A 57,369-nucleotide genomic window follows, 5' to 3' on the forward strand; every position below is an offset into this window, starting at 1 on the left:
ACGGATTCAAATGGATGATGGAAAATTTTGCGAACTCTGCTTATTCAGTTCGTTAATGCGCTCCCGTGCAGGCCGAGTGTCGTCCTCCAGAATGCCGGCGATCTGGTCGGACATATGGCTGGACATGATGTCTCTCCCGTTTTGGTCCGGTGCGCAGTCGTCGTGCGGATCAGTAATTGAGCACAAAGGTCAGTGCGAGCAGCGACAGGATGAGGCCGCTCAACCGAAACCAAGCGCCAGGCGGCGACAACCGCGGGCTTCTCGGTCTCGGATCCACTCCTCAAGAATGGCGGGTGCTGGTCCGCTCCGGAGTGAACGTCGTGATGGATCTCGCCATTCCTCACCGCTTGCACTTGGGTGACGGGCAAAAAAGCCCACTTGCGCTTGAAAGCACGGGCTAGCCGTTTCGTTCCAATGACAACCCGAAAACCCCTAGTTTCCCACGACTTGCGGAACCTGCCAGCCGTCGTTTGTTCTCTGACACAGGCGGTGTTGCGGATGCCGCTCCACTTCATGCACGCAAAAACTTCGACACCGTGTTCCTCACTCTTTCGGATGTCGTTTACCGGGACGGGTCGATTCATCACGCGGTTTCAGGCCATGATTATTTCTGGCTTGCGGGCGGGCAGATGATGACAAGTATGTTGCTGCTCGGTCTGGTCGAGCGCCAGAAAGACAGGCGGGCGGGCATCTGTTTCGAAAGCACATCCATCCTCGCGGTCTTTACCGCCCCGATCGCAATGCACCTTTAGAGTGCGCGCGCTCCCAAAGCGTATGGGTGAGCCTGATGAGGTGGGCGGCCTCCTGCCCCGGCGCGTGAAGTGCCATGATGCGGTCGTTACGAGCCGCAACGAGGTCAACAAATATTGCGACTTAAGCCATCGGAGCAGTAATAAACGAGGAAGCACCGAAAGTTCGAACGTAGAAAAGATCGGTATATTCCGATGCGATCGGACTACGGACAAGCGATAGCAGATGACCATAAACGCGACCAGCAGCCCGGTTTTCCGCTCATACTCCGGCTTAGGGATCTGGCGCAACTGCGGAGCGTTGTGGCGGGACTTGGAGTGGAGCTGCTATGAACTGTTTTGATCCTGACACAACCTGCAGGTTTGGCAATGCATATGGAAAACAGCAATGAATGAAGAGCCCATCAAAGTAGCCGTGATCGGTGTTGGCATGGCCTCAAAACCACATTTTGCGGCGTTGAAGCAACTTTCCTCCAGCGTTACTGTTACAGGCGTTTACGCCAGAAACGAGGTGCGGAGGAAGCAGGTTGCTGCGTCCTGGGGGTGGCCTTCCTTTAACAGTCTGGAAGAAATCGCCGCTAGCGATACTGATGCTGCCATCGTTCTCACGCCTCCCAATGCCCGTATGGAACTCGTAACGCGACTGGCCCAGGCTGGAAAAGCAATCCTGATGGAAAAGCCGGTCGAGCGGGATCTTGGTCGCGCTGTTGCTCTAGTTGAAGCGTGTGAAATGTCAAATGCGACATTGGGAATAGTGCTACAACACCGTTTCCGAGCTGGCGCTGTTGCTCTTGGCAAACTCGTTGACGGGGGCACAGCAGGCAGGTTGCAGATGGTCCGTGTCACCGTACCATGGTGGCGGAATCAGTCTTATTACGACCAGCCGGGGCGCGGGACTTATGACACCGATGGCGGCGGCGTGCTCCTAACTCAGGCGATCCACACGTTAGACCTGATGTTAAGCCTGACAGGCCCGGTGTCGGAAGTGACGGCGATGACCAGTACCACGAACCTGCATTCTATGGAGGCAGAAGACTTCGCGACTGCCGGTCTGCGCTTTGAAAATGGCGCCGTCGGATCGGTCGTCGCTACGACCGCCGCTTTCCCCGGAGACAGCGAAACCCTCGAATTGGATTGCGATAGGGCATCAATGAGGCTTCGGGCCGGCGAACTCACGGTCCATTGGCATGATGGCCGGTCGGAGACTGTTGGCGATCTCGCTGCGACTGGCGGAAGCAGCGATCCGATGGATTTCCCCTGCGATTGGCACCGTGAACTGATCGCAGAGTTCGTAGACGCGGTGAAGGGTGGGCGCGCTCCTCGGATCACAGGCCGTGAAGCCTTAAGAGTTCACTACCTCATCGATGCAATCGAACGCTCGGCGCGAACCGGCGCTCTTGCCAAGGTGGGAAAAGTCATATGAGTGTTGCTTGGGCGTCTACATCATCACGCCCAGGTCAACACCCCCGGCAATTGGGGGTGTTGACTTGATTAGCGAGCCAAGACTCATTTCATGCCGAGCTGAATACGCAGCGTCTTAGCAAGATCCTTCATAGTCTTCTCCGCATCGGCGCCTTCGGTGATTTCGACAAGAGAGGCAGCGATCAGATCGGTCGCAGCAACACCTTCCGGTCCCGGATAGGCATACCAAGGACCGGCATAGTTAGCGATCTGGGTGTGAGCGACCAGCGCATTCGGGTCCTTTTCATAAAACGCGCCAAGATAGCTCTTGTCCTCAACCACCTTGGCGTTCGCCGGGGCGTAGCCAGTGGTTTCCACGATGATCTTCTGGCCTTCCGGGCTGGTGACGAAGGAAATGTATTCCCAAGCAGCCTTTTGCTTTTCCTCGTCGCTAGTCAGCATGACGATGCCGGAACCGCCGGTTGGGAAGTAGACTTTCTCCTTGTCAGACGTCGCGATCGGGAGCGGCTTGACGGTCAACTCGAACGCATCGCCGGCACCTTCCTCGAAGCGGGTCTGCAAGGAGGAACTCTCGAACATGATTCCGAGTGTTCCGGCCGGAAGCGCCTGGCGGGCATCCTTGTCGGAATAGGACTTCATACCGGCTTCCTTGGCGAAGCGCTGGTAGAGGGCTGCGACCTCGATGCCTTGTTCGCTATCGAAGGTGATATCCGTCTCCTCCTCGTTCATCGGGCGCCCGCCAAAAGAGCCAAGCAGCGACTGGTAGCGCCAGTCGTGCCGGTCTATCCAAACGCCATCGATGTTGTCCCCGAGCGCATCGATCTTGGCCGCCAGCTCGATCACACCGTCAAAGGTGGTCGGAAAATTGTCCATAGATCCACCAGCCTGTTCGACCAGGTTCGGGTTCACGTACATGACCAGGGTGGATGCGGATGTTGCTAGCGCGTGCTGCTTGCCTTCAAAGCTGCCAAGCGAAAGGAGCGCCGGCGTGTAGCCTTGGTCTGACGGACTGTTGCCGATAAAGCCGTCGAGCGGCTGGGTCAAATCGCGGTCTTCCAGGATCCGCCAACGGTTGAGACCCACGTAGGCCACGTCTGGTGCAGTGCCGGCAACAGATTCGCGCAAAAGGCGCTGAACACCGTCGGCATAGCTTTCGGCCGGACCATCAAGAGTGATCTTGATTTCCGGGTGCTTCTCCATGAAAGCGTCCGCAAGCGCCTTCTGGGTGTCTGCCCAAATTGTCGGGATTGCGTAGTGGACGCGAATTTCTGTTTCTTGTGCTTGTGCTGCGGTCGCTGTCAGCGCGAAGGCCGCAGCGAGAAGTGTATTTCTCATAATTCATGACTCCAAATTGAATGGGGAAGACGCACGGTTGGCTCCGCGCCTATCGTCAATTATGGCTTCAGCCCTTCAGCCCCCCTGCAGCGAGACCTTGGGTGAATTTGCGTTGCGCCAGCAGGAACGCGAGAACGAGCGGCGCAGTTATGATGACAGCGGCAGCCATGAGTGGCCCGACGTCGTCACCGGATTCCTGATCACGGAAGTAGAGGATACCGCGCGGAGGAGTTGCCAGATACGGATCGGTCGTTGCGATCAAAGGCCAGAACAGGTCGTTCCAATGTGCAGTAACGGAGAAAATCGCGAATGCGGTTGCAGCAGGCAGAGCGAGTGGGAAAGCGATACGCCAGACGATCGCGGTTTCGCTCAGGCCGTCCACACGGGCGGCATCAAAGAGGTCCGACGGCAATTGAGAGAAGAATTGCCGGAACAGGAAGATACCGAAAGCGGTCGGCACGAAGGGCAAGATCAATGCGGTGTAGGAGTTGAGAATGCCGACCTTGGCAAAGCCGAGAAAGATCGGGATCGCCGTAACATGAAACGGGACCAGCAGAGCAGCTAGCACCAGACCGAACACGAGTGTTCGTCCCTTGAACCGGCGTTGGGCAAGCGCAAAGGAGCACGGCACTGCGAAGAGAATCTGGAAGGCCAGAATACCGGCGACCACAACGAAACCGTTCCAGAGAAACAAGGGCACGTCGGTTTCGGTCAGGGCAACGACGAAGTTGTTCCACTCAAGCCGCGACGGCAGGAGATGGATATTTGGGCTGAAGATCTCGTCACGCGGCTTGAAGGCCAGCGACAACATCCACACGAACGGCAGGAGAATAACTGCAGCGCCTGCGAAAAGAAGCAATGTGGAGAGCGCACGGCTAAAGAAGGAGCGGATCATCGGTAATGCACCCTCTTTTCGACGATACGGAATTGCGCCAGAGTCAAAACCAGAAGGAAGGCGAAGAACACTATGGTGATGGCACTCGCGTATCCAGCCTTGAAGTAGACGAAGCCTTCCCGGTAGAGCGCATAGACGAGCGTGTCGGAGGCGAAAGCGGGCCCCCCCTTGGTCAAGGTCGCGACTGTCTCGAAGACTCGGAAGGCATTGGTCGCCGTCACCACCATTACGAATAGGGTTGTCGGTCCGAGCATCGGCCAGGTCACGGTCCAGAACCTGGACCAACCATGACCAGCACCATCGACCTCGGCGGCGTCGTAGAGCTCCGGTGGAATGGCCACCAGTCCTGCCAGGAACAGAACCATGTTGTAACCGACCGTCTGCCAGATGCCGATGGCGGCCAGCGTGTAGAGCACCAGCCCCCGGTCGCTTAGCCAGTCTTGAGGTGTACCGCCAAAAGTCGCAAGGGTCTGGTTGACGACCCCGAGGGAGGGATGAAGCACCATCTGCCAGGCAACGGACATGGCGACCAGGGTGGCGGCGACCGGTAGAAAGTAGATCGTGCGCAGCATCTGGGAAAGCCATGGAGCCCAGGCCATCATGCGATGCAGACCGAGCGCAACGGCAAGTCCAAAGCCGACCGAGAGCGGAATGACAACCGCGACATAAATCAGAGTGTTGGCAATCGCCCGCCGTCCGAGCGTCGAACCGAACAGCTTGGAATAATTCTCCAGACCGATCCATGCAAAGCTCGGCGCGCCGAACTGATAGTCGGTAAAGGAAAGGACCGCGACGATGGCAACCGGCAGGAAGATGAACAGCACCATCACGAGTGTCGCCGGACCAGCGAGCCAAAGATCGGTCAGAGCCTCTCGGCTGGTAATCGAGAGGCGTCTCATAAAGTCACCTCGATCCGATTTCCGTTCTGTCGATCGAAAAGATGCAGCTGACCTGGTTCGAAGCCGAGGCGGATCGCAGACCCGGGCGCCGGGATAGAATAATCGCCGGAGGCGATGGCCCGGATTTCCGTACCGTTTTCAGAGCGAAGCCCAAGAATGATTTCCGAACCGAGATATTCCGCGGTCTCCAGCCTGGTTTCGAGGGCACCATTCGCCGCCGGTGACAGATGTTCCGGACGAAGACCTATCACCGCCCTATCCGCAGCCGGGTGCAGGCTATGCATTCCGTCACCAGGCAGAAACAGGTTGATTGCATTGTGGCCGATGAAGGTCGCCACATCCTGGGAGGCCGGCCGATCATAGAGATCACGGGGCGACCCGGTTTGGGCAACCTTGCCGCCAATCATGACGACGATCTGGTCGGCCATGGCCATAGCTTCGGACTGATCGTGGGTCACATAGACAAAGGGTTTGCCGGTTCGCTTGTGCAATGCAACCAATTCAGCACGCATCTTGACCCGCAACCGGGCGTCGAGATTGGAGAGCGGCTCGTCGAGCAGAAACAGGACCGGATCACGCACCATGGCCCGACCGAGGGCAACCCGCTGCTTTTGGCCGCCTGACAAGCTTGATGGCTTGCGATTGAGGAGATCGGTGAGGCCGAGCACGTTAGCGGCCTCAGAGACCTTGTCCTGGATCAGGTTTCTGGCTTTCGCACGACCAGGGGCCAGACCACCAATGAGTGGCATACGACCAAACGCCGACAAGTTGCGCATGGTGAGAGGCAGCGCCATGTTCTGAAACACGGTTAAATGCGGGTAAAGTGCATAAGACTGGAACACCATGGCCACGTTGCGTTCGTGGGCGGTCTTGCCGGCGACATCCTCACCATTGAGCAAGACCTTGCCGCAAGTCGGACGATCGAGCCCGGCCATAATCCGCAACGTGGTCGACTTGCCGCAACCTGAGGCACCAAGCAGCGCGGTAAAGCTCCCCTCGGGAATGGTGATGTCGATGTCATTCAAGACTGTTGCTTGTCCGAACTGGCGGGATAAACCGCGTAACTCGAGCACTGGAGAGCGGGTCATGGTTTACTTCATCACTCTTGTAGATTTATTCACATATAGATGCGAGTCGATGTAAGTTTTATGACATTCGCACACGGTTGAATAAGTGAGATCCGACCCGCTCAATGGCATCGGAAGGCGTTTCAACCAATTCAACACCATCGACCTGAGCAGCGCCGCAAAGCCCGATCACAGGCTTTGAAAAATGAAGGCCATAAGCAACTTCCGAAAGGGTTCCATATGACCCGCCAATGGCGATAAGCACTTCACTGGATTTGGCGATGACCATGTTGCGAGCCTCACTGAGACCAGTTGCAATGGGGAGGGCAATGAAAGGATTTGCCGCGCGCCACTCATGGTCCGGAATAAGGCCAACGGAAAGACCGCCAGCCTTGAGGCACCCTTCTGCAGCAGCAGTCATGACGCCCGATTTACCCCCGCAGATCATGGTAAGACCCAGGTTAGCCAGAGCGGCGCCAACTTCTTTGGCCGCACCGAGTTGCTCATCGGTCGCCTCACGCGGGCCAATGACGCCAACCGGAAATTTGCGCATGGTCTGGCTCTTATTTAGTGTGAGCAGCGCATCAACCGAGGTAATTGGCTTCGCATCAGAAGGCAGATCACCAACAGCCCAAGTCCAACTCCAAGGGTCCAGACACCCAAAATCGCTATAGATATCATTACCTGAGAGGAAAAGTTGCAGTGCGGACATTGGCGTCTTTCGTTAGTTAGTGTAAGATAATTTACATCGATACTTTTGAGACATGATTCTTTTATGACACTCAAACCACCTCTCTCGGAACTGAGCGCCCGCCAGAAGCGCATTCTGGAGACGACGGAAAAGCGAGGCTTCGTCACCATCGAGCGGCTCGCGGAGGAATTCGACGTCTCAACCCAAACCGTGCGGCGCGACATCATTTTCCTGTCGGAGGCAGGTCACTTGCAGCGCTTTCACGGCGGCGCCGGCGCAATAGGCCGTTCCGAGACCTTGAGACTGGATCACAGCCGTAAAGAGCACCTGAGCGTGGCCGACAAAGAATCGGTTGCCGAAGAAGCCGCTAAATTGATTTCAGACGGCGCAAGCCTCTTTCTGGATGTTGGCACAACGGCGGAATTTACGGCTAGGCGATTGAACAACAGCAATGGCCTGACGGTGTTCACCAACAGCATACGAGCAGCTCTCGCATTTGATCCGAAACGGCATCATGTAACCGTACTGGGTGGCCGTATGGCTGGTAAGGATGGCTCGCTGGTCGGCGAAGAGATTGTAATGGAGCTTAACGGTCTTCGTATTGACTACGCCCTCATTGCTTGTTCGGGCGTCGACGCGAAAGGCCGCGTGATGGATTTCGACCTCTCAAAGATCGCGGTGAAGAAAGCAGCCATGATCGCTGCGAGCGAAAAACTGTTGCTCGCCACACCCAACAAGTTCAATAGAACCGCTCTTTCGACAATCGCAATGCTTTCGGAATTCGATCTAGTCGTAGACGGCACGAATAACGGCGAACATCACGCTGCACGATGGCTTCGAGGCAATCGTGATACCACCTCTGCGCCCGCGAAGGCTTTGGCTGATCGCCGTACGTCATCTTCCCGGCGGGAGCATGAATGACGGCAATGCCGCGGCTAGCGCATCCACAGTCAGCCGGATCTTCAGCGGCATTCGGGGATTCTGCTGCCATACTGCGTACGTATCATAAAAAAAGGCGGGGAAACTGGCCAGCAATCGAACTAATGTACCGGCTGTAACACGGTCATGAACGAGCCAGTATGGCGGGCCTGTCGTAAAGTTTTTCGCGTTAACCACGCCTTGAGATTTGGCTTTTGAAAGGGCGCTCCAGAAATTGGAGTTCTGCGTCATGACTCTGAGCGCCATCGTTGAAAAACTGAAACGCCAACCGAAGGATGACTTCAAAGGCAGACAGTTTGAGGCATGGCTGATCATCCAGGCAACCTCCTAGTACTTGCGTTATCCGCTGAGCTATGGGGACTTGGCAGCAATGTTCCTGGAACGCGGCGTACAATTCGCTCAAGGTTGGCTATTCAGTCGCCCAATTTCGATGCATGAATTCATCGGGTCTCTGAAAGCTTGACGGACCATTCATCAAATGTAGCTTGAATAGGTTAGGCATTTGCGTTCAGATAGCATTGTTCTTGAAATTCTTGGAGCAATTATTCTGTCAGATTTGTATCTGACAGCCTGGCTTCACGAAAATCAGAATGACGCGCTGAGCAAGGCGATAGCATTTCTTACCCCACGCAAGTTGGTGGACTAGGTGACTTGGTTTTAAATCCACTTTTGATCGTGGCCCTCATTATCAGTGCTTCAGTAGCCATTTGGGGAATATTTGATCCAAACGGCCTGGGGGTGATCGCTTCAGCTGCCGTCAAAATCCAATTTAACAGTAGGGGCTGGCTGATAATGCTGGAGACGAGCGGTCTCCTGTTTGTCGCAATCTTCCTGGCGTTTTCCCGATTCGGATCCGTACGACTTGGACCCGATGATGCTCGGCCAGAATTTTCCACATCGGCCTGGATCGCAATGCTTTTTGCTGCCGGGATGGGCGTTGGCCTGCTATTTTATGGAGCAGCAGAACCGCTCACTCATTTCGACACCCTTCAGACTTATTACGCCCCAGCGCAAGCCGCCAGTCACGCATTGTTTGTTACCTATCTAAATTGGGGTTTCCATGCTTGGGCAATATACGGTGTGGTTGGGTTGCTGATTGCTTATTTTGCTTTTCGAAGGGGCCAGCCCCTTTTGCTCAGCGCTCCAATAAAAGATGCTATCGGAGAGGCAAAATGGGCACAGTTACTGGGTTGGGTGTTTGACTTAATGTCGATCATCGCAATTGCGGTCGGTCTGGCTGGGTCGCTTGCGATGGGCGTCTTTCAGATCCAGACCGGGATTGCCAATCTGATAGGAATTGAAAACCCAGCCGTCCTGACAGCGCCGGTTTTTATTACGATGTGCCTTGCGTTTTCTGTTCCCTTGCGACGGAACCTCGGCGAAGGGATGGCAAAACTATCGAACTTGGCAATGACCATCGCGATAGCGCTTATGCTTTTTCTTCTGATATTCGGCCCCACGTCTTACTTGATGAATTCGGTTGTCAGCGGCTTTGGCCATTACTTGTTCAACGTTCTTGAGAAGGGTTTCACAACGGCGGAATTTTTCGATAGACAAATCGTCGATTGGTATCAGGGCTGGACACTCAACTACATGATTTGGTGGCTGGCATGGTCGCCGTTCGTCGGCATATTTATCGCACGGATATCCCGCGGTCGGACGATTCGAGAGTTCTTGTTGGGTGTCATCGTCGTTCCAACGATTTTTTCGGTATTCTGGTTTGGTATTTTCGGTGGACTTGGATTCTTTGATGAACTTCAAGGTGATGGTCGTCTAAGCGAGATCAACCGGCAAAACCTCGACGCTACGACATTCGCATTACTTCAAGGTTTTCCGTTTGATTTGGTAACTCAAAGCGCAACGATCGTGGCCGCATTTCTTTTTGTAGTTACAAGTGTCGTAAGCGCTGGTTTCACACTCGCGATGATCGCGACCGGTGGCAGTGACAACCCTTCCCCTAAAATACGGACGATCTGGGGAGCCATACTGGGGGCCCTCGGCCTTGCAATGGTTCTGGTCGGAGATATCGGTCTGGTGCGATCAATTATAGCTCTGTCGGCCATCGCCTTTGTTTTCATCGTGCCAGTTTTGGTTATTTGTCTGCTCAAGTCGCTCCTCCGCGAGGTACCAAAATGAGCGGATCATTTACCGATACAATTCTGAACATCACTGTGTTTGCTTACATCTACTTCCTGATCTGGCTGACCATGCGCCCGCGCACGTGAACGGAGTCGATGGGGCGCCTGTCATGGCCGTAAGATGACCAATGGGCGATGATTGAGCCACTTTTGCCGAAGAACAATGGCGGCGCACGCCGTGTCGGCGACCGCCGGGTGATCTCCGGTATCATCCAGTCCTCAAGGGGTACCGCAACTTGTATGGGTCGGTTAGCGAGGGCCGGTTTTGGACTGATTTCAGGCGTTCAATTGAGCGGTGTCGTCCTTCCAGAGGCCGAACGCATCTGCTTTTGCGTATCGGTATAGAAGCGTGGACAGTTCATACCGGTGTGATCGGAAAATCGTGTTGTGTTAAAATCCGCCGAAAATTGGCTCTGACTGCAGATGAACCTTGAGGTCAGTCATTTAGGACCCGCTCACGGCAATTAGCACACAGCTGTTTTCCTCAAGCCGCCTCACCTGATGGCGAAGGGGGCCGGGAAACTGGACGGAATCGCCCTTGCCGAGGACAAGATTCTGGTCCGGGAAGCGGATCTCAACCTTGCCTGAGACGACGAAGAGCAGTTCCTCGCCCCTATGTTCGGCGTCCGGCTCGTCGGCGAGCTCGACCGGCGGATACATGAGGAAAACCTCGAGACCGGAACTCGTGTCGCTCTGGGTCAGAAGGCGCATGACATAGTTACCGTCGTCGGCGGTAAGCTCGTTGGCGTCTTCCGCACGGGTGACGAAAAGCAGATCATGGTTCTCGGCGGCGCCGAAAAGCTGTGCAGCGGACACTTCCAGAACCGTTGAGATACGCAGGATGATGGCGACCGACGGAATCTTGAGGCCACGCTCGACGCGAGAGAGATAACCCTTGTCGAGAGATGCTGCCAGTGCGAGTTGCGACAGAGACATGTCTTTCTCGGTCCGCATGGCACGGATCGCCCGACCCAGGCTGACGCCTGCCGGAAAGTCCATTTTGCGGGCCGTACCCTTGAGTGCCATGTTCACCAACCTCCCAGTTCTGGCGAATTGTTCATCTCAAATCTCTCCCGTCAACTGACTGTAGCGCCCGCAAGCGCCGTCATCCATTACCTGATCAAACAGTCACGCAATCCAGCGTTGCCATGAATCAACGTTGTTTTTTTGCCTTATAGGCAAAACGCCTGGTTTCGTCCATAGTTAGATCAGCGGATTTCATCGCCCACCTATCTATAATGTTTATTTTTTCATCACTTCCGCACATATTTCGCGCATGCTGCATAATTGCCTTTTAGGCAACGTTGTCTATCATCCACTTCATACAACAGAAGGGGACCATTATGAAACTCACCAATCTGCTCTGCGCGACAGCCTTGAGCGTTGCGTCGGTTCTGCCGCTGGCATCCACCGCATTTGCGCAAGATGCTCCGGTCAAATGGAAGATGGCAGGGACGTTCTCAAGCTCCCTGCCGCAACTCGGAACACTCGGCAAGCGCCTTGAGGAAAAGATCGCTGTAGTCTCCGGCGGCAAAATCGAGCTGCGCTTCTACGAACCCAATGCACTGGTGCCGCCACTGGAAACCTTCGATGCTGTCTCGCTCGGGGCGGTGGATGCGGCATTTTCCACGCCAGGCTTCTGGGGTGGCAAGGTGCCGGCGCTGCAGGTATTCGCCGCGCTGCCGTTCGGCCCGTCGGCTCCGGAATACATGGCATGGTTCTATTTCGGTGGCGGCAAGGAGATCTTCGACGAGATCTACGGCAAATACGGAATCAAATCGGTGATGTGCGGCATGCTGGCACCAGAGGGCTCCGGCTGGTTTCGCGAAGAGGTCAAGAGCGTCGACGACCTCAAAGGCATGAAGCTGCGCTTCTTCGGCCTCGGCGCCAAGGCGCTCGGCAAGTTTGGCGTCTCCGCCCAACTACTGGCAGCTCCCGATGTCTATCCGGCGCTTGATCGTGGAGTGATCGACGGCCTGGAATTCGTCCAGCCGGCAATCGACCTGAAAATGGGTTTTTACCAGATCGCCAAACATTACTATTTCCCCGGATGGCATCAGCAGTCGACCTTCTTCGATCTGATGATGAACAAGGACAAGTGGGACGCGCTCAGCGAGACCCAGCAGGCGCAGATCGAAGCTGTCTGTGGTGACAACGTCCGCTATGGAATCGCGGAAGGCGAGGCCATCCAGATTCCCGCCCTCAAGGAGCTTCAGGAAAAGGGCGTCCAGATTCACAAGTGGTCCAATGAGGATCTTGCGAAGCTGAAGGGCGCTGTAGATGAGGTTATTGCCGAACAGGTTGCGGCCGACCCCGACTTCGCACGAGCCTACGAGAGCTTCGCCACGTTCCGGGAAGAATATTCGACCTGGCGCGAAATCGGGTACCTGAAGTAAGAAAAAATGACCGCACTTCTGGCTTCTGCCCATTTTCTCAAGGCGGTCGCGCGGCGTATCGGTCAGGTCTCTGCATGGCTCATCGTGCTTTTGATCCTGACCGTCGTCCTCGACGTGATCACCCGCCGCTTCGTGGTTCTCGGATCCACGAAGCTTCAGGATCTGGAGAGGCACTTTCATGCCGCCCTGTTTCTGCTGTCCCTCGGATATGCCTATGTCGAAGGTGAGCATGTCAGGATCGACGTCCTGCTTGAGCGCTTCGGCCTGAAAGCCGCCGCGGCGATCGAGTTTCTCGGCGCGGCCCTTTTTCTGGTGCCATTCTGCGTGATCGTACTCTACTTCGGCTGGACCTTTGTCGAACGGTCGTTTCTCCTCAGCGAGGGGTCCGCCACTCAGACAGGACTTCCGTACCGCTGGATCATCAAGACGTCCCTCCTGATCGGCTTCTTCACGCTGTTCCTTGCTGCGCTCGGTGTCGTTGCGGACAGTCTGGCAACGCTTCTTGGCGCCAAACGGAAACCGGGACCGAATACCCATTACGACGAGGTGGGGCTGTGACCGCATTCGAGACTGTGCTTCCTCTGACAATGATGGGCATCCTCATCTTCATCCTGTTCACAGGCTATCCGGTGGCATTCTGCCTTGCCGGTGTCGGCCTGATGTTCACTGTCGTCGGCGGCATGTTTGACATGTTCCACCCGATGCAACTCTTCCTGATCGTCAGCCGCATCTGGGGCTCCATCGCAGAAAACCTGGTACTTGTCGCGATCCCCATGTTCATCTTCATGGGCATCATGCTTGAACGCAGCGGCGTTGCCCGCCATCTTCTGGAAATCCTGTCAGTTCTTCTCCGTAGGGTACCGGGCGGACTGGCCCTGGCGGTCGTTCTAATGGGGACGATCATGGCGGCAACCACCGGCATCGTCGGCGCCTCGGTGGTCATGCTGTCGCTTCTGGCCCTTCCGGTCATGATGGATCGGGACTACGACAAGAAAATCACCGCAGGCGTCATTTCCGCGTCTGGCACACTTGGCATCCTCATTCCCCCGTCAATCATGCTTGTGATCATGGGCGACATGCTGGCCGTGCCGGTCGGTGATCTTTTTGCCGGGGCCGTCATCCCGGGCCTCGTCCTTTCCGGTCTCTACCTCGTCTACCTCGTCTTCATGGCAATGACCAAGCCCGAGCGCATGCCAAAGCTTGAGCAGAGCGACGCTGATGACGACCGGCCCTTGTTGGGGCTCATCCTGCGGGGCTTCCTGCCCCCCACGCTTCTCGTAGTGATGGTTCTGGGCTCGATCATCGGCGGACTTGCAACGCCAACGGAAGCGGCCGGTGTCGGGGCTTTTGGCGCGACACTGCTAGCGGTCTACAACCGAACCTTCAGCCTGAGCCTGCTCCGGGACGTTGTCCGCGGAACCGCACTCACCAACGCCATGATCTTCGGCATTTTCTGCGGTGCGACGCTGTTTTCCTACGTCTTCCGCGAACTTGGTGGAGACGACGCTATCATCCACGTGATCGAGGTTCTGGACCTCCATGACTGGACGCTTCTGATCCTGCTTATGGCGATCATCTTCCTTTTGGGTTTCTTCTTCGACTGGCTTGAAATCACGCTGATCATCTTGCCGGTGTTTCGCCCGATCGTCATGTCGCTGGACCTCGGCAGCGCGGTTCCTACAGACCATCTGCTGCTCTGGTTCGCAATTGCCGTCGCGGTCAATCTGCAGACTTCCTACCTGACGCCGCCTTTCGGCCCCGCGCTCTTCTATCTACGTCAGGCTGGGCAGGGGTATCTGTCGCTCGGCGACATCTACAAGGGCGTTATTCCCTTCACGCTTCTGCAGCTCACCGGACTGGTTCTGTGCCTGCTGTTCCCCGCACTCGTTCTCTGGCTACCGAACTACCTCGGCTACTGAGCCAGACATCGGACAACCCTAACAACGTCAAGAGAGGAAACTCATGTCCCGTACTGTAATCGCACCACCGTCTCTGACAGCTCCCGGCGTGCCTCTGTCTCCGGGCATTGCTTTGGAAAATCTCGTCTTCGTCTCCGGGCAACTCCCGGTCGATACCGAAACGGGCTCCTTTCCCGAGGGTGTTGCTGCGCAGACAAAGGCATCACTGGCGAACCTGAAAACCGTTTTGGAAGCTGCCGGTGCCAGCATGGGAGGCGTCGTCAAGACAACGGTCTTTCTGAAAGACATGAATGATTTTGCAGCAATGAACGCGGTTTATGCGGAGGCTTTTCCAAGCGAACCGCCAGCTCGTTCGGCCATCGAAGTCGCTCGTCTTCCCAAAGACGCACTCGTTGAAATCGAAGCCGTCGCCATTCGTACGCGTTGAGTTTGAGCCATGACAGACCAGATACCCGAAATGACCGCAGCCTTCGACCACCCGGCGGCAAAAGCCGCCCTTGAAACCGAAGGCGGCACGACCGACTGGAAGGGCGTGTTGCTGCACATCCATATCGCGCCGATGGCAAGTTTCGAAATGGAGGAACTCCCCGAGGCGGAATGCGTTCCTGGCCGCGGCATCGTTGGAGACAGGTACTATCTCGGCACAGGCACCTATTCGCCCCGTCCGGATGTGCGCGAAGTGACGTTGATCGAGCAGGAAGCACTTGATGCGATAGCACGGAACGACCCGCCACTTCAGGAAGGTCCCATCGAACTGAAACCTATCGATCACCGACGAAACCTGACCGTGCGCGGTGTACCGCTTAACCATCTGGTTGGGCGCAGGTTCCGCGTCGGAGAGGTTATCCTGCGCGGCGGGCGACTGAACTTTCCGTGCAAATACCTGGAAAACTTGCTAGATTCCCCAGTTTTCCTTCCGCTCTACAACCGCTCGGGCCTGAACTGCGGCATCGAAAAAGGGGGGACCATCCGCCCAGGCGACGAAATCGAGCTAATGGACTGATCCCATGGCAGACCGCTTGATAATGAAACTCTCGGTCCGCGATGTGCGGACCGAAACACGGGATGTTATTGTTATAAACTTCTTGCACCCACGACGGCCGGAGCTCCCGGCGTGGAGCGCGGGTGCACATGTCGACGTGCATCTGCCAGACGGTTCAGTCCGGCAGTACTCGCTGTGCGGTGACCCGAAGGACAGGTCAGTTTACACGATCGCAGTAAAGCGGGAAGCGGACAGCCGCGGTGGATCGGCATGGCTTCACGACAATGCAGTTGCAGGATTGGGACTTCACGTCTCCGCGCCAAGGAACCATTTCGATTTCGATCCGGAAAGGGGGCGTCACGTTCTCGTCGCAGGTGGGATAGGCATCACGCCGTTCGTGCCGATGGTCCGTCAGCTTGTGGAAACAGGCAAGGACTTTGTTCTCCATTATTGCATGCGAAGCCGGGAAACAGCACCGCTCGTCACGGAACTCGAGGAGATCTGCGGGGCAAAGCTCCGTCGTTGGATTTCAGAGGAGGGGACCCGGCTGGACGTAGCAACGCTCCTTTCTGCTGAAGGGAATTCCGAACTTTATGTCTGCGGTCCACTTAAACTGATTTCGGCCGCCGAGGATGCGGCGCTGCACGCCAACTGGCCGGAAGAACGCCTCCACATGGAACGTTTCACAGCTCTTGAGGACGGCGATTTCCAGCCCGAGCCATTTGACGTCGTAATCGCGTCAACTGGCAAGGAGTTCGAAGTACCGGCGGACAGGAGCCTGCTCTCGGTTCTGAACGAGAACGGTCTTGCTATCCAGTCCACCTGCGAGACCGGTGTCTGCGGCACCTGCGAATGCAAGTATCTCGAGGGAAAGGTTCAGCATCGCGATGTCGTGTTGACACCTCAGAAGCGGAAATCAAAGTTGATGCTTTGTGTCTCTAGGGGAAAAGGAACACTGGTGCTGGATCTCTGATCCGTGAAGCGGGAGAATAATTTTCTCCCACTGAAGTGGTCCACCGTTATGTATAGGAAAACGGAGGGTAATCTCCGGCCATCGTTGGCGCAAGTGACGGCGACCATCTTGCTTTCGATCCGGTGCACGAAGTGACCAATCATTTGCAACAGGGCATTGAGCGCGATCATTTCAGGGCGAAAAAGAACATGCTGAAGGTCGGCGGGTTCCACTCGTTCAACTCAGTCAGAAAATGCGTCGCTGGTTTTGAAGCCATGCTTCGGCTCAAGAAGAGTTTCGGCTTTTCTGGTCAGGGGTGTGTCCGCCAACAAAACGATCTGCTGGCGATGCCCTCGGGGAATGCAAAAGTTAGCGAAAGTTTCGACAGGTCCGTTGATTTCCAGGCAGAACTGAGTCCGTCTACACAGCGAAAATGGTCGAGTTTGTTTGCAAGAAAAAGGCCACTAGGACCTAGGAAATTGCGATTGATGTTTGTGGCGACTCGGGCTGATCCGTGGCTCGAATTTCTTTCAAACGGCCGGACTGTGAACAAACCGGACTTGCTCCGGTCTGTCCATCGTAGTTTCCCTACAGCTGAATTAAACCAAGAGCATTGATTACTTCGTGCTTTGTGGTTTCTGTGCGATCACGTGCACGTCTTGTCCCCCGTCGAATAATCTCCACGACGTGACTTCGATCTTTGGCTAGTTGTTCGCGGCGTTCACGGATCGGGGCGAGAAGCGCCTGCAATTTCTCTTCCAGCCGCTTTTTGATGTTCCCATCACCGAGCCCACCGCGTTGGTAATGGGCTTTGATCTCATCCAGTGGGCTTGTCACGGCAACGTCATTCGAACGTAGCGGGGCAACGAACGTTGGGTTTCAGATGACTTTGGTCACGGCGCTCCATACCGCCATGGCCAGCAGGCGGTGAGTGCGAATGCCCTGCGCGAAACGAGTTGAACGGGGTGAAACGAAATGATTGCGGAGAGCAGAGAAGATTGAGACAAAGCGATGCAAGGCTTCCGGTTGACCGGAAGCCTTGCATCGTTCGTTCCCGTTTTCGCCACCGAACATGGGAACTCTCAGCCCGATTGTTCAATCCCTTGTGCGACCGGTGCTCGACGGTCGGCATCACCTGTCGCCTGGCGGCTCCATAAGAGCGCAGCTTGTCGGTGATCATCCGTTTTGGCGTGATACCCTGTTTCTTCAGAAGCCGGGTCAGTAATCGCCTGGCGGCCTTGGTGTTGCGGCGAGTCTGAACGATTTCATCCAGCACGTATCCGTCCTGATCGACAGCACGCCAGAGCCAGTGTTTCTTTCCGGCAATGACGATGCGCATCTCATCAAGAAACCAGACATCACTGCGGGATGGCTGCTTGCTGCGCAGGCGGCGCGCATAGGCGGGACCGAACTTCTTACCCCAGCGGCGAATCGTTTCGTAGGAAACCGAAATTCCCCGCTCCAACAACATTTCCTCGATCATACGGAGGCTGAGCGGGAACCGAAAATACAGCCAGACAGCGCGCGCGATGATCTCGGGCGGGAAGCGATGGCGTTTGTAATTGGCAGAGGCGGTCTTCATAGCTATCGGTCTATCCCGCAAACATCTGTCCCAACGTTAACGTGATAAGCCCCCCGGAAATGGCCATCGCACGTCTCCAGAACACCGGAAAATCAACGGCGCATCAATACCTCCACATCGGTTCAAGAAAAATTTGCGACAGATCCCAATTGTATTAGTCTCTTCTGAAGATAACGCCTGCGAGCCAGCCAGTGAAAATAGCCAAGATGACGGCAAAGAGGCCATAAGCGACCGAGTGACTCTGTGCGAAGTAGAATGTGATCTGCTCAAGTCCGACCTTGGCTACGACAAATATTTTCTCAGATTGGGAGACAACAAAACCTTCCCGAAATAAAAACTCTTCACCTTGTATTGGCCTACCGGAATGTTTGCTGGTAGCGGAATTTTTGTGCGAAACATCGTTGCAGTCAGAAATTCAACAGATGTTTCCTGTTTTGAATAGAGTGCGGTTTCTTCGCGCAATCGGACAAATTCCTTTCGGAAATGATCTCGATCCGAAAAGGCAACATCGGAGTCGCCCGATACTGGGAGGTTAATATGATTGAGTCCAATACCCAGTTCGCTAAGCGTAACGCGATCCGCCAGAGATTTAATGGGTGCCGTGCTGGCTACGACGTAAAACGAGGGAACGTGCTGGAAACGTTCTGCTTCTCGGTTTACCCATACACCTAGAAATCGACTTTTCCTACGGGTTACTATGTTTTGCGGAGGCCCTTCGACTACAATAGCAACTTCGAATCCGGTCGGATTGTGTTGTATTTTTCGTGCCTGACCGAAGATCACAATCTCCGTTCCGGTAAAGTTGGACTGGATCGAAATGATATCAGCTGAAAGGGCCGTTACTAGGTCACTCTCCTCCTGTGCAGAAACACTGCAACCTGAAAAACACAGAATGCTAAGGGCAAGAAGGCTGCGCTTCATGACGCCCCCACACTCTCGCGAACCGCGATGGAGTAGAAATCTTTCGGTACAAGTAGCAGGTCGACGGCAAAGCGGAGGCCAACCCCGAGAACGAGCAGAGCCAGCAACAGGCGTAGTTGATCGCTGCGAAGGTTCTGCCCCATTCGTGCACCCAACTGCGCGCCAATGACTCCACCGACCATCAAGGTCATGGCCAGAACTATGTCCACGGTTTTGGTTCCGATTGCATGAAAGATCGTGGCCGCTGCCATCGTAAACAAGATCTGGAATAGAGAGGTACCGATGACGATATTTGAGGGAACACGGAGCAGATAGATAAGCGCGGGCACCATCATGAAGCCACCGCCGATACCCAGAATCGTGCCTAGAAAACCGATGATCGCGCCAAGTGCCACAATCGGGAAGAGGCTCACATATAACTTTGAACGGCGAAACCGGACTTTGAGCGGCAGTCCGTGGATCCAGTTATGTTGACCAGATTTGCGCAACTTGGGAGCAACGCCCGATTTGCGCCGGCTTATGGCACGCGCCGATTCAATCAGCATCAAACCGCCAATCACACTAAGGAAAGTTACGTAGGACAAGGAGATGACAAGGTCTAATTGACCGACGGATTGCAGGACATCAAACAGGATCACACCGATAAACGATCCCAATACACCGCCTATTAGGAGAAAAGACGCCAACTTGGGATCAATCGCCTTGCGTCGCCAATATGTCATTACTGCAGAAGAGGACGAAGCGACTACCTGAGTTGTAACCGTAGCAACGGCGATTGCTGGAGGGATTCCTGAAAAAATTAGTAGGGGTGTGAGCAGAAAACCACCGCCAATACCAAATAGACCTGACAGGAAGCCCACAGCACCGCCCATGCCGAAAATAACAAAAATGTTGACCGGAATTTCGGCTATGGGCAGATACAGTTGCACAGAACATCACGCAATTTTGGGTGTAATTGCAAGCAATCGGCAATCAAACCGGTTATTTGCGACTGGTTTCCATTCTCCAGTCGCATCACAAGACTTATTCAAGTCGGTTGCTGCGGATCTCTGGAGATCCACTGCAATAGATGCGTGTATGGCCAATCCATCCGGCAACCGAAGCTGTCACTCTGCAATCAGTTCAAGAAAAGATTTCGTGAGAACCGGACAGCCTCAGCGTACCCTCTGATGTTGTTCGCCAAGTCCCTCGATCCCAAGACGCATTTCGTCGCCCGCTTCGAGAAATCTTGGTGGGTTCATACCCATTCCTACGCCCGGAGGTGTGCCAGTCGAGATGATGTCACCTGGTTGCAGCGACATGTAGCGCGACAGGTATGAGACTACTTTCGCCACACCAAAGATCATCGTTTTGGTTGAACCGTACTGAACACGTTTTCCATTTAGTTCAAGCCACATCGAAAGGTTTGCTGGATCGGGTACTTCATCGGATGTAACCAGCCACGGGCCGGTGGGGCCGAATGTATCGGCAGATTTACCCTTCACCCATTGACCACCATGTTCAAGCTGAAAGGCTCTTTCCGACACATCGTTGATAACGCAATAGCCAGCAACGTGTTGTAATGCTTCGGATTCGGGGATGTTCTTCGCTGGAGAGCCAATCACGACACCCAGTTCAACCTCCCAATCGCCTTTCTTTGCGTTATCTGGTAGCACTACATCGTCATTTGGGCCGCAAATAGCGGAAGTTGCTTTCATGAAAATAACGGGTTCACTCGGCACTTTCATTCCGCTTTCCGCAGCGTGATCGGCATAATTCAGGCCGATACAGATGAATTTTCCTACTTGGCCTACACATGCACCCAACCGCAAATCCGAGGGCAATTTAGGTAACGTATCTGCGTCGATTTCACGTAGACGATCGAGGCTCTCGGGTAAGAGCGCGGCTCCCGCAACGTCGTCGATCACGTCTGAGAGGTCGCAGAGTGTGCCATTTTCTTGGCGTAGGGCTGGGCGTTCCTGCCCAACGGGGCCAACACGGAGAAGTTTCATGCGGTTTCCTTTTGTGGTTCAGAGATTGTCCGGAGTCGAAACAAGAGACGGCTCAATTCCGCTTTAGCTATTTCATCCGGTATGGCCGTCGGGGGGCGCACGACCGCATTGTCGAAAACACCTGCTTGCTTCAGCATTGACTTATGAACGTGATAAAACATGTCGCCGGATTGAGATCCGAGACGGCTGACTGGCAGGATTCGCTGCTCGATGACTTCGGATGCCTCGATAAACTGACCTGCCTCAAGGGCTTTCCAGACTGCCATAAATTCCTTTGCCTGGCTTGCAAATGGCATGGTGCCCCGCGCACCGCGACGGAATTCCTCCACCAAAGTGCCTCCCCCGGCGCCACCGAGAACCGTGAGTTTACCCTCGACGGCCTGCGTCATGGCATGAACCTGCGCAACAGTTGGGTTTGTTTCTACCTTGATCGTGTCGACCAAGGGTACGGCGTTCACAATTCGCAAGGCGAGCGCTGGCGAAATAGGTGCTTGAGGCACATCCTGCAAGATGATTGGAAGTCCGGCAGCCTCGGCAATGCGTGAGAGATGTTCAATCACCGCATCGGGTCCAAGTGAGAAAAAATCTGGTGGCCAGATCATGAGACGATCAGCTCCGGCTTCTGCAGCTTCTGTTGCCAGTTGTACCGCTGGAGCCGTGCCGGGAGCTGAAGTGTTCATGATTACCGGAACCTGCCCTCCGACCAGAGCGGTTACGGCGCTCAGAATCTGTCGGCGTTCGTCAAGCGTAAGCTTGAAGATTTCGCTTCCGATGGCGATTCCGATCCCGTGTACGCCGACGGCCAGAGTTGATTCAACCTCTCGGCGCAGGCTCGTTAAATCGATAGAAAAATCGTCCCGGAACGGCGTCAACAGGATAGGCACAATGCCTTCAATTCCGGTCATGTATCTGCCTCCTTCGCGGCATCTAACACGAAGACCTCGCGCAGTTCAGTGTGAACAGGACGGAAGTCGGCTCCCTCGGTGATCATCAGAGGAGCCATCGCTCGCCACCAACGCACGGTGATTTCGCTCGGTGGAGCCGTAGTGAACTGAAAAGGGCGATCACGTTCCTGGAAGGCGAAAACCGTGCGACCGGAGCGATAGAGAAAGAAACGAACGATGCCGCTATTGAGCATCTGAGTACGCATTTCAGGCCAGATGGTGGCATGGGCGTCGTCATAGGCGGCCTCTGCCCCGTCCCGCAGCTGCATCGTCCAGGCGCGGCGATAAAGAGTCATGCGGCGATCCTGTTGTCATTGATGTAGTCCCAGATAATCTCGTAACCGAGGCCCGGCGCCTGCGGCAACGCGACGAAGCCTTCGGAATCCATTGGATCGCAGTTCCGCGCGAGGTAGGGATGTGGTGCGTCGTAGTCGACGCCTGGTGCGAGCAAGCCCTTCTCATACCATTCACTGGTGTCTTCTGAAGTAGCCCCCATCACTTGCAGGTTTCCCCAGCCTGCCATGTGGATTTCACAGCGTTGGCCGAAGGCTTCGCAGACGACAGCGGTCTTCCGGCAACCGGTAACACCGCCGCGTCGGATGTCCATACGGCTCATGTCGGAAGCGCCCTGAATTATCCACTCTGCACGGGTAAATACGCCGCCTGCCGCAATCTCCGGGGCCAGAATTGGAATCGAAAGTTCTCGACAAAGACGACGGTAACTTTCGACCCGGTACTCGGGCATGGGATGTTCGTACCAGTAAAAATCATTGCGCTCGAGTTCGCGGCCAACTTTGATCGTTTCCTCGATGGTGTGATAGGTGCCCCAAACGTCATACATCAACACCATATCTGGGCCTACTGCCTCGCGTACGAGGTTGATGGTCTCGATGTCGGCGCGAATGTTTGAAGGTCGCCCGTTCGTGGGCTTGCCCGTGTCAGGATTCCAAAAATAGTGCGGATGGATCTTGTATGCTTTGTATCCAGATGCTTGGCAAGTCTGCGCATGGTCGGCATAAGCCTGAGGTTTACCAATGTTCGGATAGGTCGAAGCATACGCTGGAACCTTGTCTCTAGCGCCACCCATGAGTTTGTATACGGGCAACTCCGCAAGCCGACCCGCAAAATCCCAGAGTGCACAATCAATTATGCTCTGCGCCACTTCGGGTATGTTGCGTACCCACATCCATTTCCAGATCAGCTCTCGATCAAGCGGATCCGCACCTAGGATCATGTCTCGCACCTGACCCTCAATCAGGCGCTGTTCATCCGGGTTCATTCCATCCTGATCACCATGTTTGCCACCGCCGAGGAAGTAGCCGGTTACACCTTCACTTGTGTCGATACAGGTAATCGTCTGATGCACTTCAGCTTTAGACCTTAAGCGTGCATGACCGATATCCCATCGGTCGGCATGCGTACGGAATCTGATGACCCTGACATCTGTAATCTTCATTACCGATCACCACCAATGGCTTCTTCAGTATCGGGGTCAAAGCAGTGCAATTTGCCTCCGACGACTGAGAAATGCACCAAATCGCCAGGTGACTGGGTCACACGATCCCGGGTGGTCATGATAATCGAAGCGTCCTGAGTGCGGAGCGTCAATTGGGTCTCAGCTCCCGTTGGCTCTACCAAGGCGACATGCGCTGCAATGCCTTTATCAGACAACCGAACATCTTCCGGTCGGAAGCCTGCAATTACGACCTCTTCGTCCTTTAAGGGCGAAGGCGCCCGCCCAAGAGTTGCACCACTCTCTGTTTCGAGCGCCAAGCCAACAGTTCTGGCCTTAATGAAATTCATTGCTGGTGAGCCGATGAAACCGGCCACAAATACGTTCGCAGGCTTGTCATAGAGCTCAAGTGGGGTTCCCACTTGCTCGACATGGCCACTGCGCATAACCACAATACGGTCGGCCATGGTCATCGCCTCGATTTGATCGTGCGTCACGTAGATCGTTGTGGTTTTCAGGCGCTGGTGCAACTCCTTGATTTCTGAACGCATTTGCACGCGCAGTTTGGCGTCAAGGTTCGAAAGCGGTTCATCAAACAGGAAAACCTTGGGATCGCGCACGATGGCGCGTCCCATGGCCACCCGTTGGCGCTGTCCCCCTGACAATTGGCGTGGATATCTATCAAGCAAGGGGGTTAGATCGAGGATTTCTGCAGCCGTTTTGACCTTGCGTTCGATCTCGTCCTTTGACTTTTTTGCAAGCCTTAGGGAAAACGCCATGTTTTTCGCAACGCTCATATGTGGATAAAGAGCGTAGTTCTGAAAGACCATGGCAATATCGCGTTCTTTGGGAACCAACGAATTGATCACGGTACCATCGATGGCGATATCGCCGCCGCTTATCGTCTCGAGTCCTGCAATTGAGCGCAGCAACGTGGATTTACCGCAGCCGGAAGGGCCGACGAGAACGGTAAATTCCCCATCACGAATATCGAGATTTATGCCGTGAAGAACTTCGAAGGCTCCATAGGATTTGCGTATATTTTTTAGTGCAACCGAACCCATTGGGTATTCCTCCTAGTTCTATTTTTCAGCCGGACCAAAAGCATCCAGCACAAATCGGGGCGGGTTGTTGCCCGCCGGATCGAGGGGAATGGCGAGCTTGCCTTCTGCTATCTTTGGGCGAGGTGCCATCAGGCTGTAGAGGGGTGAAGTGTCACCACGATCCACGCATTCAACGAGAGCATCGGTCTGGCGCGCCGCGGCAAGGGCAAGCGCCCATGGTTGTTCGCAAGTGTTGTGGAGGATCACCGGAACGTCAGCGCTTTGTGCAAGATCCAGAATCCGCAAGGTTTCGGACACCCCCCCGGCCCAAGCGACGTCAGGCTGCAAAACTCCAACGACACCCGTGCGGAGCAGATCGGCGCAATCCGCGTAGGAAAACGCGAAGTTGCCAAGAGCAAGTGCAATATCCGGATCCATTCCGCGACGGATTATTTCCAGCCCGTCGATGTCCTGCGGCGGAATAGGGTCCTCGATCCATGCCACGGGCAAGTCCGAGACTGCGTCGGCGAACCGAAGCGTGTAGTCCGGGTCCCAAGCGAGGAAGGCGTCGATCATAATGGGGACATCCGGCCCAGCCGCTTCGGCAAAGCGGCGCATTAGGGAGACATTGGCAGCAAGTCCCTCTTCGCCGGATTCCGGACCAAAGGGTGCAGCGGCCTTAAGTCCCGGCCAGATGCTCCCAGTGAATGCTTCTGGGCGCGGGGTTGTGACATAGACCGGCAGGCTTTCGACGGAGCTTCCGCCAAGAGCATTCACAAGTGATTGCCGGGTTGCCTTGGTCGTCAAATCCCAGAGCGCAATGTCTATTCCAGCGACCGCCATCATGGCAAAGCCCGAACGGTCATTCGGCAACAGGGCTGCGCGCATCATGGCATTTAATTCCGCTAGATCGCTGATTGGCTCTCCAACGAGAAGATTGGAAAGATGTGAGTTCACGATCAATTCGACGATTTCGCCCCCGTTCGTGCACCCCCAGCCTGTGCATCCGTCTTCGCCAATTACCTGAACGAAGACCTTTTTGGTGGGCCACATCCAGCTTGCCCGTTGTTCAGCAAAGCTCGGAAAGCGGGACATCGGTGAGGCGACGCGACTTGTTTGCAGTTTCTGACTGTTGAATCCACAATCTATGGCCACTGCAGTAATTGCGGTGATCCTCATCCTTTTACCGCTCCTGCCAACAAACCACGCGTGAAGTAGCGTTGGCCGAAAAAGAAGACGAGCATGATTGGCAGGGCTACAATGGTTGCAGCTGCTCCAACATATTGGAACTCCAATGTGAACAGCTCGACAAAGCTAGCCAGACCGATAGTTACGGTCTTGTTTTCGTTGGATTCCAAAAGTATCGAAGCGAATGCAAACTCCGACCAGGCTCCAACGAAATGCCACATGGCTGCCGTTATCAAGGCAGGTGTGGCCAGCGGGAGCACAACAATCACCATGCTCTGCAGTCGGTTAGCGCCATCCATCATGGCGCTTTCCTCCAGTTCCTTGGGTATCTCACGCAAGCTGGACGCAATGATCCAAGTAGCAAACGGCAAGCCAAAGGCTGAGTAGAGCAGCACGAGGCCGACCAAACTGTCTTGCAAGCCGATCATAGACATCAACCGGTAGGTCGGTAGAAGGAGTGCGGCTCCCTGAAACATTCGGCTGATAAGCAATCCTCCGAGGATCAGATCGCGTCCAGGAAAGTGGAGGCGTGCAAATGCGTAGCCCGCGAGCGTGCCGAAGATCAGAACGAGAATCGTGGAACTTATTGCAATGAAAAAGCTGTTCCCGATCAACTGAGGCCAGTCCAGAAGCTGGCCTTTTTGGTGGGTCGGAGAGAACAGAGCCATGTAGGCGTCGAGAGACGGAGATTCCGGCCAAAATGAGATTGGAAGTTGAGCCAGCTCGGCTTGTGTCTTGAATGATGCAAGAAATAGCCAGAAAACCGGAAACAGCACGTATATAGAGATCACGAGACCGACAAGGCTGAGCATGATCCAGTAGAAGGGGCGTGATTTTTCATTCATTTCGAACCCTCCGAAGCCCAGGAGCGGCGATTAACGTAAAGGTAGAGGGCAACAATTGTGGCCAACATCACGAGGTTGATCACAGACATGGCCGAGGCCACGCCCCAATTGAAGAACTCGAAGCTTTGCTGGTAGATGTAGGTCGCCATGATCTGGCTGGCGTTGGCGGGACCACCGCCCGTCATAATCCAGGGGAGGGCGAATTCTGCCGTTATCCAGATCATCGAGATCACTGTCACTGCGGTCAGAGAGAAAGCGATATTAGGGAGGGTTACAAAGCGGAAACGCTCCAGAGCATTTGCACCGTCAATTCGCGCGGCTTCGATCTGATCATCGGGCACCGATCGGATCGCGGCGCAAAGGATTAGTGCAACCAGCGGCATCTTGCGCCAAATCAGGACTACGACGAGCATCCACATCACCAGGTCTGGGTCGCCCATGAAAGAGACAGCCCCTTCAGTAAAACCCCAGGACTGCAGCGTCTGGCCGATGATGCCTACCTGCCCATGCAACATCCATTTCCATGCCATGGCTGTCACAACATCTGGCAAGACCCAGGGCAGCAAAATCAATGCCCGCAGCCAGCCCGTAAGTCGTGAATCAATGGCGAGGAACGTGCCGACCCCCAAGCCAACGGTGACACATAAGAACGTTCCCCCCAGGATCCAGATGACTGTGTTCTTCAGAACAAGCCCGAACACCGGATCCGCGGCTAGCGCCTGGAAATTTCCAAAGGTTCCGAAGCCACGCTCCATGCCCATAACCACCTGGGTTAGACTGAGCGTGGCAACGTTGTAGGTGGGCCCGACAACAAAGGCCACGACGGCGGCAACAACGGGCAATATCAAGGCATATGCCAGAAAACGGTCGCTTCGAAGCAATGTCAGGCCCTCCCTCGTTTCGTTTTTCTAGGATTTTGGCAATTAGCCGCGGATCAGATTGATCTGGCCCTGTGCAGAGGTCGTGGCTTCATCTAGTGCTTCTTGCGGCGTCTTCTGACCAAGAATGGCTTGCTGGATCGCAGTGCCCAATGCGGATTCGATTGCCGATACGCCAATGAAGCGAGGCATCGGTGCGCCTCCTGCGAAAAGAGTGCCAGCGTCATATGCCTTAACCCAGTTTGGCCAAGCCTCCTTCAACTCCGTATTGTCCCATGCAGCTTTGCCAGCAGGGATGCGCGCAATTTCAGGCTGACCACCCCAGATTTCGAGCTGATCGGTCTGGGACCAGAAGTCGACATATTCCAGCGCAGCCTCTGGGTTCTGCGAGCGCGACGAAACCATCAGCATTGCAGTGCCGTCCATGATTGCGTTTACGGGTGCGTAGCTTCCCGAAGGAGTGCCGGGGCGGGGCATCGGTATGCCAGTCCAGCGAATGTCCTCGTTCACACCCCACGGCGTGTTGAGCCAGGATAGACCGATCCACATGGCTGATCGGCCTTGACCGAAAAGTTGCGCCGTGTCGCGGAAGAAAGTCTCTGTCAGTGAAGTAGCGGACGGTGTCGAACCGTCATTGATAAGATCAACGTAGAATTGCAGCGCATCTACTACACCTGGATCGTTCAGCGTAACTTTGCCCGAGTTCTCGTCGAAGATGCGACCGCCATTTGCATACGCGAGGCCTTCAAAGATGTTGATGTCAACGGGTGCTGTAGTGGCAGGAAAGGCGATCCCTGGGCGATCGGGTTTGGTCATCGCCTTGGCGTATTCGCGTACTTCCTCCCAAGTCTCCGGTGGTCTCTCAAAGCCTGCTTCTTCGAGGTCGTCTAGGTTGATGGCAAGAAAGCTTGCCATGTCCACATAGGTGGGGAGGGCATAAAGCTTGCCTTCGTGAACACCCGACTTATATACTTCGGGTACGATCCGGTCCTTCCAGCCAATGATACGGTCGCTGGCAATATCGTCCAGAGGCTGAATCATGCCGAATCCAGCAAATTCCGGAATATCCTGGCCGAAGGCGATGATCACATCGGCGAGACGATTGGTCTGGAAGCCAGCAAGAATCTTTTGCCTGCGGATCTGACCATTAAAATAGGAATAGTTGAGTTTGATGTCTGGGTTGGCCTCTGAGAAGGCTTCATTGCGCTGTGCCCACACCTCGACCTCCTGCGGGGTGCCACCAAACTTCCAGACCGAGATTTCACCGCTTGCAGCACTGGCTTGTGATATTGGCAAAAAGCTAGCAGCGCCCAAGGCGGCGGTGGTGCCAAGGAATCTACGACGGTTGATTGAATTCGACATAACGTCCTCCCTCTTGTGCCATGGATGGCGGTCCGCGAAACGCAGAAAATGACATGATATACGAGTGTCATTCGATGTTGACGGACGTTAATGGCAATGATACTCGTATGTCAATGGTGATTTTGCTCAATGGCAACCGTACCTGATTTTGCCTCATTTGGGCAGGCGGAAGAGCGAGCAGGAGTCGAAAGGGAGCCGGGATGACGGACGAACGCGTTAAAAAGGTGACGCTAAAAGACGTGTCGAGGGCGTCGGGGCTGTCGCTAATTACAGTTTCGCGTGCTCTGCGTCAGCCCGAGACAGTGCATGCTGATACACGCGCAAAAATTCAGCGCACAATAGATGAGATTGGTTATATCCCAAATCTTACCGCTCGATCTCTTGTCTCGCAGCGTTCCGACATGATTGGTGTCGTCGTCCCCATCCTTGCCAGCTCGCTTTTTGCCGATTTTGCACAAGGTGTCAGCCACGTTCTGGAGCCCAGGGGGTTGCAGATGCTACTGGCGGTAAGCGATTGGACGCCAAAGAAAGAAGAGGAAGCCGTGCGCACTTTTGTCGCGCGGCAGGCTGATGCGATCATCGTAACCGGGTTTTCCCACACAGAAACTACGCGAAAGTTGTTGGCCAAGTTCGCCGGCCCCGTTGTGGAGGCTTGGAACTTGCGTGACGAAGCTTTGGGCCATGCAGTGGGCTTTAACAACTACGCCGCCGCTGTCGATATGACGCGATACCTGATTGGGCGTGGTTACGAGAACATAGTTATGGTTGGCGGCGCATCGACGTATAACGACCAGGCTGAAGATCGGGCTCAGGGATTCATTGACGCCATGCGTGGTGCTGGGCGCTGCGTCGACGCGGACACCATCGTGGAGTTCAACAACCCTGCCACGCTTGAAGGCGGGGTAGCGCTGATGTCACAGCTCATGAGACGCAAGAAAAAGCCCGATGCCGTTTTCTTCCTCGCTGAGCTGCCTGCACATGGCGCGATGATGTGGTGCATGTCGAACGGTGTCAGTGTGCCGGGGGATGTGGCCATCGCCGGGTTCGGCGACCTTAGTCTGTCGGCGCTGCTGCCGATCCCATTGACCACAGTTCAAATCAAAGGGCGTGCCATTGGTGAACGATCAGCAGAGCTGGTGATGGCGCGTCTGGACGGTGCAACAGACATAGAGCCGACCCATGATCTCGGATATCAGCTTCAAATCAGGGAAAGTACATGACGTACAAAAAAGGGGCCATAAAAGCAGCGATCATTGGTGCCGGGCATTTCGCCTATCGCATGCATATCCCGGTTCTGGCTGCGCGCCATGAAGTGGTGCTTGATTCTGTTTGTCGGCTTGGTCGTGAGGAATTGGATCTGATCGCTACGGAGTTCGGCTTTGCATTTGCAACCGAAGACTGGCGCGAAGTTCTGGACCGCGAGATCGATGTCGCCGTCATTTCATCGCCGCACAACCTTCACTTTGGGCAGGCCAAGGCGTTTCTGGAAAAGGGCTGTCACGTTTTGGTGGAAAAGCCCATGTGCCTTGATCCTGCGGAAGCTTGGGACCTTGTTCGAACCGCCAAGGCTGCTGAACGCGAACTGTTGGTTGCCTATGGCTGGAACTATAAGCCCGGCCTGGATGAAATGCGAGAGATGATCGCAGAAATCGGCGAGATCGAGCATGTCGTTTGTCACATGGCTTCCTTCACACGTAGTATTTTCTCCGGTGGTACATTGGTGAATTGGGGGCACATAGCTATCCAGCCCGAGCGCAGTACCTGGGAGGCCCCGGACCAAGGCGGAGGCTATGCATATGGCCAGCTGTCACATGCGCTTGGTCTATTGTTCTGGTTGACTGATTTGCGGTGTGCTTCGGTCTCTTCGATGTTGTTTGAGGCCCCGTCGACCATCGATTTGCACGATGCGGCGGCTGTCCGCTTTCAAAATGGCGCCACTGGAATCTTCTCGGGCAGTTGCGGTGTACCGCAGGGCCATGGATTTGAAGTCGATTTGCGAATTTACGGAAGCCGTGGCTCGGTTCTGCTGGATATTGAGACAGAGCGATTGGTGCTTAAGTTGCCAGACGGCAAAACCCAGATAGCGCAAGTTCCATCAGGCGCGTGGAAGTACAGTTGCGAAGGTCCCGCCGACAGGTTGGTTGATATCGCACTGGGGCAAGGCCGCAACGAGAGTCCAGGTCACGTCGGCGCGCGCGCGGTTGAGACCCTTCACGCGATTGTCCGGTCCGGCAAGTCGGGCAACTCGGAACAAATTATCACATCCTTCGAAAAGGCAGCCGCAGAATGAAACAGTTTGAAAACCAGACCGCCATTGTGACTGGCGGAGCTCAAGGTATTGGCCGAGCCGTAGCAAATCGTCTCGCCGCCGATGGAGCAAGGATAGTGATTTGGGATAGGGACAAGACGCTTGCTGAAGCTGCTGCAGAGGAAATTGGCGGCGATGCCTTTGCTTGTGAAGTAGATGTTGCGGATTGGGCAAGCGTTGAAACGGCCATGAGGGCAACTCTCGTGGCAGCTAGTCGTGTCGATATTCTTGTGAACTCTGCAGGAATTGCAGGATCAAACGGTCCGTTGGCCGACTATCCGGTCGAGGAATTCCGTACCATCACCGAAATCAACCTGTTGGGCACCTTTCATTCAAACCGGGCAGTCATACTCTCAATGACTGAACAAGGATATGGACGCATCGTCAATATCGCTTCGGTCGCGGGCAAGGAAGGGAACCCAAATGCCAGTGCCTATTCTGCATCAAAGGCAGGTGTGATCGGCCTGACCAAATCGCTCGGCAAGGAACTTGCAAATATGGACATCGCTGTTAATTGCGTCACACCCGCAGCCGCACGAACCAGGATCTTCGACCAGATGAAGCAGGAACACATAGACTACATGCTTTCGAAAATTCCGCGCGGTCGGTTCCTCGAACTCGACGAGGCGGCCGCGATGATCGCATGGCTCTGTTCGAAGGAAAACAGTTTCACCACCGCTGCAACTTTTGATCTTTCTGGCGGTCGGGCAACTTATTAATCATGTTGCGGCTGCTGGACGGAATCGCACTTGTCGACGGGCATCATCACTTTTGGAAACTTGCGAAGTTTCCATATCGTTGGCTTTCACCAGATGCAGCTCCGGCTCGGTTTGGCGACAAATCAAGTATCTGCCAAGACTTCCTGCCTTCGGATTACTTGGCTGAGTTCTCAGGGCTGCCTCTTACGGCGAGCGTCCACGTTCAGGCTAATTGTGGTGCGGAGGATCCAGCGGAGGAAACGCGTTGGATCCAGGGCCTATCAGACGCTACTGGTTGGCCGAGCGCCATCGTTGCCGAAGTTGACCTTAGCCAATTGGATGCTTCAGATCGGATCGGCGCGCATTTGGAAGCACCCGCCCTACGCGGAATTCGCACACCCGTTGCCTGGGATAAGGGGGGGAGATGGCGCATCGCGAAGAAATCCGGGGTAATGACTGATGATCGCTTTCGCAAGAATTTGATCGCATTGGAGAAAAGCAATCTATGCCTCGAATTGGTTGTGGTACCCGAACAGCTTGGCGAGGTCTTGGAATTAGCTCGAGCGCATCCCAACTTGACCATCGTCATCAATCATTTTGCAACTTTGGAGCCTGAACAACCAAACAACCTTCAAGACTGGTATCAAGGCGTAGCGGGATTGATCGAGGCGGAAAATGTTGTCGTCAAACTTTCCGGCCTTTGGACCGTTCACAGGAGTTGGCAGGCATCGGCTCTGCGCCCACATGTGACCCATTTGCTGTCCTGTGTCGGTCCGGACCGGGTGCTTTATGGCTCAAACCTTCCAGTTGAAGGTGTCAACTGTTCGCTCATTCGCCAGTTCGAACAACTAACTTTAGCGCTGCACGATCAATCGAAAGCGACACTTCGCGCCATTTTTTCAGATACTGCACGAAGGGTTTACCGACTCTAGAGCATTAAAAAGTTATCATGCAGAATTCAACATTTCGACGCATCGGTGGCGTGAAATACCGGTCATCGGTAGTCATTTAATGTACTTGAATTTTATCCGGCCTACGGTTGATATTTTTTTATTAAGATCAGAGCGCCATCCAGCCTCCAACAACGTTGAATATCGCACCATGGATGTAGTCAGACGCGCGAACAGCTAAAATACAGCCGTGCCGGCAATGTCGTCAGGATCGCCCCAGCGCCCAGCCGGGACACGCTCCAGAATTGCCCGATTGCGGGCTTCGTCCTCACGAAGGGCCTTGGTGTAGTTGGTTGAGATGTAACCTGGAGCTATGGCGTTGAAGTTGATATTCTTATCGGCCAATTCGTTCGCCAGCGCCTTTGTCAGACCAGCGACGCCATGTTTCGATGCCGCAAGGTGGGAACCCGTATTCCACCCAGAAAACTTAGCAGGGAAGCGATATTGATAATCTTGCCGGCGCTAGAGCGTGCAAAGACGGACCTCGCGAAAGCCTGGCAGGTGAAAAACAAGGCTTTCAGGTTGACATCCATGACCGTACCAAGGCGCTTTCTGTGAAATCGATGGCATCGTCCCGCGAGATAATGCCAGCGTTGTTCACCAGAAAGTCGAACGGCCAATCCTTAAAGACGTCCTTTGCGATTATTGGATCGGAAAAGTCGATATGCAGGCTCTAGGCGTTTTCCAAGTGCGAAGCCGTCTCGGCACAGTCCGAGCGGCCTGCACAGGTAATATGCGCCCCGGCATCCCCGAGGACAATGGCAATCGCCTTGCCGATGCCGATATCTATACCGGTCACCATAGCGGTCTTTCCATTGAGTGAGAAAGAAATCACTTCAGGTCCTCCATTGCGACCATATCCATGTCTGCGAAAGACATATTGTCGCCGGCCATGACCCAGCAGAATGTGTAAGATCCCGTGCCTGCGCCCGAGTGGATTGACCACGGCGGCGAAATGGTAATTTCTTCATTGGCGACAACAAGGTGGCGGGTTTCGTGCGGCTGACCCATGAAATGGAAGACGCGCTGGCCCTCAGCAACATCAAAATAGAGATAGGCCTCCATGCGCCGGTCGTGCAAATGCGCGGGCATCGTGTTCCAGACGGAACCATTGTGAAGCTTGGTGTAGCCCATCATCAGCTGACAGCTCTTCACGCCGTCCGGGTGAATGCTCTGGCAGATTGACCGGTCATTTGAGGTCTCGGGAGAGCCCAGTTTGACCTGGTTTGCATCTTCGGGGCGGATCAGCGTGGCAGGATAAGGCTGGTGAGCTGGCGCCGAGGCGAGATAAAAACGCCCGTTGCCCGAGAACGTCACAGGACCAGACGCCATGGGCAGATAGAGCATATCGCCCTTGTTCAGATCCCAGCTGTTGCCGCCAGCCGAGATGCTGCCTTTGTCGCCAATATTGAGAATGCCCAATTCGCGGCGTTCCAGAAAGGTTGGCGTACCGCATTCGGCGACCTCATCCAGAACGAGCTCTCCTCCTGCCGGCACGACACCGCCAACGATCAATCGGTCATAATGCGTGTAGGTCAGACGGATCTCGCCGTCGCAAAAGGTGTCTTCGATCAGAAAGCTCCGGCGAAGCCCCATAGTGTCGAGACCCTTGGCAGCCTCGGGGTCAATGGCATAAAGCGTTTTGACTGTCAGCATGTCTTTCATTCCCTTCAAAGAAAATCGTCGCGTCTTGGGGTGAAGCTGTCGATAAGTGAACCGGGCTCAAGGCAGACACAGCCATGTTCCGCGTTGGCGGGAATGACAAAGCAGTCACCCGCAACGATCCTTCTCGTTTTTTTTGCCAGTGTGAAATCGAAAACTCCGGACTTCTCATAGGTTGACTGGGTGTGCGGATGACTATGCGCGGACCCGATCCCACCCTCTCTGAAACGGAACTCCACGACCATCAGGTCCGGGTTTTCCGCCAGAACGCGACGCTCCACGTTCTGTCCGCAGTCAATCCAGAGGTCTGTTACCTCATTTGATTCATTCATCTTTTCACTCCGATGAAGGTTCTGTTCCGTGCCGGGTCGACTTTTCTATTGACCAGCGCCTGCTAATTGACATAGTAATTTTCAAACTGATACGTCAATCTAATAATTAGTATGTCAAAATGAAAACTGGAACATCAAACAGCCAATCGGATATCCCTGTCAGCCAACGGGTCTACGATCAGATCCGGGAGAGCATCATTTCGCTGAATTGGGACCCGGGGCAGCGGGTATCTGAAAAAGACGTGTCTGCGATGCTTGGCGTTTCGAAAACTCCGGTGCGCGAAGCCTTCATTCGCTTGTCTGAAGAAGGATTGATGGAAATCCGCCCCCAGAGCGGAAGTTACGTTTCAAGGATCAGTTTCGAGCGTGTTTACGAGAGCCTGATGCTACGCCGGGCGCTGGAAATGAGTGTCGCTGCCGAGGCTGCGGAACAAAGATCGGTCCTCGATCTGGTCAATCTACAGGAACTGATTGAGTGCCAGGTTGAAGCCGCTGGGCGCGGCGATGCAGCCGCGTTTTTCGATCTGGATCGCGAATTTCACAGGCTCTTGGCCGAGATCGCCAAGATGCCGTCCGCGATCCGCATGATCCGGATGCTGCGCGGCACTGTCGACCGTGTTCAACGGCTCCGAATTTCACGTGGTGAAAGCCGACATGCGCAAGTAGTCGAAGCGCACCGGGCAATTGTTGCGGCGATCAAGGAACGGGACAGGACTGCCGCATCCGCAGCCATGGACGCTCACCTGAACTGCGTGGAGCTGTTTGCCCAAATCATCAAGAGCCCGGAAGTCAGGGAGCATGTGGCATAGCCGGCTCTTTGAGGTACTTCGTGGGAGGAAAAACAATGACAAACGTCGTCCTGGAAAAAGTCGTCAAGCGGTACGGGGCACTAGAAGTTGTTCACGGTGTGGACCTTGAGGTCAAAGCCGGCGAATTCGTGGTTCTGGTCGGTCCGTCAGGCTGCGGCAAATCAACGATCCTGAGAATGATCGCCGGCCTTGAAGAAATCTCGGGAGGCCGTGTCTCAATTGGCAGCCGGGTTGTGAACCGGGTAGCTCCCAAGGACCGGGATGTCGCCATGGTCTTCCAGAATTATGCACTCTATCCGCATCTGACAGTGGAGCAGAATATCGGCTTCGGCTTGCGGCTCCGTGGTTTCGCCAAGCAGGAACGGCAGAAACGGGTTCACGAAGCAGCTGAGATTCTCGGCCTTACCGAATATCTTGGGCGCCGACCCGTGGATCTATCCGGCGGGCAGCGGCAACGCGTGGCAATGGGGCGTGCCATCGTCCGTGACCCGGCTGTCTTTCTGTTTGATGAACCGCTGTCCAACCTCGATGCAAAACTGCGCAACAAGATGCGCGCCGAAATCAAGCGGCTGCATGCACGCCTTGGCACGACCTCGATTTACGTGACCCATGACCAGGTTGAGGCAATGACCCTGGCGGATAGGATCGCCATCCTGCGCGATGGCAATGTTGAACAGGTGGACACCCCGATAGAAATATTCACCAAGCCGTCGAATGCATTTGTTGCCGGCTTTATGGGATCTCCACCGATGAACCTGGTGCCGGCCGAAGTTGTCGGGCAGGAACGGCATCAGGCGCTGAGACTGGCGGATGGCACGACTATCGAATTACCGGGTCTGGATTTCCTGGGAACCATTGAAGGCACTGAAATCCAACTCGGCCTGCGGCCGGAGTGCATTCGAATTGCGGATCAGAACCCCGACACGCGTCCCGTCGCACAAGTGCGTGTAGATCTCGTTGAGCCGCTTGGGATGGAGAGCCTTGTTCACGCGACACTTGGGAACACTGAGATCGTCATCAAAGCTCCAGGCGTAGCGCGCATCGGCGAGGGGAGCTGGGTCGATATCGAGTTGGATGCGGAGCACTGCCACCTCTTCACCGGCAATACGGGCGCAAGGATCAATCTTGCGAAAGCGGCATGATCGTCATGGAACCGGTCAAGAGCACGCGCGCGTTGACGCCGACAGTGACACCTCCTTCAGAAGTGGATCTGCCCGAGCTGACACTCAGGGAGCGCTTTGTCGCGAATATCAAGCGGAACTGGCAGATCTACCTGATGCTTGCGCCAATGGTGATTTACTTTCTGGTGTTTGCCTATCGCCCCATGCTGGGTCTCGTGATCGCGTTCAAGGATTTTTCCCTGTTCAAGGGTATCTGGGGCAGTCCTTGGGTCGGGCTGGAACACTTCCAAACATTGTTCGGAGACCCTTATTTCTGGCGAGCTGTCAAGAACACTGTCATCATTTCCGGCCTGAGTTTGCTCTTCGCCTTTCCTGCACCGATCATCCTGGCGCTGATGTTCAATGAGTTGCGCCATCAGGGGTTCAAGCGTTCAGCTCAGACCATCGCCTATTTGCCGCACTTCATTTCCATCGTGATTGTTGCCGGCATCGTCGTGAATATTTTCGCGCCATCCGGGATCGTGAACCTGATCCTTACCAAACTGGGGGCCGAGGAGACCACATATTTCCTGACGAGACCCGAATGGTTCCGTCCGATATTCATCGGATCCAATATCTGGAAGGAAGCCGGGTTCGAGTCCATCATCTACCTCGCGGCAATTGCTGGCGTCAGTCCGTCGCTCTATGAGAGCGCCAAGGTGGACGGCGCTACCCGTTTTCAGATGATGTACCTGATCACGCTTCCCTGCATCCTGCCGACAATTCTGATCATGCTGATTATTCGCATCGGCAACCTTCTTGAGGTCAGCTTCGAATACGTCATCCTTCTTTATCAGCCGGCGACCTACGAGACGGCGGATGTAATCACGACCTGGATCTACAGGCAGGGTCTTCAGAACAACAATTACGACTTGGCGACTGCGGCCGGTGTCTTCAACGCGGTCGTTGCTTTTGCTCTGGTGATCACTGCAAACCGTCTGTCGAAGCGCCTCTCCAAGACATCGCTGTGGTGAGGATATCCTGATGAGCACACATACTGGAACCATCGACCTCTATAGCCGCGGCGACAAGATCTTCGGATGGGCGGTCACCATTCTGCTCACGCTTTTCGTAGCCTCGACGCTTTATCCCTTTATCTACGTTTTGTCTGCGTCGATGTCTTCAGGAGCGGCGGTTGCGCGTGGAGACGTCATCCTTCTACCGAAGGAAATCACTCTGGATGCCTTTTTTCACGTCATGGCGGACAGGCAGTTCTGGATCGCCTACGCGAACACGTTCTTCTACACGGTCGTCGGAACTCTGACATCGGTGGCCTTCATCATCCCAGGAGCCTACGCACTCAGCCGGCCGCAGCTGCCCTTCCGGTCAGGCTTCAACCTGTTTGTCGCTTTCACGTTATGGTTTCACGCAGGCATGATCCCGGTGTTTCTGAACATTCGTGACCTAGGCATCCTGGACACGCGGTTTGCGATCATCATTGCCTTTGCCGTCAATGCCTTCAACGCAATCCTGATGCGTAACTTCTTTGAGAGCGTCCCCCGGTCGTTTGAGGAAGCCGCCCGCATGGATGGAGCGAATGACTTCCAGATTCTCTGGCAGGTCTACATTCCGTTGTCCAAGCCGGCGATCATCACTGTTGCCTTGTTCTGCGCCGTCTTCCGCTGGAACGGTTACTTCTGGGCGATGGTCATCTTGCGAGACCAGGACAAGCTTCCGTTGCAGGTCTACCTCAAGGAAACCATTGTCGAACTCAATATGAGTGACGAATTCGCGACGGATTTGTTGTCTTCCAGCTACTCATTCGAAACCGTCATAGCCGCCACCATCGTTCTTTCCATCATCCCGGTCATCATCGTTTACCCCTATATCCAAAAATACTTCCAGAAGGGGGTGATGCTGGGTGGAGTGAAAGAATAACCGCAGAGTCGGGATGCCCGGCTGCGGCGCCCGACCAGACAACAGGCTGTCATATGCTACAGGAGGAGAAGATATGACACTCAGAACTCTGTTAATGGGCTCTCTCGCCGCGACAGCACTGGCCATCGGCAATATGGCAGGCCCCGCCAATGCCGAGCCGATTGTCGACGAACCGCTCGAACTCGACATCTTCATGCATTTTCGTGACAAATATGGCTGGAACAGTGACTGGCCTGTCGCCAAGAAAGTCGCGGAGACGACCGGGATCACGCTCAAAGGCACGGCGCCCGTCAATGCCGGCAACACTCGAGAACTGTTCAATCTGATGATCGCATCCGGGGATATGCCGGATATTGTCGGTGCGGAATTCAGTGGTGCGGGCGTCAAGGAAGCCTTTGATCAATATGGTATGGAAGGCGCGTTCCTACCGCTCAACGAGCTCATCGCCGAACATGCGCCGGACATTCAGAAGGTTCTCGACGAAAACCCGATCATTCGTTCCGCGATCTCCGCCCCTGACGGAAACATCTACTATATCCCTTATCTGCCAGATGGCGATGTCGGCCGTGTTTGGTTCGTTCGCCAGGACTGGCTCGACAAGCTGGGTCTGGAACAGCCGAAAACGGTCGAAGAACTCTATGATGTCCTGGTTGCGTTTCGTGACCGGGACCCGAATGGCAACGGCAAGGCCGACGAGATTCCCTATTTTAACAGGCATTCCGAAGAAGCTATTCGCCTTGTCAATCTTTGGGGCGCCCGGTCAACGGGGTCCGACAGCTACCACCAGTTCGCTGTAATCGACGGGGAGGTTTTCCATCCCTACGCGCATGAAGATTTCAAGACCGGCATCACCAACGTTGCCAAGTGGTATAAGGAAGGCTTGATTGACAAGGAAATCTTCACACGCAAGTCCCGCGCGCGCGATGAGTTGCTCGGTGGCGATCTGGGCGGTGCCACCCATGATTGGGTGGCTTCCACTGCCGGCTACAACGATAAGCTTAAGGAGGAGATCGACGGCTTTTCATTCCTGCCGATTGCCCCGCCTGCCGACGCCGACGGAAGAGTCTGGGAAGAGCATGGCCGGATCAAGGTCAAACCCTCTGGATGGGCCATCGGTTACACGAACGAGCATCCGGTGGAGACGATCAAGTTGTTCAATTTCTACTTCACCGAAGAAGGCCAGCGGATCGCCAATTTCGGTGTAGAAGGCCTGACCTATGACATGGTCGACGGAAGGCCGGTGTTCAAGGACAGCGTGCTCAACGGTGCGGGATCCGTCGTTTCGCAAATGTGGGAGATCGGTGCACAGATACCGATCGGCTTTCCCCAGGACTACGAATACGAACGTCAGTGGACCAATGAGACTGCGCTCAAGGGCATCGAATTGTACACCGATGGCGGCTTCGTCGTTGACCAATTTCCGGGCATCGCCATGAACAGCGATGAAAAGGCAATCTATGACAAGGCCTGGCCCAATATTCTCTCCTACATGCAGGAGAGCTATGAACGCTGGATTTTGGGGGCCGGCGATATTCAGGAAGAGTGGGAGGACTATCAGGCTCAACTTGAGCGTCTTGGGTATCCAGACGTTGTTGCAGCGCTTCAGACTGCCTATCAGCGGCAGTATGGCAAAAACCAGTAGATTTTGTCTTAGACATGCGGTGGATGCCTCGTCGTCCACCGTCGTAAACCCGTATAACTTAAAGGTTTGAGGAAGACATGGCTGTCAACAAGAAGAAAAGCCAGCAGAAGCAAATTGGCAGCCACTCCCTGCTTCAGCCCGAGGAAAACCTGCTCACCGTGCGCTATGCGCCGGCCCCTGGTCAGATTGTCAGGGAAAACCCGCCAAGATTTCAATGGATCCCGCCGCAGATCGGACGCCACGTCTATGATCTCGAACTCCGGCCACTTGCCGCAGATGGTCGTGAGGCAGGCGAACCGGTTTTGTTCAACAAGATCCAGTTCCCCTTTTTCACGCCGGACAGGGCCGTTTCACCCGGCCAATATTCTTGGCGCTACCGAACTTCTGCTAACGGGATTGGCCCCAGCGACTGGAGCACGTGGCGTTCTTTCGAGGTGTGTGCGAGCGCTATCGTGGCCCCGTTTACCTATGATCGCAAAAAAGCAACCGGAATGCGGCCACGCCTCTCCATCGCCGCCGATCGCCACGAGTTGCTGATACCTCGCCTCGATGAATTGCCCGAATGGCAAAAATTCATGGAACGAAGTGTGCGCCCATGGATCTCCAGGGAGATACCCGGTGAGCCGGCACGTTATCCCAACGATGTCCGGACACCGGCGATGTGGCGGCAGTCCTATATTACTTGCCAAGAGGTGTTCTACGGTATTCGCAATCTCTCCCTGGCCGGGGTGCTGCTGCGTGAGCGGGAACTGATCGACCGCGCTCGGGATTGGCTGCTTTCGGTCGCAGAGTGGGACACGGAAGGAAGTACATCACGCAGCTACAATGATGAAGCGGCGTTCCGCGTCGCAGCTGCCCTTGCATGGGGCTATGACTGGCTACGCACCGAACTTTCCGCTGAAGATGCTGAAACGGTCCGTCTGTCGCTGACCACTCGGGGACGGCAAGTTGCCAGGCACATCATGCATGCCTCACGCGTCGACACATTTCCATATGATAGCCACGCGGTCAGGGCCGTTTCCGCGGTGCTCGTTCCCGTCGGTTTGGCGTTGGCGGGGGAAGATCCTGAAGGCACGGAATGGCTTGATTTCGCAGCGAACTATCTCGCAGGACCCTACAGTGCCTGGGGAGATCAGTCAGGTGGCTGGGCCGAAGGGATCCACTACTGGACGACAGCCATGTGCTACGCGCTGGAAGCCGCTACCCTTCTACGCAATGCCACCGGCCTTGATCTCTTCAAGAGACCATTCTTTAGAAACACGGGCACCTTCCCGGTGTTTTGCCGACCGGCCTGGACGCGCAGGGCAACCTTTGGCGACGATGCCACATTAGGAGATGCACCAAGTCCGAAGATAGCTCGGAACATGCGTTTGCTGGCAGCCGCCACTGAAAATCCGCGATTTGCGGGCTACGCGAACCAGATCGAAGAACTGTCCGACAGCGATGAAAGCGCATTCTACAATTACGGATGGTGGGATTTAAACTTCGATGACCTGCTCCGTGAGGCGAGTTTTGGTTCACTGGAGGCGGCGCCTATGCCTGCTAATCCCCAGTTGCAAGTGTTTAGGGAAGTGGGCTGGGCTTCCCTACAGAGTCGGATGGACGACCCGGGTCACCAAATTCATTGTGTATTCAAGTCAAGCCCTTTCGGGTCCATCAGCCATTCACATGCGGATCAGAATGCTATTTGCATGTCCGCATTTGGAGAGGACCTTCTAGTTCAAAGCGGGCATTACATTGCTCACAACTCGTCCATGCATCGCAATTGGAGACGCCAGACAATTTCCAAAAATGCACTGCTGATAAATGGAAAGGGGCAATATGCTGGAGACGACAAGTTTCGATCAAGGCAGGCGTCGGGAACTATTCTCGGGTATGGGTCAGAGACCTATCACCAATGGGTCGCAGGGGATGCGAGCGAGGCCTATCGATCCCTGTCACCGGAAATCATACAGGTCGAACGTCAGGTTCATATGGTTTTCGGCGCTGCAATCATTGTAGTCGATTTGGTTACTGCAAGGAGCCCAGTAGTTGTGACTTGGCTTGGGCACAGTTACGGTTCGATCAAGGCGGGGGAGCTATCGTCTACGATAACCGGTCAACAAGCCGATCTTTGCGTGGAGGTCTTGTTTTCCGAGGCACAGATTGCGAGTCTTTCAACAAAAGCAGGTTTTGACAACGTTTCTCGCCAGGAGATCGAAGGACTTGATATATCGAGGCGATTGGAGATCAAGACAAGTTTAGCCCGTCAGCATGTGCTGGCGACAATGCTGACACCTTTGAAAAAAGGCGATGCCCCAAAGGTGTTGAGCTTCGTTGAAGACCAAGGGTTCGGCAAGACGCTCTATTGCATTAGTTCAGAGCAATGTAATCCAGTCAAAATACCTCTGACGTCGCGAAGAAATTGTAGCAATTCGGGGTGAAGTGCTCAGTTACTTTGTGAGTTCAAATAATTCCAAATTTCAGATTGACTCGCTGTGTGTAATGTTTTGATCAGCTTGAACGTCGATCGAACGACCTTCGAGATGGGCGTTCGAATCGTCTTGCTTCTGTGTTGCACGGCGCGATGCGTCTATGACTACTATACGATGGATGCTTCCTGCCATACGCTCTCAATTTGCTCAAAGAGCGCAGTGATCACCGGGTGGTCCTTTCTTTCCTTCAGAGTAAGGATAAGGAGGCAGGCAGGAACACGTAGGCTTTCGCTCATGGCAAGACCATAAGATTGTCTTTGGTGCAGAGCGATCGACTCTCGACAAAGGCTCAAACCAACTCCCGAGCGAACCATTTCAAGCATTGATGCCTCTTGATCTACCAACGCAACGGTATTTTGCACACATCCACGTCCTTCAAAGATTCTAGCTAACAGCCTGTGATGAACTGAGGCCTCTGGTGTACCAATCCAAGGCAGTTTTGCCAGATCTGACCATTCCAAGTTGGCAATTCTTGCTTCCCAGCCGCAAGGCGCTACGACGCGGTAGGTAAAATCTGCTAACCTCCTCATATGAAGAGGTGGTTCCGATGATATGAATTCGAGGTCGTCAGGCGCGGCCAGATAGTAGCCTGCGTCTATCTGACGACGTTTCAGCTTGTCGAGAATTTCTCCACTGACACCATGCACCAGTTCGGCGCGGATATTTGGATGCGCTGTCCCTAGGCCACTAAGCAGTCGGCCAAGGCGAATGAACTCAGGGTCTACGATGGTGCCGATTCTGAGTGTGCCCGAAACCAATCCTATTTGCTTGATTGCGCTTCGGTGGAATTCAGCCATTGCGGCCAATACGAGTTCTGCCTTGGGCAGAACCGTCATGCCCTCGGGAGTCAGGGCCAACCCTCGTGGCGTGCGTTCAAATAGCGTGATCCCGGTGTCCTCGCTCAGTCGTCTGAGCTGATGGGTTACTGCGGGCTGGGTCAGGTTCAGCACCTCCGCCGCGCGCGACACGCTGCCGTCGCGAGCCACTGTAACGAAAGCCAGGATGCTGTTTACGTTTGAGAGTCTTTGCATATTAAAATCTTTAATATCGCCGAGAGAAATTTGTCATTAGCAAAGTTTCCGCCGCCTTTCTAAACGTCGGCAAATGTGCCGCGCTGGGAGGAGCGGGCCGTACTGCCGAGTTCTTGGTCTCAACAAGGACCTTGCTTGCAGGTGGACGGAGCCTTCCTCAGTGCCGTGGGTCAAGAAGGGAGGCGCGCAATGCAGAATTCCGAAACGGATTTCGATTTCATCGTCGTCGGAGGAGGCACAGCGGGGTGCCTGCTGGCCAACCGGCTGAGCGCGGACCCGGACAAACGCGTGCTCTTACTCGAAGCTGGTAAGGCGGACAACTATCCGTGGATCCATATTCCAGTAGGTTATCTGTATTGTATCGGCAACCCGCGCACTGACTGGATGTATAACACCCAGGCTGACAAGGGACTAAACGGCCGTATCCTGCGCTATCCGCGCGGCAAGACCTTGGGTGGCTGTTCCTCCATCAACGGAATGATATACATGCGCGGCCAAGCCCGCGACTATGACAACTGGGCGCGGCTTACCGGCGAAGAAGCATGGAACTGGGACAACTCACTCAACGACTTCAAGGCGCACGAGGATCACTACAAGCTCGATTATGGCTCTAATCCGATATCCGGCAGCAATACTCGTCTTACCGAAATGCATGGACATGGCGGTGAATGGCGGGTTGAAAAACAGCGATTACGCTGGGAGGTGCTGGACAGCTTTGCGGAAGCCGCAGTTCAGGCCGGTATCGAAAAGACTGATGACTTCAATTGTGGAGATAACACCGGTGTTGGCTATTTCGAAGTCAACCAGCGTTCGGGTTGGCGCTGGAATACGTCGAAAGCTTTTCTCAGACCGGCCAAGTTTCGCCGAAACTTGACAGTCTGGACGGAGGCACAAGTTGAAAATCTCACCTTTGTTAAAGGTGACAGGCAATCCCTACGCTGTTCTGGGGTGCGGGTCCATAGAAAAGGTCAAGTTCTGACTGCCACCGCTCGACGCGAAACAGTGCTTTCCGCAGGAGCGATAAACTCTCCGCAAATCCTGCAGCTGTCGGGTATCGGTCCAGCAGGATTGCTGCGATCGCACGGAATTGAGGTGTTACGGGATGCGCCGGGTGGGTGAGAACTTGCAGGACCATCTGCAGATCCGTGCAGTTTATAAGGTGAAGGGAGCACGCACGCTCAACACTTTGGCAGACAGTCTCATAGGCAAAGCGATGATCGGCGCTGAGTATTTGTTCAGACGGTCTGGTCCGATGAGTATGTCACCCAGCCAGCTTGGCGCCTTTACTCGCTCGGATCAGGGCCGAAGTCATGCAAACCTAGAATATCACGTACAGCCGTTGAGTCTTGAAGCATTTGGAGAGCCTTTACACGACTTTCCGGCAATGACTGTCAGCGTATGCAATCTCAATCCGACCAGCCGTGGAAATGTTCGCATACGATCTGCTGATTTCCGTGATGCGCCTTTGATTTCACCCAACTATTTGGCAACGCAAGATGACCGCGTGGTCGCTGCCGACAGCCTCCGGCAAGTTCGCAAGATTATGTCGCAGGCGGCGATGAAGCGCTATTCGCCTGAGGAATTCAAACCCGGCCCGCAGTATGAAAGCGATGAAGACCTCAGCAAACTGGCGGGTGACATTGCAAACACAATCTTTCATCCGGTTGGAACCGTGAAGATGGGGCACAACGAGGATGAAAGCGCCGTACTTGATCCACATTTGCGGCTGAAGGGCGTATCTGGTCTGCGTGTTGTCGATGCCAGCGTCATGCCTGAAATCACCAGTGGCAATACCAATTCACCGACCCTCATGATCGCTGAAAAAGCAGCCGCATGGATCCTTGCAGGTCATTAAGCGCGCACATCAATCAATCGGAGGAAACATGCGCACTTCGTTTTCCAATCTTCCCCTGACCGGGGTCAAGGTCGTTGATTTTGGGCAGTATATCGCGGGGCCTGCCGTAGCGATGCTGCTGGGTGACTTGGGCGCGACCGTTGTGCATATCGACCCACCGGACGGGCCTATGTGGGACAGTCCTGCAAATGCGACACTGATGCGCAACAAGTTGATCGTGAAGCTTGACCTAAAAACCGAAGACGGGCTGAACAAGGCACGAGCGCTCTGCGATGAGGCAGATATCATAGTCGAGAATTTCCGACCTGGTAAACTGTCGAAACTTGGGGTCGACTTTGACGCAATGCGCAAAGCGAGACCCGAGCTTATCACAGTCTCGCTTCCTGGCTTCGCCTCGAACGATCTCGAACGACGCGAACAGCGGGCCTTTGAAAGCGTGGTCGCAGCAAGCTCTGGCGTTTTCACTGACATGGGCCTCAATCGGGTACTAATGGGCCTGAACCCATCTTTTTCTCCTTTGCCGTTGTCATCAGCCTATGCTTCGCAGATCGCTGCCTCCGCAGCGGTTCTGGCGCTGCAATCGCGCCAGGTTACAGGTCTCGGCGATCAGATCGAGGTGCCGTTGGCGGCGGCGGTAATGGAGGGGCTATGCTACAACTCCGTTAAGGTCTCAGACATGCCGGCGCGCTACCTCACTCAACGTGAAATCGAGATAGATCGGCGGCGTATTGAAGGTCTGCCGATGAACGTATCATACGAAGATCTTCAGGAGCTGCTTGATCCGTTTTATCGCAGTTACATGTGCAAGGACGGGCGTATGTTCTACGTGGTCTGCCCGAGCCACAAGCATCATGCGCGGCGCTGTCTTGAAGTACTCGGGCTCTACGAAGAAATGATCGCCGAGGGTCTCACAGAAGAGGAAGACACCTACAAGCCGCAGTCCGAGTGGCATTCTGATACGTCACTTGGCGTCTACCCGATGCCCAAGTTCTGGGCCGACAAGATTGCGGCTCGGATGAAAGAGATCTTCATCACCCGGACCTCACATGAATGGAAACGAATGTTCGGCAGGGCTGGAATACCGGGGGCACCGCAGCGCTGGCTACAGGAGTGGATCAACGACGAATATGCTGAGACTTCGGGACTTATGATAGATGTAAATGATCCCGAATATGGCGAAATGACACAACCCGGCCCTGTCGTTTGGATGGAGGAAAGCGGCGAGGAAGCTTTAAGCCCGAAGCCACGCCGGTGGGTCGATTTTGATGAAGCGCTAAAGGTGCTGCGGAAGCTACGCACTGACATTCCCGATCCTGAAGATGGTGTCGCGCAGGAGGGGTGGTTGTCAGGTGTTCGCGTGCTGGACTTGTGCAATGTGATTGCCGGACCGCATAGCGCCAGCTATCTAGCGCGTTTTGGTGCAGAAGTCATCAAGCTCGACCCAGCGCAGCCATTGTATGACAGCTGGAACACTGTAATCTACGGCCTGACCCAGGGGCGTGGCAAAAAATCCATCCTTGCGGATCTAAAGTCCGAACATGGCCGCAAGGTTTTTGAAGATCTCGTGAAAACCGTCGACGTGATCTTCTGGAATGCGCCTGACACACAGGTTAAACGAATGGGGCTCAACGCGGACAGCCTACGCAAGTTGAATCCCGAGGCAATATTCTGCAAGCTCGACTGCTTCAGTGGAGTTCGGCGTGGCACGCGCACCGATTACATCGGCTATGACGATCTCGTTCAGGCCACGACAGGTATTATGCTTCGCTTTGGCGGAGCGATGGACCGGCCTGAAGAACATGCGCATGTGGGCACTATCGACGTTATGTGCGGCTTTGGTGGCGCCTTGGCCGTCGCAGCGGCGCTTTATCAGAAATATCGCTTCGGGCGGATTGGACGTGGACGTACTTCTCTCAGCGCCAACAGTGGGTTGCTTCAAATCCCGTTCGCCTATGACTTTTCTGGGCGAGGACTCTTTGATGAACCGTCCGGTCCCGAGGTCAATGGGTATGATTCGCTCAGCCGCTTCTATAGTACGGCCTCAGGAGTCTATATCCTGCTCAGTGCTTACGAGGTCGATTTGCCGCGCTTCCGTGGAGTCGAGGGACTGGAAGATCTGCCAGATACTCCCGCAGCCGAACGCGCCGCCTACTTAGCAGGTGCGTTTCAGTTGCATCCAGCGACCGAATGGATAGCGCGTTTGCGGGCAGCAGACATAGGCTGCGCAGTGTGCAACAACATCGACGCTCTGCGTTCGGAGAACATGCGAGAACCTGATGGTACGCCCGGCACCGACCGGGGCAGCTATTCCTTTTCTCATTATCGGGAGCACCCCTGTGGACATGAGGTAATTCAACTGGATCCTTATGCTGTCCGACCTTCGCGGGGTAAAGTCTTTGCGTTGCCCCCGACCGAGAAGTTCGGCACCTCAACAAGGTCCATCCTGACCGATCTGGGATATTCCGAGGCTGCCATCGAGCGCATGCTGAAGTCTGGACAAATCAGCGAGAGCTGGAGCAGCGAGTACTTGCCCAGTTAAGCCAAGTCGGGGCGGTCTCAACCGAGGCCGCCCCAATTCGTGCGGTGACTATACCACCGCATTTCCAAATGGTTCGAGATTGTCCTGTCTAGCTCCACAGCTAGGCAAACGGAGGAGGCTGTCCGAACCTTATCTACCAGAACGGAGGAAACATGGTCGATAAACCCCCTTTGATGGATCTGGAAATCCAGACCGCTGACAACGGTTTTTATTCCGGCTTTGCGAAAAGCGTGGCCATCCCGTCGAAAATCCTGGTCAGCGCATTGATCGTATGGGCGATCACCGTTCCTGAGAACGCAGCAGCCGTTCTCAATGCGCTGAACGGTGCCATGCTGAAGAGTTTTGCGAGCTGGTATATTTGGGTAGTAGCACTGTTTCTTATTGTCTGTTTTGTGCTGGCACTGATACCTGCAACCGGGCGTCAAATATTGGGTTTGCCAGAGGACAAGCCAGAGTTTTCGCGTTTCTCCTGGTTCTCCATGATGTTTGGTGCAGGCATCGGGATCGGAATGCTGACCTTCGCCACCGCAGAGCCTATGTATCACTTTGCCAACAATCCAAATGTGATCATGGGCGAGACGACAGGATCTGACGCAAATAATGTTACGGCTGCCTACGTCTGGTCGTTTTTGCATTGGGGCTTTTCGGCCTGGGCCTGCTACGCGCTAGTAGGCCTATCGCTCGCCTATTTCTCCTATCGTCGTAATTTGCCGTTGACAGTTCGATCGGGACTGACCCCGCTTCTCGGCAAGCGTCTGTCCGGTAGCGTCGGGCATGTTGTTGATATTGTGGCTGTGGTGGCCACAATCCTGGGTGTTGCCCAGACGCTTGGTTTCGGGGTCCAACAGTTCGTGGCTGGGCTTTATCGTGTGGGAATTGGAGACTGGATTGTCACGGCCGATGGCAGCGCCAGTTCGGCCGGCATCGTGGTGGCCTTAGTCGTGATCCTCGGCGCATCAACCCTTTCTGCTTTGTCTGGTGTGGGCAAGGGGATCAAGTGGTTGTCCAACCTGAATATGGGACTGAGTTTCTTTCTGTTGGCGTTCTTCGTACTCTTTGGCTCCACTTTCTTCGGCCTAAGTGCACTTGTTTCTGGCCTGGTTGCCTATGTGATTGAACTCCCCAGCTTGCTAATCACCATCTGGCATGCGGATGGGACAGAGACGGGTGATGCTTTGGCCGCATGGCAAGGCGGATGGTCGGTCTTCTATTGGGCATGGTGGATCGCTTTTGCTCCGTTTGTGGGCGTCTTCCTTGCTCGTATTTCGCGCGGGCGCAGCATCCGAGAATACGTGTTAGGAGCGATCATGATCCCTTCATTGATGTGTTTCGTCTGGTTTACACTCGTTGGAGGTACGGCAATCGACCTGACACTCAACGGTGAGGCCGGAGACGCCATATCTGGAGCGGGTCAGGAGAGCCAATTATTTGTCATGCTCGACCTGATACTCAGCAGCGGCCTTGCCTGGGTGATGGCCGCCATGGTGGTGGTGCTCTTGCTGACATACCTCGTGACCACGGCGGATTCGGCAATACTGATCGTCAACACGATCAATGCTGCCGGAGAGGAAAGCCCCAAAGGAAGGATCCATATCATTTTTTGGGGTGTCGCGCTGAGCTTTGTCGTAGGCGGCCTTTTGCTTGTGGGAGGACTGGACGCCATCAAGACCGCCATGGTGATTGGCGCTTTGCCGTTCAGTTTCGTCATGTTCCTGATGTGCGCGGCTCTGGTAAAAGCGGTGATCAAGGATGCGATCCGTCAACGGAACGGTGTTCAAAGCATTCATGTGAAAGCCTGATTCCGAAAATCAAGCGTGAAGCAGCATTTGCCCTGCTTCACGCTGCCCATCGAGATGAGCAGAGCTGTCCACGCTTAGCCTAGATTGTTGATTTTCAAATTGAACTGAGCAACACGACGTTCTTCGAGATCAATGCCTATTACCTTATTTCCGAACCTTGCCAATTCCAGAGCGACCGTACTGCCAAATACACCCAGGCCAATTACGGCAAATGAGCTACGTTTCTTGACTATATCAACGACCCTTGAGTGACCAAAACGACCGCGAGCTAGTTTTGAGACAAGTTACAGTCAATGCGATGCAGTCGCTCTTCGTGGTCTGACCGCTGTTACACAGGATGTCTTAAGCAAGGCCATCCAATTGAAGGATAGGTTAACGGCAATTTCGCGAAAACGACCAAGGCAAGAGAGGTTACCATTCAGAAAAACTGCCATCTGCATGTCGCCAGACCGGGTTGCGCCAGTTGTGGGGCTCGTTTGCCTTGGACTTTACATAGTCTTCGTTCACCTCGATCCCGAGCCCTGGGCCGGACGGGATTGAAACATAGCCTTCGTCAAACGCGAACACTTCTGGGTTCTCTATGTAGTCGAGAAGGTCATTCGACTTGTTGTAGTGAATCCCCAAGCTCTGTTCCTGGATCACCGCACTGTAGGAAACGGCGTCGACCTGAAGACACGCGGCAAGTGCAATGGGGCCAAGCGGACAGTGGGGTGCAAAGCCTATGTCGAAGGCTTCCGCCATGGCCGCGATTTTCCGGCACTCGGTGATCCCGCCCCCATGGGACAGATCCGGTTGAATGATGTCCACGTAGCCCTCGGTGAGGATCTTCTTGAAATCCCACCTAAGAATATAGCCACTCGCCCAGGGCGATGGGGGTCGCGGTCACAGCCGAGATCTCCCGGAGCGCCTCATGGTTTTCCGACAACACCGGTTCTTCGATGAACATCAGGCGGAGGGGATCGAGTTCTCTGGCCGGATCTTCACATGAACGCCAGTCTCGTTTGCGATCCGGTCTTTTCGGTCTTTATGCTCTACGCAGAAAGCGGCCGCAGGGAGTTTTTCTGTATTGAACCAATGAGCCATCTTCCCAATGGCTTTCACCTTCCATCCCTCGGCGGGCTTGTCGAACTTGAGCCGGGTGCAACCCTGGAAGGCCGCATGTCCATTCGCCTGGAACGGATCAATTGATCGATTGGAGAGCACATGACAAATCGTCTGAAGGGCAAGAAAATCATGATCACAGGCGCGGCCCAGGGCATCGGGAAAGCCATCGCCGAATCTTGTCTGGCTGAAGATGCCGCCGTGTTCCTGATCGACAGGGACGGGGAGCTGCTTGAAACGGCTGTGGGCGAACTGCAGGGGCAGGGACGGCGGCTGTCCTTCATGCCGGCCGACATCACGCAGAAGGATGCGATAGCCCTTGCCGCCGAAAGAGCGGCGGCAGAAATCGGCGACCTGAATGCTCTGATCAACAATGCAGGCGTGAATGTCTTCACCAGGCCACTGCTGTGCTCGGATGAAGACTGGGAGCGATGTTTCGACATCAACCTCAAGGGCGCCTGGAATTGCACGAGAACCTTGTTGCCGAAAATGATCCGGCAAGGCGGTGGTGTGATTCTCAACATCGCATCAACCCATGCCTTCACGATCATTCGGGAGACGTTTCCCTATCCGCTTGCAAAACATGCGCTGCTCGGGATGACCCGATCGCTTGGTCTCGAATATGCCGCCAACAACATCCGAGTGAATAGCCTTGCTCCGGGATATGTCCAGACCCAGAAAGTCGTAGACTACTGGAACAGCTTTCCCGACCCAGACAAAGCGAGGGAAGAGACCATGCAACTCCATCCGGGTGGGCGGATCGCCTCGCCTGAGGAAATTGCGAAGGCTGCCGTTTTCATGATTTCGGACGAATGCCCCTTCATGAACGCCACGTGCCTGACGATAGACGGTGGACTGAGCGTTCAACAACACGCGATCTGAGTGTTCGTCAATGATCTGAATTTTGCGCCAATTTCACGATCCGTCTGCGTCACGACAAACCCGACTGACGCGTTTTCTTAGTCGCTGGATTTGTGGACATCTGCGCCAGCATTTTATGGCTAGGTGGTCTCGACAAGTACGGGTAGTGCCAAATCGTTCAACCTGACGCCCGGCGCCTGCCGTATCTTCGCTCATACAAGGCTCTATATGCCTCGGCGGATGCGGGCAGGTGCTCTCGTACAGCTTGCTCATAGGCCTGCTGCGAACCGCCGCGCAAGGCATCAATAATGGCCATGTGCTGCGTAACGATGGCTCTCATGTGTTCCTTGTCATCGTATTTAACGACTCTAATGGGTTGCGCCATGCGCGCATGCCGGGAAATCATGTCGGCCAGCCTGGGATTTTCGCAGCACGTATACTGTAGCTCGTGAAATTGCTGATTCAGTCGATAAACCTCTCGAAAATCCTCGCACTTCACAGCGTCGGCATGGCGAGCTGCGATCTCTTCAAGCCTTTGGATCACATCCGGGTTGGCTGGAAGCGACGTCCGCCTCGCAGCGGCGGTTTCAAGAATAATCCGTAGATCGTACAATGAGTCCACTTCTTCCGGAGTGTACTCAACCACCTCGACGCCCTTATTTGGTCGGCGCACTAGCAATCCCTGGCTTTCGAGAGCCGAGAATGCGTTGCGCACGGTATGCCGTTTTGCGCCGTACTGCTCCATGACGCTGTCTTCGGTGATACGTGTTCCGGCCGCGTACACTCCGAAAATGATGTCGTTTTCGAGTTCGATTTGAAGCGACGTCGACATGCTTTTACCTACCTTTGCTTAACGAGAAAACTAAACGAGTTTCCCTCTCAATTCCATCAATATAATTATTGATAATTTTATTGACAATATACAAGGCGGAGACTAACGTCGGGAGAGTTTCAATACGGGAGGATCAAATGAAGCTAATCACCAGCAGCCTTGCAATTGCGGCAGCAATGGTCGCCGGCCAGGCATGTGCATGGGAGGCAACCTCAGGCAAGCCTTTTGATGGCGAGACGGTTCACGTCCTGGCTGTAAAATCCAGCCAGTTCGAAGCGCAGGAGGCCCGCCTCAAGGAATTTGAAGACGCGACAGGCATTGATGTCGTGCTTGACTACGTTCCATTTCCCAACATGAAAGAGGCGTTGACCACCGAGATGATTGCTGGTGGGGACTATGACGTGGTCTCAATCATGGATCAGTGGGTGCCATCACTGCTGAATCTTGTTCAGCCAATTGGCGATGAGATTGCGGCGCAAGGCACGGACCTATCCGACTTTCCGAAAGCACATCTCCGGCATGGCATGGTGAACGGTGAACTCGTTGGGTTGCCCGTACGCGGGCACGTTCAGCTTCTCTTCTATAGAAAAGATCTTCTTGAAAAAGCCGGTGTCGATGTGCCGTCCACTTGGGGCGATGTCATTACTGCCTCAAAAGCGGTTCAAAACGTGTCCGATGCATCGGGTATCGCGCTACCTTATGGCAAGTTGAACGGTCAGAACTTGATGGTCTGGATCAACCTGCTCTGGGGCAATGGTGGGGTTTTGTTTGATGAAAACGGTGAGCCTGCTTTCAACTCGGAGGCTGGTGTTGCGGCAACTTCGCAATACATCAGTTTCTTGACTGAACAGGGCATTGCCCCGGCCGGCTCTGCGACTTTTGTAGAGCAGGATGCAGTAAACAGCTTTAAGCAGGGCAACTCAGCCATGCTTCCTGTCTGGTGGTGGGTGCGTTCTCAGCTGACAGATGCCGAGCAATCGAAGGTGACGGCAGACCAGCTAGGGTTCACTTCGTTGCCATCCGTTGGAGGTGCTGCAAAAACGACCTTCACCAACACTTGGATCTTTTCCGTCACCGAAGGTGCAGGAAACAAGGGAGCTGCCGCTGAGTATCTGGGGTGGTTGACTGATCCTGCGCTCGAACGTGACGTTCTCTTGGACGAAGAACTGAACGAAGTCGTCGCCGTCCATTTTTCAAATCTGAGGGACAGCGAAGTCAATGCCCGCTGGGGTGGAATGCACGCGGCAGCAGCAGACGCGCTCGCTACAGCCGAGGGAATGGACTTCGGCGACAACTGGCCACGGGTGGCGGAAATTCTCGAAACGGCGATTTCCAGCCTGGCAAGTGGTGAAGAGGCAGACACAGCAACCGCACTCAATCATGCCGCTGAAGAGATAAAGCGTATTCGCTGAACGACTTGCAGGAAATCAATGGTGAGCCCACTTGGGCTCACCGCAATCATTCATGACAAATAGGTGCGACATGCGGGATCGGTCTCTGTCATACGTGCTTCTGGTGCCGGCATTCCTGATTGTGCTGGCCACCACGCTTTATCCATTAGCATATTCTCTGGTCACGTCGTTTCGCGAGTGGGACTTGACCAAGCAACGCAGGCCGGGCGAATTTGTCGGTCTGGAAAACTATGGTTATGCCTTTACCGAACCGGGGTTCCAGAATTCACTTTGGGTTACGGCAGTCTTCGTAATAACGAGCGTCTCATTGACACTGGTTATCGCGATGTCGCTTGCTCTTCTTTTGCGGCGCAAGGGAATGCTGCATACGTTTACCCGAATTGTCCTGATCTTGCCGTTTGCAATGAGCCCGGCTTTGATTGGTGTCAGCTACCGATTCATGTTCAATCCTGAATTTGGCGTTATCGCGAAGGGCCTGGGTGCAGTCTTCCCAGGGCTTGAAGGTGTTCCCTGGCTGGCCAGTCCCGATCTTGCAATGGCCATTCTGGTGCTGACGGATGTTTGGCATTGGGCTCCGTACATGACCTTCATGTGCCTGGGTGGTCTCGCATCCGTGCCACGTGAGACTGAAGAGGCTGCTCGTATAGATGGTGCGACTTCTCTCCGGATAATATTCGAAGTCGTTCTGCCGCAGATGAAAGGTGTGCTCCTCGTCGCGGCAGTTTTGAAGACCATCTTCGCATTAAAGATGTTTGACCAGGTGGTTACGCTTACAGGTGGCGGTCCTGGAACTTCGACCGAGACGCTCGCCTACTTCATCTTCAACGTTGGCTTCAAATGGTACGACATGGGCTATGCCTCTGCGCTGGCATGGATCCTGACCGCAATCATGATGCTGATCTCAATCTGGTACGTCCGGATGCTGCTCAGCGAAAGAAAGATGGCCACAGCATGACAAAGACAGTTTTCTGGTGGAGCGAGCGGGCCCTGTTGCTCATGATCTCCTGTGTCGTCCTCTTTCCGATCATCTGGATGTTTCTGACGGCATTCAAGCGCCCAAGGGATGCTTATTCCCTCTCCTTCGATTTCAGTCCGACGCTGTCCAATTTTGTCACAGTCTTCTCGGCTCCCTGGAATCTGGGCGACATGGTTCTGAACTCGGTTATCGTTGCATCTGTTACGGTACTTATTGCCGTACCCTGCGCATCTCTTGCCGCATATTCTTTCTCGCGGTTCAGGGTTCGTGGACGCAAGTTCCTCTTTTTCCTGATCCTCTCCACCCAGTTCATCCCGGCTGTCGTCATTGTACTTCCGTTCTTCCTGATGTTCCGGTCTCTTGGGTTACTTGACACGCGTATAGCGCTGATCGTTGTTAACCTGGCAATCGTAACGCCTTTTGTGATCTGGATGATCAAGGGCTTCATCGACGCTATCCCGACTGACAGTGAAGAGGCGGCCATGATCGACGGGGCGTCACGTCTGCGGGTTATTAAGGACATCGTCATGCCGATGGCGGCGCCAGGCATTCTGACCTCGTCGATCTTCTGCTTCATCCTGACATGGAACGAATTCCTGTTCGCGCTGATCTTGACGCGCCGCGATGCGGTGACCCTGCCAGTCGGACTTGTCAGCTTCCGCACCGAGCGGGGAGACCTGTGGGAGTTGATGAGCGCGGCAGGGGTCATGATTACGGTGCCGATCTTCATCATGGCACTTCTCATTCAAAAACACTTCACGCGCGGCATGACTGCCGGAGCAGTAAAATAGAGGGACTGGACATGGCCGAAGTGCAGCTTGTCGACGTCGAAAAACGCTATGGCAGTTTCCTTGCCGTACCCAAGCAAAGCCTTGTCATCGAGGAAGGCGAGTTCCTTGTGCTGCTCGGTCCGTCGGGCTGCGGCAAGACCACGACGATGCGAATGATCGCAGGACTGGAAGAAATAACTGAAGGTGATCTGCTCATCGCAGGGGAAAGGGTGAATGACAAACCGCCCAAAGACCGCGATATCGCGATGGTCTTCCAAAATTATGGTCTCTACCCGCACATGACTGTGGCCGAGAACATCGGCTACCCACTGAAATTGAGAGGTGTGGACCGCAAAACCAGGGACGCCCGGGTGAAAGAAACCGCCGACAAGGTCGAACTGGGCGCACTCCTGAAACGTCGGCCTTCAGAGTTGTCGGGTGGTCAGCGACAGAGAGTTGCGCTTGCACGGGCGATTGTACGCACTCCAAAAATTTTCCTTATGGACGAGCCTCTTTCAAACCTGGATGCCAAGCTTCGGGTGACTATGCGGGCGGAGCTGAAACACCTGCACCACGAGCTTGGTGTAACCACCGTCTACGTCACGCATGACCAGATGGAGGCCATGACACTCGCGAGCAGGGTCGCGGTAATGCGCGAGGGGCGGATCGTTCAACTCGACACCCCCAAGAAGATCTATTCCGAACCTGCCGACCTTTTTGTCGCAAGCTTTATCGGGTCACCCTCAATGAACCTTATTGAAGGTCGGATAGCTGGCGGACGTTTCGAGGCTCCGGGCGTGGCACTGCCAGTCAGTGGTTCCGATCGGAACAATGTGGTGGTTGGCATACGTCCGGAAGATCTTGAACTCGGAAATGCAGATTCTGCACCCATGTCTGGCAGTCTCTACGCATTGGAGCTTACGGGCGATTCAACGCTTGTGACGGTTCGCGAGAAAACCACGTCGATTTGTGCGCGCGGCCCTGCGGATTTTGACGCCCCCATCAATTCTCATTGTGTCCTGGCTCCAAAGTCAGGGGCACGGATACACCTGTTTGACAAGGACACGGGACAGCGTCTCGACGGCTGACCGTTCAGAAAGGACAAACCAAATGACCAAACTTTCTCAAAACGCCGCCGAAGCCCGCAGGGTAAAAAGGTCTGATTATGTCTCTTGCACTGTCGCGTTCATCGATTGCAAGAAACCCGGATCGCACTTGAAGGAAAACTACTCGATTATCGGGCCAGGCGTGACCTCGTCTGACGAGCAAGTGGTGAACCTGCCCGAACCGCACGGTTTTAACATCGGTGCAGCAACCATGCCGAATGGTATCACCAACAATCTGCATATCCACTTCACCGCAGAGGTGTTTGTCGTCCAGAAGGGGGAGTGGACGTTCCGCTGGGGACCGAACGGTGAAAACGAGATTGTAGGTCGTCAGGGCGACATTGTGTCGGTGCCAACATGGATTTTCCGTGGTTTCACAAACACCGGACCTGATGATGGCTGGCTGTTCACGGTTCTTGGCGGTGACAATACCGGCGGCGTGATTTTTCATCCAGATATCATTCGCGAAGCAGCAAACTACGGACTTTACATTTCAGACGATAACACGCTGATTGATGCCTCAAGCGGCGACGTCGTCCCCGACGAGGGCGGACGTATCCCGCCGATGCCGGAAGACGAGGTC

At 54.7% G+C, this 57,369-nt stretch carries 51 protein-coding genes and 8 pseudogenes (1 of these 59 only partly in view); 33 read left to right on the forward strand and 26 right to left on the reverse strand.

The genetic code is table 11. The features are described from left to right. Positions 1-470 precede the first annotated feature (470 nt). Together Q666_RS43425 and Q666_RS43430 are read left to right on the forward strand one after the other, a co-directional pair. Positions 471-752 carry a hypothetical protein gene (locus tag Q666_RS43425; RefSeq protein WP_023001253.1) on the forward strand — a complete coding sequence of 94 codons (282 nt, stop codon included), beginning with the start codon at positions 471-473 and terminating at the stop codon, positions 750-752. Between the two features lie 385 nt (positions 753-1,137). Further along, on the forward strand, positions 1,138-2,172 hold the full coding sequence (locus Q666_RS43430; protein ID WP_023001251.1) for a Gfo/Idh/MocA family oxidoreductase: 1,035 nt from the start codon (positions 1,138-1,140) through the stop codon (positions 2,170-2,172). A gap of 83 nt (positions 2,173-2,255) precedes the next feature. On the opposite strand, the gene Q666_RS43435 is transcribed toward Q666_RS43430, so the two are convergent. The 5 genes from Q666_RS43435 to Q666_RS43455 form a co-directional block, all read right to left on the reverse strand. After that, positions 2,256-3,506, reverse strand: a complete 1,251-nt coding sequence (locus tag Q666_RS43435) for an ABC transporter substrate-binding protein (RefSeq protein ID WP_023001250.1) — start codon at positions 3,504-3,506, stop codon at positions 2,256-2,258. Positions 3,507-3,573: 67 nt separating this feature from the next. Further along, complete coding sequence (locus Q666_RS43440; RefSeq protein ID WP_023001249.1) at positions 3,574-4,401, reverse strand: carbohydrate ABC transporter permease; 828 nt, start codon at positions 4,399-4,401, stop codon at positions 3,574-3,576. Further along, positions 4,398-5,300 (reverse strand): sugar ABC transporter permease, encoded by a 903-nt coding sequence (locus tag Q666_RS43445; protein ID WP_023001248.1) that lies wholly within the window; start codon positions 5,298-5,300, stop codon positions 4,398-4,400. The genes Q666_RS43440 and Q666_RS43445 overlap by 4 nt, the downstream gene beginning before the upstream one ends. Continuing rightward, positions 5,297-6,388: an ABC transporter ATP-binding protein gene (locus tag Q666_RS43450; protein WP_031269425.1), complete on the reverse strand. Its 1,092-nt coding sequence runs from the start codon at positions 6,386-6,388 to the stop codon at positions 5,297-5,299. The genes Q666_RS43445 and Q666_RS43450 overlap by 4 nt, the downstream gene beginning before the upstream one ends. A gap of 58 nt (positions 6,389-6,446) precedes the next feature. Beyond that, a complete protein-coding gene (locus tag Q666_RS43455) occupies positions 6,447-7,079 on the reverse strand; it encodes a TIGR00725 family protein (protein WP_035908005.1) in 633 nt (210 codons plus the stop codon). 63 nt (positions 7,080-7,142) lie between these two features. On the opposite strand from Q666_RS43455, the gene Q666_RS0133055 reads away from it, so the two are divergent. After that, positions 7,143-7,979: a DeoR/GlpR family DNA-binding transcription regulator gene (locus Q666_RS0133055; protein WP_023001245.1), complete on the forward strand. Its 837-nt coding sequence runs from the start codon at positions 7,143-7,145 to the stop codon at positions 7,977-7,979. Here Q666_RS0133055 and Q666_RS66695 read toward each other — a convergent pair. After that, entirely contained in the window at positions 7,953-8,312 is a 360-nt protein-coding gene (locus Q666_RS66695; protein WP_286133826.1) for a hypothetical protein, read from the reverse strand. The genes Q666_RS0133055 and Q666_RS66695 overlap by 27 nt on opposite strands. On the opposite strand from Q666_RS66695, the pseudogene Q666_RS65470 reads away from it, so the two are divergent. The 3 genes and pseudogenes from Q666_RS65470 to Q666_RS66700 all read left to right on the forward strand — a co-directional run. After that, positions 8,254-8,391 (forward strand): annotated as a pseudogene (locus Q666_RS65470) (IS6 family transposase); the annotation flags it as partial. The gene Q666_RS66695 and the pseudogene Q666_RS65470 overlap by 59 nt on opposite strands. Positions 8,392-8,648: 257 nt before the next feature. Beyond that, the gene (locus Q666_RS43460; RefSeq protein ID WP_023001243.1) at positions 8,649-10,133 is read left to right on the forward strand and encodes a BCCT family transporter; all 1,485 of its coding nucleotides are present in this window, start codon (positions 8,649-8,651) and stop codon (positions 10,131-10,133) included. A 137-nt stretch (positions 10,134-10,270) separates the two neighbouring features. Further along, positions 10,271-10,348 (forward strand): annotated as a pseudogene (locus Q666_RS66700) (IS5/IS1182 family transposase); the annotation flags it as partial. A gap of 231 nt (positions 10,349-10,579) precedes the next feature. Here Q666_RS66700 and Q666_RS43465 read toward each other — a convergent pair. After that, positions 10,580-11,161, reverse strand: a complete 582-nt coding sequence (locus Q666_RS43465; protein WP_023001241.1) for an XRE family transcriptional regulator — start codon at positions 11,159-11,161, stop codon at positions 10,580-10,582. A 317-nt stretch (positions 11,162-11,478) separates the two neighbouring features. Between Q666_RS43465 and Q666_RS43470 the strand changes: the two genes are divergently transcribed. The 7 genes and pseudogenes from Q666_RS43470 to Q666_RS66705 all read left to right on the forward strand — a co-directional run. Beyond that, positions 11,479-12,531, forward strand: a complete 1,053-nt coding sequence (locus Q666_RS43470; protein WP_023001240.1) for a TRAP transporter substrate-binding protein — start codon at positions 11,479-11,481, stop codon at positions 12,529-12,531. Positions 12,532-12,537: 6 nt separating this feature from the next. Beyond that, positions 12,538-13,089: a TRAP transporter small permease subunit gene (locus Q666_RS43475; RefSeq protein ID WP_023001239.1), complete on the forward strand. Its 552-nt coding sequence runs from the start codon at positions 12,538-12,540 to the stop codon at positions 13,087-13,089. Beyond that, positions 13,086-14,450, forward strand: a complete 1,365-nt coding sequence (locus Q666_RS43480; RefSeq protein ID WP_286133823.1) for a TRAP transporter large permease subunit — start codon at positions 13,086-13,088, stop codon at positions 14,448-14,450. The genes Q666_RS43475 and Q666_RS43480 overlap by 4 nt, the downstream gene beginning before the upstream one ends. A gap of 43 nt (positions 14,451-14,493) precedes the next feature. After that, the gene (locus Q666_RS43485; protein WP_031269419.1) at positions 14,494-14,877 is read left to right on the forward strand and encodes a Rid family detoxifying hydrolase; all 384 of its coding nucleotides are present in this window, start codon (positions 14,494-14,496) and stop codon (positions 14,875-14,877) included. A gap of 9 nt (positions 14,878-14,886) precedes the next feature. Further along, positions 14,887-15,453: an MOSC domain-containing protein gene (locus Q666_RS43490; RefSeq protein ID WP_023001236.1), complete on the forward strand. Its 567-nt coding sequence runs from the start codon at positions 14,887-14,889 to the stop codon at positions 15,451-15,453. A 136-nt stretch (positions 15,454-15,589) separates the two neighbouring features. Then, entirely contained in the window at positions 15,590-16,405 is an 816-nt protein-coding gene (locus Q666_RS43495; protein WP_200863783.1) for a PDR/VanB family oxidoreductase, read from the forward strand. 116 nt (positions 16,406-16,521) lie between these two features. Then, positions 16,522-16,764, forward strand: a pseudogene (locus Q666_RS66705) (DDE-type integrase/transposase/recombinase); the annotation flags it as partial. Positions 16,765-17,263: 499 nt separating this feature from the next. Here the strand turns inward: Q666_RS66705 and Q666_RS43505 are convergent. The 12 genes and pseudogenes from Q666_RS43505 to Q666_RS43560 form a co-directional block, all read right to left on the reverse strand. After that, positions 17,264-17,966: pseudogene (locus Q666_RS43505) on the reverse strand (IS6 family transposase). A 154-nt stretch (positions 17,967-18,120) separates the two neighbouring features. Further along, a pseudogene (locus Q666_RS43510) lies at positions 18,121-18,887 on the reverse strand (TIGR02186 family protein). Then, a complete protein-coding gene (locus tag Q666_RS43515; protein ID WP_022999794.1) occupies positions 18,884-19,816 on the reverse strand; it encodes a sulfite exporter TauE/SafE family protein in 933 nt (310 codons plus the stop codon). The pseudogene Q666_RS43510 and the gene Q666_RS43515 overlap by 4 nt, the downstream one beginning before the upstream one ends. 225 nt (positions 19,817-20,041) lie before the next feature. After that, positions 20,042-20,878, reverse strand: coding sequence for a fumarylacetoacetate hydrolase family protein (locus tag Q666_RS43520; protein ID WP_022999795.1), 837 nt, complete (start codon positions 20,876-20,878; stop codon positions 20,042-20,044). Then, the gene (locus Q666_RS43525; protein ID WP_022999796.1) at positions 20,875-21,783 is read right to left on the reverse strand and encodes a dihydrodipicolinate synthase family protein; all 909 of its coding nucleotides are present in this window, start codon (positions 21,781-21,783) and stop codon (positions 20,875-20,877) included. The genes Q666_RS43520 and Q666_RS43525 overlap by 4 nt, the downstream gene beginning before the upstream one ends. Beyond that, positions 21,780-22,118 (reverse strand): L-rhamnose mutarotase, encoded by a 339-nt coding sequence (locus Q666_RS43530; RefSeq protein ID WP_022999797.1) that lies wholly within the window; start codon positions 22,116-22,118, stop codon positions 21,780-21,782. Before Q666_RS43530 ends, Q666_RS43525 begins: the two co-directional genes overlap by 4 nt. Then, a complete protein-coding gene (locus Q666_RS43535; RefSeq protein WP_022999798.1) occupies positions 22,115-23,278 on the reverse strand; it encodes an enolase C-terminal domain-like protein in 1,164 nt (387 codons plus the stop codon). Before Q666_RS43535 ends, Q666_RS43530 begins: the two co-directional genes overlap by 4 nt. Continuing rightward, positions 23,278-24,339 carry a sn-glycerol-3-phosphate ABC transporter ATP-binding protein UgpC gene (gene ugpC / locus Q666_RS43540; RefSeq protein ID WP_022999799.1) on the reverse strand — a complete coding sequence of 354 codons (1,062 nt, stop codon included), beginning with the start codon at positions 24,337-24,339 and terminating at the stop codon, positions 23,278-23,280. The genes Q666_RS43535 and ugpC (Q666_RS43540) overlap by 1 nt, the downstream gene beginning before the upstream one ends. 18 nt (positions 24,340-24,357) lie before the next feature. After that, complete coding sequence (locus Q666_RS43545; protein ID WP_081713224.1) at positions 24,358-25,497, reverse strand: mandelate racemase/muconate lactonizing enzyme family protein; 1,140 nt, start codon at positions 25,495-25,497, stop codon at positions 24,358-24,360. Then, positions 25,494-26,351, reverse strand: a complete 858-nt coding sequence (locus tag Q666_RS43550) for a carbohydrate ABC transporter permease (protein ID WP_022999801.1) — start codon at positions 26,349-26,351, stop codon at positions 25,494-25,496. The genes Q666_RS43545 and Q666_RS43550 overlap by 4 nt, the downstream gene beginning before the upstream one ends. After that, entirely contained in the window at positions 26,348-27,232 is an 885-nt protein-coding gene (locus Q666_RS43555) for a sugar ABC transporter permease (protein WP_152533312.1), read from the reverse strand. Before Q666_RS43555 ends, Q666_RS43550 begins: the two co-directional genes overlap by 4 nt. A gap of 42 nt (positions 27,233-27,274) precedes the next feature. After that, the gene (locus Q666_RS43560; protein WP_081713225.1) at positions 27,275-28,591 is read right to left on the reverse strand and encodes a sugar ABC transporter substrate-binding protein; all 1,317 of its coding nucleotides are present in this window, start codon (positions 28,589-28,591) and stop codon (positions 27,275-27,277) included. 200 nt (positions 28,592-28,791) lie between these two features. Here Q666_RS43560 and Q666_RS43565 point away from each other — a divergent pair, with 200 nt between their 5' ends. The 4 genes from Q666_RS43565 to Q666_RS43580 are packed head-to-tail and all read left to right on the forward strand — an operon-like array spanning position 28,792 to position 32,529. Continuing rightward, the gene (locus Q666_RS43565; RefSeq protein ID WP_081713226.1) at positions 28,792-29,811 is read left to right on the forward strand and encodes a LacI family DNA-binding transcriptional regulator; all 1,020 of its coding nucleotides are present in this window, start codon (positions 28,792-28,794) and stop codon (positions 29,809-29,811) included. After that, on the forward strand, positions 29,808-30,881 hold the full coding sequence (locus tag Q666_RS43570; RefSeq protein ID WP_022999805.1) for a Gfo/Idh/MocA family oxidoreductase: 1,074 nt from the start codon (positions 29,808-29,810) through the stop codon (positions 30,879-30,881). Before Q666_RS43565 ends, Q666_RS43570 begins: the two co-directional genes overlap by 4 nt. Then, positions 30,878-31,618, forward strand: coding sequence for an SDR family NAD(P)-dependent oxidoreductase (locus tag Q666_RS43575; RefSeq protein WP_022999806.1), 741 nt, complete (start codon positions 30,878-30,880; stop codon positions 31,616-31,618). The genes Q666_RS43570 and Q666_RS43575 overlap by 4 nt, the downstream gene beginning before the upstream one ends. 2 nt (positions 31,619-31,620) lie before the next feature. Further along, positions 31,621-32,529 carry an amidohydrolase family protein gene (locus Q666_RS43580; RefSeq protein WP_022999807.1) on the forward strand — a complete coding sequence of 303 codons (909 nt, stop codon included), beginning with the start codon at positions 31,621-31,623 and terminating at the stop codon, positions 32,527-32,529. Between the two features lie 127 nt (positions 32,530-32,656). On the opposite strand, the pseudogene Q666_RS66715 reads toward Q666_RS43580, so the two are convergent. The 3 genes and pseudogenes from Q666_RS66715 to Q666_RS43595 all read right to left on the reverse strand — a co-directional run bounded on the left by Q666_RS66715 (position 32,657) and on the right by Q666_RS43595 (position 34,541). Further along, positions 32,657-33,349, reverse strand: a pseudogene (locus Q666_RS66715) (SDR family oxidoreductase). 29 nt (positions 33,350-33,378) lie between these two features. Then, positions 33,379-34,203: a 5-dehydro-4-deoxy-D-glucuronate isomerase gene (kduI, locus tag Q666_RS43590; protein ID WP_031268913.1), complete on the reverse strand. Its 825-nt coding sequence runs from the start codon at positions 34,201-34,203 to the stop codon at positions 33,379-33,381. Positions 34,204-34,217: 14 nt separating this feature from the next. Next, entirely contained in the window at positions 34,218-34,541 is a 324-nt protein-coding gene (locus Q666_RS43595) for a cupin domain-containing protein (RefSeq protein ID WP_022999812.1), read from the reverse strand. A gap of 119 nt (positions 34,542-34,660) precedes the next feature. On the opposite strand from Q666_RS43595, the gene Q666_RS43600 reads away from it, so the two are divergent. From Q666_RS43600 to Q666_RS43625, 6 genes are all read left to right on the forward strand, one after another. Then, the gene (locus Q666_RS43600; RefSeq protein WP_022999813.1) at positions 34,661-35,350 is read left to right on the forward strand and encodes a GntR family transcriptional regulator; all 690 of its coding nucleotides are present in this window, start codon (positions 34,661-34,663) and stop codon (positions 35,348-35,350) included. 35 nt (positions 35,351-35,385) lie between these two features. Continuing rightward, positions 35,386-36,492: a sn-glycerol-3-phosphate ABC transporter ATP-binding protein UgpC gene (ugpC, locus tag Q666_RS43605; protein ID WP_022999814.1), complete on the forward strand. Its 1,107-nt coding sequence runs from the start codon at positions 35,386-35,388 to the stop codon at positions 36,490-36,492. Further along, positions 36,489-37,484: an ABC transporter permease subunit gene (locus Q666_RS43610; protein WP_022999815.1), complete on the forward strand. Its 996-nt coding sequence runs from the start codon at positions 36,489-36,491 to the stop codon at positions 37,482-37,484. Before ugpC (Q666_RS43605) ends, Q666_RS43610 begins: the two co-directional genes overlap by 4 nt. Before the next feature lie 10 nt (positions 37,485-37,494). Beyond that, positions 37,495-38,388: a carbohydrate ABC transporter permease gene (locus Q666_RS43615; protein WP_022999816.1), complete on the forward strand. Its 894-nt coding sequence runs from the start codon at positions 37,495-37,497 to the stop codon at positions 38,386-38,388. Between the two features lie 73 nt (positions 38,389-38,461). Next, on the forward strand, positions 38,462-40,030 hold the full coding sequence (locus Q666_RS43620; protein ID WP_286133760.1) for an extracellular solute-binding protein: 1,569 nt from the start codon (positions 38,462-38,464) through the stop codon (positions 40,028-40,030). A 77-nt stretch (positions 40,031-40,107) separates the two neighbouring features. Beyond that, positions 40,108-42,453: a DUF4962 domain-containing protein gene (locus Q666_RS43625; RefSeq protein ID WP_022999818.1), complete on the forward strand. Its 2,346-nt coding sequence runs from the start codon at positions 40,108-40,110 to the stop codon at positions 42,451-42,453. Between the two features lie 158 nt (positions 42,454-42,611). Here the strand turns inward: Q666_RS43625 and Q666_RS43630 are convergent, their stop codons facing one another. Further along, positions 42,612-43,535 (reverse strand): LysR family transcriptional regulator, encoded by a 924-nt coding sequence (locus Q666_RS43630; protein ID WP_022999819.1) that lies wholly within the window; start codon positions 43,533-43,535, stop codon positions 42,612-42,614. Positions 43,536-43,724: 189 nt separating this feature from the next. On the opposite strand from Q666_RS43630, the pseudogene Q666_RS43635 reads away from it, so the two are divergent. From Q666_RS43635 to Q666_RS43645, 3 genes and pseudogenes are all read left to right on the forward strand, one after another. Beyond that, positions 43,725-45,390: pseudogene (locus Q666_RS43635) on the forward strand (GMC family oxidoreductase N-terminal domain-containing protein). A 28-nt stretch (positions 45,391-45,418) separates the two neighbouring features. Beyond that, positions 45,419-47,929: a CoA transferase gene (locus Q666_RS43640; RefSeq protein ID WP_022999820.1), complete on the forward strand. Its 2,511-nt coding sequence runs from the start codon at positions 45,419-45,421 to the stop codon at positions 47,927-47,929. 152 nt (positions 47,930-48,081) lie between these two features. Next, positions 48,082-49,728, forward strand: a complete 1,647-nt coding sequence (locus Q666_RS43645) for a BCCT family transporter (protein WP_031268919.1) — start codon at positions 48,082-48,084, stop codon at positions 49,726-49,728. A gap of 74 nt (positions 49,729-49,802) precedes the next feature. On the opposite strand, the gene Q666_RS65480 is transcribed toward Q666_RS43645, so the two are convergent. Next, positions 49,803-49,961: an NAD-binding protein gene (locus tag Q666_RS65480; protein WP_152533315.1), complete on the reverse strand. Its 159-nt coding sequence runs from the start codon at positions 49,959-49,961 to the stop codon at positions 49,803-49,805. 178 nt (positions 49,962-50,139) lie between these two features. After that, positions 50,140-50,698: pseudogene (gene dgoD / locus Q666_RS43650) on the reverse strand (galactonate dehydratase); the annotation flags it as partial. 14 nt (positions 50,699-50,712) lie between these two features. On the opposite strand from dgoD, the gene Q666_RS43655 reads away from it, so the two are divergent. Both Q666_RS43655 and Q666_RS43660 read left to right on the forward strand, forming a co-directional pair. Further along, positions 50,713-50,916, forward strand: coding sequence for a hypothetical protein (locus tag Q666_RS43655; RefSeq protein WP_022999823.1), 204 nt, complete (start codon positions 50,713-50,715; stop codon positions 50,914-50,916). 15 nt (positions 50,917-50,931) lie between these two features. After that, complete coding sequence (locus Q666_RS43660; RefSeq protein ID WP_022999824.1) at positions 50,932-51,711, forward strand: SDR family oxidoreductase; 780 nt, start codon at positions 50,932-50,934, stop codon at positions 51,709-51,711. Between the two features lie 157 nt (positions 51,712-51,868). On the opposite strand, the gene Q666_RS43665 is transcribed toward Q666_RS43660, so the two are convergent. Next, positions 51,869-52,522 carry a GntR family transcriptional regulator gene (locus Q666_RS43665; RefSeq protein ID WP_022999825.1) on the reverse strand — a complete coding sequence of 218 codons (654 nt, stop codon included), beginning with the start codon at positions 52,520-52,522 and terminating at the stop codon, positions 51,869-51,871. A gap of 137 nt (positions 52,523-52,659) precedes the next feature. Here Q666_RS43665 and Q666_RS43670 point away from each other — a divergent pair, with 137 nt between their 5' ends. The 5 genes from Q666_RS43670 to Q666_RS43690 form a co-directional block, all read left to right on the forward strand. Beyond that, positions 52,660-53,934: a sugar ABC transporter substrate-binding protein gene (locus tag Q666_RS43670; protein WP_022999826.1), complete on the forward strand. Its 1,275-nt coding sequence runs from the start codon at positions 52,660-52,662 to the stop codon at positions 53,932-53,934. A gap of 94 nt (positions 53,935-54,028) precedes the next feature. Continuing rightward, a complete protein-coding gene (locus Q666_RS43675) occupies positions 54,029-54,889 on the forward strand; it encodes a sugar ABC transporter permease (RefSeq protein ID WP_200863761.1) in 861 nt (286 codons plus the stop codon). Next, positions 54,886-55,701 carry a carbohydrate ABC transporter permease gene (locus tag Q666_RS43680; protein WP_031268922.1) on the forward strand — a complete coding sequence of 272 codons (816 nt, stop codon included), beginning with the start codon at positions 54,886-54,888 and terminating at the stop codon, positions 55,699-55,701. The genes Q666_RS43675 and Q666_RS43680 overlap by 4 nt, the downstream gene beginning before the upstream one ends. A gap of 11 nt (positions 55,702-55,712) precedes the next feature. Then, positions 55,713-56,768 carry an ABC transporter ATP-binding protein gene (locus Q666_RS43685; protein WP_022999829.1) on the forward strand — a complete coding sequence of 352 codons (1,056 nt, stop codon included), beginning with the start codon at positions 55,713-55,715 and terminating at the stop codon, positions 56,766-56,768. 22 nt (positions 56,769-56,790) lie between these two features. Continuing rightward, positions 56,791-57,369 carry the 5' portion of a hypothetical protein gene (locus Q666_RS43690; RefSeq protein ID WP_022999830.1) on the forward strand. The gene runs 549 nt beyond the window's last position, so 579 of the gene's 1,128 nt are visible here — the first part of the coding sequence; the start codon lies at positions 56,791-56,793; its stop codon lies off the right edge, out of view.

The organism is Labrenzia sp. C1B70, from assembly GCF_000475395.1.
In the GTDB taxonomy this organism is placed as follows: domain Bacteria; phylum Pseudomonadota; class Alphaproteobacteria; order Rhizobiales; family Stappiaceae; genus Roseibium; species Roseibium algicola.

What these genes read in the sequence shown, in the direction of transcription:
- ugpC (WP_022999814.1), top strand. Translation starts at nt 35,386, where the DNA reads ATGACAAACGTCGTCCTGGAAAAAGTCGTCAAGCGGTACGGGGCACTA.
- Q666_RS43470 (WP_023001240.1), top strand. Translation starts at nt 11,479, where the DNA reads ATGAAACTCACCAATCTGCTCTGCGCGACAGCCTTGAGCGTTGCGTCG.
- Q666_RS43620 (WP_286133760.1), top strand. Translation starts at nt 38,462, where the DNA reads ATGACACTCAGAACTCTGTTAATGGGCTCTCTCGCCGCGACAGCACTG.
- Q666_RS43545 (WP_081713224.1), bottom strand. Translation starts at nt 25,497, where the DNA reads ATGAGGATCACCGCAATTACTGCAGTGGCCATAGATTGTGGATTCAAC.
- Q666_RS43595 (WP_022999812.1), bottom strand. Translation starts at nt 34,541, where the DNA reads ATGAATGAATCAAATGAGGTAACAGACCTCTGGATTGACTGCGGACAG.
- Q666_RS43570 (WP_022999805.1), top strand. Translation starts at nt 29,808, where the DNA reads ATGACGTACAAAAAAGGGGCCATAAAAGCAGCGATCATTGGTGCCGGG.
- Q666_RS43610 (WP_022999815.1), top strand. Translation starts at nt 36,489, where the DNA reads ATGATCGTCATGGAACCGGTCAAGAGCACGCGCGCGTTGACGCCGACA.
- Q666_RS43435 (WP_023001250.1), bottom strand. Translation starts at nt 3,506, where the DNA reads ATGAGAAATACACTTCTCGCTGCGGCCTTCGCGCTGACAGCGACCGCA.
- Q666_RS43530 (WP_022999797.1), bottom strand. Translation starts at nt 22,118, where the DNA reads ATGACTCTTTATCGCCGCGCCTGGACGATGCAGCTGCGGGACGGGGCA.
- Q666_RS43550 (WP_022999801.1), bottom strand. Translation starts at nt 26,351, where the DNA reads ATGAATGAAAAATCACGCCCCTTCTACTGGATCATGCTCAGCCTTGTC.
- Q666_RS43630 (WP_022999819.1), bottom strand. Translation starts at nt 43,535, where the DNA reads ATGCAAAGACTCTCAAACGTAAACAGCATCCTGGCTTTCGTTACAGTG.
- Q666_RS43450 (WP_031269425.1), bottom strand. Translation starts at nt 6,388, where the DNA reads ATGACCCGCTCTCCAGTGCTCGAGTTACGCGGTTTATCCCGCCAGTTC.
- Q666_RS43465 (WP_023001241.1), bottom strand. Translation starts at nt 11,161, where the DNA reads ATGGCACTCAAGGGTACGGCCCGCAAAATGGACTTTCCGGCAGGCGTC.
- Q666_RS43430 (WP_023001251.1), top strand. Translation starts at nt 1,138, where the DNA reads ATGAATGAAGAGCCCATCAAAGTAGCCGTGATCGGTGTTGGCATGGCC.
- Q666_RS0133055 (WP_023001245.1), top strand. Translation starts at nt 7,143, where the DNA reads ATGACACTCAAACCACCTCTCTCGGAACTGAGCGCCCGCCAGAAGCGC.
- Q666_RS43680 (WP_031268922.1), top strand. Translation starts at nt 54,886, where the DNA reads ATGACAAAGACAGTTTTCTGGTGGAGCGAGCGGGCCCTGTTGCTCATG.
- Q666_RS43575 (WP_022999806.1), top strand. Translation starts at nt 30,878, where the DNA reads ATGAAACAGTTTGAAAACCAGACCGCCATTGTGACTGGCGGAGCTCAA.
- Q666_RS43600 (WP_022999813.1), top strand. Translation starts at nt 34,661, where the DNA reads ATGAAAACTGGAACATCAAACAGCCAATCGGATATCCCTGTCAGCCAA.
- Q666_RS43565 (WP_081713226.1), top strand. Translation starts at nt 28,792, where the DNA reads ATGACGGACGAACGCGTTAAAAAGGTGACGCTAAAAGACGTGTCGAGG.
- Q666_RS43440 (WP_023001249.1), bottom strand. Translation starts at nt 4,401, where the DNA reads ATGATCCGCTCCTTCTTTAGCCGTGCGCTCTCCACATTGCTTCTTTTC.
- Q666_RS43490 (WP_023001236.1), top strand. Translation starts at nt 14,887, where the DNA reads ATGACAGACCAGATACCCGAAATGACCGCAGCCTTCGACCACCCGGCG.
- Q666_RS43625 (WP_022999818.1), top strand. Translation starts at nt 40,108, where the DNA reads ATGGCTGTCAACAAGAAGAAAAGCCAGCAGAAGCAAATTGGCAGCCAC.
- Q666_RS43660 (WP_022999824.1), top strand. Translation starts at nt 50,932, where the DNA reads ATGACAAATCGTCTGAAGGGCAAGAAAATCATGATCACAGGCGCGGCC.
- Q666_RS43580 (WP_022999807.1), top strand. Translation starts at nt 31,621, where the DNA reads ATGTTGCGGCTGCTGGACGGAATCGCACTTGTCGACGGGCATCATCAC.
- Q666_RS43640 (WP_022999820.1), top strand. Translation starts at nt 45,419, where the DNA reads ATGCGCACTTCGTTTTCCAATCTTCCCCTGACCGGGGTCAAGGTCGTT.
- Q666_RS43560 (WP_081713225.1), bottom strand. Translation starts at nt 28,591, where the DNA reads ATGTCGAATTCAATCAACCGTCGTAGATTCCTTGGCACCACCGCCGCC.
- Q666_RS43455 (WP_035908005.1), bottom strand. Translation starts at nt 7,079, where the DNA reads ATGTCCGCACTGCAACTTTTCCTCTCAGGTAATGATATCTATAGCGAT.
- Q666_RS43475 (WP_023001239.1), top strand. Translation starts at nt 12,538, where the DNA reads ATGACCGCACTTCTGGCTTCTGCCCATTTTCTCAAGGCGGTCGCGCGG.
- Q666_RS43520 (WP_022999795.1), bottom strand. Translation starts at nt 20,878, where the DNA reads ATGAAACTTCTCCGTGTTGGCCCCGTTGGGCAGGAACGCCCAGCCCTA.
- ugpC (WP_022999799.1), bottom strand. Translation starts at nt 24,339, where the DNA reads ATGGGTTCGGTTGCACTAAAAAATATACGCAAATCCTATGGAGCCTTC.
- Q666_RS43615 (WP_022999816.1), top strand. Translation starts at nt 37,495, where the DNA reads ATGAGCACACATACTGGAACCATCGACCTCTATAGCCGCGGCGACAAG.
- Q666_RS43670 (WP_022999826.1), top strand. Translation starts at nt 52,660, where the DNA reads ATGAAGCTAATCACCAGCAGCCTTGCAATTGCGGCAGCAATGGTCGCC.
- Q666_RS43655 (WP_022999823.1), top strand. Translation starts at nt 50,713, where the DNA reads ATGAACGCCAGTCTCGTTTGCGATCCGGTCTTTTCGGTCTTTATGCTC.
- Q666_RS43445 (WP_023001248.1), bottom strand. Translation starts at nt 5,300, where the DNA reads ATGAGACGCCTCTCGATTACCAGCCGAGAGGCTCTGACCGATCTTTGG.
- Q666_RS43645 (WP_031268919.1), top strand. Translation starts at nt 48,082, where the DNA reads ATGGTCGATAAACCCCCTTTGATGGATCTGGAAATCCAGACCGCTGAC.
- Q666_RS43485 (WP_031269419.1), top strand. Translation starts at nt 14,494, where the DNA reads ATGTCCCGTACTGTAATCGCACCACCGTCTCTGACAGCTCCCGGCGTG.
- Q666_RS66695 (WP_286133826.1), bottom strand. Translation starts at nt 8,312, where the DNA reads ATGATCAGCCATGCCTCAAACTGTCTGCCTTTGAAGTCATCCTTCGGT.
- kduI (WP_031268913.1), bottom strand. Translation starts at nt 34,203, where the DNA reads ATGCTGACAGTCAAAACGCTTTATGCCATTGACCCCGAGGCTGCCAAG.
- Q666_RS43525 (WP_022999796.1), bottom strand. Translation starts at nt 21,783, where the DNA reads ATGACCGGAATTGAAGGCATTGTGCCTATCCTGTTGACGCCGTTCCGG.
- Q666_RS43535 (WP_022999798.1), bottom strand. Translation starts at nt 23,278, where the DNA reads ATGAAGATTACAGATGTCAGGGTCATCAGATTCCGTACGCATGCCGAC.
- Q666_RS43665 (WP_022999825.1), bottom strand. Translation starts at nt 52,522, where the DNA reads ATGTCGACGTCGCTTCAAATCGAACTCGAAAACGACATCATTTTCGGA.
- Q666_RS43685 (WP_022999829.1), top strand. Translation starts at nt 55,713, where the DNA reads ATGGCCGAAGTGCAGCTTGTCGACGTCGAAAAACGCTATGGCAGTTTC.